The 54,508-nt window shown below is 72.1% G+C and carries 53 protein-coding genes and 8 tRNA genes (1 of these 61 running past the window's edge); 33 read left to right on the top strand and 28 right to left on the bottom strand.

Going from position 1 to position 54,508, the window contains the following annotated elements:
* Positions 1 to 179, bottom strand: the 5' portion of a protein-coding gene (locus IEY82_RS33380; protein WP_189128258.1) for an urease subunit gamma. Its footprint begins 130 nt before the window's first position; 179 of the gene's 309 nt are visible here — the first part of the coding sequence; its start codon is at positions 177 to 179; its stop codon lies off the left edge, out of view.
* 29 nt (positions 180 to 208) lie between these two features.
* On the bottom strand, positions 209 to 1,114 hold the full coding sequence (locus tag IEY82_RS33375) for an urea transporter (RefSeq protein WP_225264160.1): 906 nt from the start codon (positions 1,112 to 1,114) through the stop codon (positions 209 to 211).
* 297 nt (positions 1,115 to 1,411) lie between these two features.
* On the opposite strand from IEY82_RS33375, the gene IEY82_RS33370 reads away from it, so the two are divergent.
* Positions 1,412 to 2,617: an ammonium transporter gene (locus tag IEY82_RS33370; RefSeq protein ID WP_189128256.1), complete on the top strand. Its 1,206-nt coding sequence runs from the start codon at positions 1,412 to 1,414 to the stop codon at positions 2,615 to 2,617.
* 80 nt (positions 2,618 to 2,697) lie between these two features.
* Here IEY82_RS33370 and IEY82_RS33365 read toward each other — a convergent pair.
* The 5 genes from IEY82_RS33365 to IEY82_RS33345 all read right to left on the bottom strand — a co-directional run bounded on the left by IEY82_RS33365 (position 2,698) and on the right by IEY82_RS33345 (position 5,068).
* Positions 2,698 to 2,769, bottom strand: a tRNA-Val gene (locus IEY82_RS33365).
* Between the two features lie 34 nt (positions 2,770 to 2,803).
* Positions 2,804 to 2,875 (bottom strand) — tRNA-Gly (locus tag IEY82_RS33360).
* 55 nt (positions 2,876 to 2,930) lie between these two features.
* Positions 2,931 to 3,001, bottom strand: a tRNA-Cys gene (locus tag IEY82_RS33355).
* A gap of 17 nt (positions 3,002 to 3,018) precedes the next feature.
* Positions 3,019 to 3,090 (bottom strand) — tRNA-Gly (locus tag IEY82_RS33350).
* A 97-nt stretch (positions 3,091 to 3,187) separates the two neighbouring features.
* Complete coding sequence (locus tag IEY82_RS33345) at positions 3,188 to 5,068, bottom strand: N-acetylmuramoyl-L-alanine amidase (RefSeq protein ID WP_189128255.1); 1,881 nt, start codon at positions 5,066 to 5,068, stop codon at positions 3,188 to 3,190.
* A gap of 234 nt (positions 5,069 to 5,302) precedes the next feature.
* Here IEY82_RS33345 and IEY82_RS33340 point away from each other — a divergent pair, with 234 nt between their 5' ends.
* The 5 genes from IEY82_RS33340 (at position 5,303) to IEY82_RS33320 (ending at position 9,637) form a co-directional block, all read left to right on the top strand.
* A complete protein-coding gene (locus IEY82_RS33340) occupies positions 5,303 to 5,572 on the top strand; it encodes a hypothetical protein (protein WP_225264158.1) in 270 nt (89 codons plus the stop codon).
* Positions 5,573 to 5,592: 20 nt separating this feature from the next.
* Complete coding sequence (gene glmS / locus IEY82_RS33335; RefSeq protein ID WP_189128253.1) at positions 5,593 to 7,413, top strand: glutamine--fructose-6-phosphate transaminase (isomerizing); 1,821 nt, start codon at positions 5,593 to 5,595, stop codon at positions 7,411 to 7,413.
* Positions 7,414 to 7,485: 72 nt separating this feature from the next.
* Complete coding sequence (locus tag IEY82_RS33330; protein ID WP_225264156.1) at positions 7,486 to 8,253, top strand: SAM-dependent methyltransferase; 768 nt, start codon at positions 7,486 to 7,488, stop codon at positions 8,251 to 8,253.
* A 108-nt stretch (positions 8,254 to 8,361) separates the two neighbouring features.
* On the top strand, positions 8,362 to 9,321 hold the full coding sequence (locus tag IEY82_RS33325; RefSeq protein WP_189128251.1) for a tripartite tricarboxylate transporter substrate-binding protein: 960 nt from the start codon (positions 8,362 to 8,364) through the stop codon (positions 9,319 to 9,321).
* A 242-nt stretch (positions 9,322 to 9,563) separates the two neighbouring features.
* Positions 9,564 to 9,637, top strand: a tRNA-Leu gene (locus IEY82_RS33320).
* Positions 9,638 to 9,679: 42 nt separating this feature from the next.
* Here IEY82_RS33320 and glgC read toward each other — a convergent pair.
* Complete coding sequence (glgC, locus tag IEY82_RS33315) at positions 9,680 to 10,915, bottom strand: glucose-1-phosphate adenylyltransferase (RefSeq protein ID WP_189128250.1); 1,236 nt, start codon at positions 10,913 to 10,915, stop codon at positions 9,680 to 9,682.
* 188 nt (positions 10,916 to 11,103) lie between these two features.
* Here glgC and glgA point away from each other — a divergent pair, with 188 nt between their 5' ends.
* Positions 11,104 to 12,303 (top strand): glycogen synthase, encoded by a 1,200-nt coding sequence (gene glgA, locus IEY82_RS33310; protein ID WP_189128249.1) that lies wholly within the window; start codon positions 11,104 to 11,106, stop codon positions 12,301 to 12,303.
* On the opposite strand, the gene IEY82_RS33305 is transcribed toward glgA, so the two are convergent.
* Both IEY82_RS33305 and IEY82_RS33300 read right to left on the bottom strand, forming a co-directional pair.
* The gene (locus tag IEY82_RS33305) at positions 12,272 to 13,537 is read right to left on the bottom strand and encodes a hypothetical protein (RefSeq protein ID WP_189128248.1); all 1,266 of its coding nucleotides are present in this window, start codon (positions 13,535 to 13,537) and stop codon (positions 12,272 to 12,274) included. The two genes, glgA and IEY82_RS33305, sit on opposite strands and share 32 nt — an antisense overlap.
* A 64-nt stretch (positions 13,538 to 13,601) precedes the next feature.
* A complete protein-coding gene (locus IEY82_RS33300; protein ID WP_189128247.1) occupies positions 13,602 to 13,970 on the bottom strand; it encodes a PH domain-containing protein in 369 nt (122 codons plus the stop codon).
* A gap of 101 nt (positions 13,971 to 14,071) precedes the next feature.
* On the opposite strand from IEY82_RS33300, the gene IEY82_RS33295 reads away from it, so the two are divergent.
* Positions 14,072 to 15,550 carry an Nramp family divalent metal transporter gene (locus IEY82_RS33295; protein ID WP_189128246.1) on the top strand — a complete coding sequence of 493 codons (1,479 nt, stop codon included), beginning with the start codon at positions 14,072 to 14,074 and terminating at the stop codon, positions 15,548 to 15,550.
* A gap of 16 nt (positions 15,551 to 15,566) precedes the next feature.
* Here the strand turns inward: IEY82_RS33295 and IEY82_RS33290 are convergent, their stop codons facing one another.
* From IEY82_RS33290 to IEY82_RS33280, 3 genes are all read right to left on the bottom strand, one after another.
* Positions 15,567 to 16,037, bottom strand: coding sequence for an OsmC family protein (locus tag IEY82_RS33290; protein ID WP_189128245.1), 471 nt, complete (start codon positions 16,035 to 16,037; stop codon positions 15,567 to 15,569).
* 147 nt (positions 16,038 to 16,184) lie between these two features.
* Complete coding sequence (locus tag IEY82_RS33285) at positions 16,185 to 16,589, bottom strand: nitroreductase family deazaflavin-dependent oxidoreductase (protein WP_189128244.1); 405 nt, start codon at positions 16,587 to 16,589, stop codon at positions 16,185 to 16,187.
* 94 nt (positions 16,590 to 16,683) lie between these two features.
* A complete protein-coding gene (locus tag IEY82_RS33280; protein ID WP_189128243.1) occupies positions 16,684 to 17,139 on the bottom strand; it encodes a hypothetical protein in 456 nt (151 codons plus the stop codon).
* 224 nt (positions 17,140 to 17,363) lie between these two features.
* Between IEY82_RS33280 and IEY82_RS33275 the strand changes: the two genes are divergently transcribed.
* Complete coding sequence (locus tag IEY82_RS33275; RefSeq protein WP_189128242.1) at positions 17,364 to 17,651, top strand: DUF1540 domain-containing protein; 288 nt, start codon at positions 17,364 to 17,366, stop codon at positions 17,649 to 17,651.
* Positions 17,652 to 17,688: 37 nt separating this feature from the next.
* Here the strand turns inward: IEY82_RS33275 and IEY82_RS33270 are convergent, their stop codons facing one another.
* Together IEY82_RS33270 and IEY82_RS33265 are read right to left on the bottom strand one after the other, a co-directional pair.
* Entirely contained in the window at positions 17,689 to 18,237 is a 549-nt protein-coding gene (locus tag IEY82_RS33270; protein ID WP_189128241.1) for a GNAT family N-acetyltransferase, read from the bottom strand.
* Between the two features lie 43 nt (positions 18,238 to 18,280).
* Positions 18,281 to 19,048, bottom strand: coding sequence for a sirohydrochlorin chelatase (locus IEY82_RS33265; RefSeq protein ID WP_225264154.1), 768 nt, complete (start codon positions 19,046 to 19,048; stop codon positions 18,281 to 18,283).
* Positions 19,049 to 19,245: 197 nt separating this feature from the next.
* Between IEY82_RS33265 and IEY82_RS33260 the strand changes: the two genes are divergently transcribed.
* Positions 19,246 to 20,532 (top strand): MFS transporter, encoded by a 1,287-nt coding sequence (locus IEY82_RS33260; RefSeq protein WP_189128240.1) that lies wholly within the window; start codon positions 19,246 to 19,248, stop codon positions 20,530 to 20,532.
* A 3-nt stretch (positions 20,533 to 20,535) separates the two neighbouring features.
* Here IEY82_RS33260 and IEY82_RS39605 read toward each other — a convergent pair whose 3' ends face one another.
* The 3 genes from IEY82_RS39605 to IEY82_RS33250 form a co-directional block, all read right to left on the bottom strand.
* The gene (locus tag IEY82_RS39605; RefSeq protein ID WP_225264153.1) at positions 20,536 to 20,778 is read right to left on the bottom strand and encodes a hypothetical protein; all 243 of its coding nucleotides are present in this window, start codon (positions 20,776 to 20,778) and stop codon (positions 20,536 to 20,538) included.
* Positions 20,775 to 21,056, bottom strand: a complete 282-nt coding sequence (locus IEY82_RS39600) for a hypothetical protein (protein WP_225264151.1) — start codon at positions 21,054 to 21,056, stop codon at positions 20,775 to 20,777. The genes IEY82_RS39605 and IEY82_RS39600 overlap by 4 nt, the downstream gene beginning before the upstream one ends.
* Positions 21,057 to 21,131: 75 nt before the next feature.
* Complete coding sequence (locus IEY82_RS33250) at positions 21,132 to 22,439, bottom strand: MFS transporter (protein ID WP_189128239.1); 1,308 nt, start codon at positions 22,437 to 22,439, stop codon at positions 21,132 to 21,134.
* Positions 22,440 to 22,530: 91 nt separating this feature from the next.
* Here IEY82_RS33250 and IEY82_RS33245 point away from each other — a divergent pair, with 91 nt between their 5' ends.
* From IEY82_RS33245 to IEY82_RS33220, 6 genes are all read left to right on the top strand, one after another.
* Positions 22,531 to 23,211, top strand: coding sequence for a GntR family transcriptional regulator (locus IEY82_RS33245; protein WP_225264149.1), 681 nt, complete (start codon positions 22,531 to 22,533; stop codon positions 23,209 to 23,211).
* A gap of 9 nt (positions 23,212 to 23,220) precedes the next feature.
* Positions 23,221 to 23,583 (top strand): DUF2203 domain-containing protein, encoded by a 363-nt coding sequence (locus tag IEY82_RS33240; RefSeq protein ID WP_189128238.1) that lies wholly within the window; start codon positions 23,221 to 23,223, stop codon positions 23,581 to 23,583.
* 85 nt (positions 23,584 to 23,668) lie between these two features.
* The gene (locus IEY82_RS33235) at positions 23,669 to 24,670 is read left to right on the top strand and encodes a TolB-like translocation protein (protein ID WP_189128237.1); all 1,002 of its coding nucleotides are present in this window, start codon (positions 23,669 to 23,671) and stop codon (positions 24,668 to 24,670) included.
* A 5-nt stretch (positions 24,671 to 24,675) separates the two neighbouring features.
* Positions 24,676 to 25,644, top strand: a complete 969-nt coding sequence (locus IEY82_RS33230; protein WP_189128236.1) for a WD40 repeat domain-containing protein — start codon at positions 24,676 to 24,678, stop codon at positions 25,642 to 25,644.
* Positions 25,645 to 25,753: 109 nt separating this feature from the next.
* Positions 25,754 to 26,383 carry an alpha-ketoglutarate-dependent dioxygenase AlkB gene (locus IEY82_RS33225; RefSeq protein ID WP_189128235.1) on the top strand — a complete coding sequence of 210 codons (630 nt, stop codon included), beginning with the start codon at positions 25,754 to 25,756 and terminating at the stop codon, positions 26,381 to 26,383.
* A gap of 256 nt (positions 26,384 to 26,639) precedes the next feature.
* A complete protein-coding gene (locus tag IEY82_RS33220; RefSeq protein ID WP_189128234.1) occupies positions 26,640 to 27,467 on the top strand; it encodes a putative protein N(5)-glutamine methyltransferase in 828 nt (275 codons plus the stop codon).
* A 71-nt stretch (positions 27,468 to 27,538) separates the two neighbouring features.
* On the opposite strand, the gene IEY82_RS33215 is transcribed toward IEY82_RS33220, so the two are convergent.
* Together IEY82_RS33215 and dusB are read right to left on the bottom strand one after the other, a co-directional pair.
* Positions 27,539 to 28,600 carry a WD40/YVTN/BNR-like repeat-containing protein gene (locus tag IEY82_RS33215; RefSeq protein WP_189128233.1) on the bottom strand — a complete coding sequence of 354 codons (1,062 nt, stop codon included), beginning with the start codon at positions 28,598 to 28,600 and terminating at the stop codon, positions 27,539 to 27,541.
* Between the two features lie 150 nt (positions 28,601 to 28,750).
* Positions 28,751 to 29,860: a tRNA dihydrouridine synthase DusB gene (gene dusB / locus IEY82_RS33210; RefSeq protein WP_225264148.1), complete on the bottom strand. Its 1,110-nt coding sequence runs from the start codon at positions 29,858 to 29,860 to the stop codon at positions 28,751 to 28,753.
* Positions 29,861 to 29,944: 84 nt separating this feature from the next.
* Between dusB and IEY82_RS33205 the strand changes: the two genes are divergently transcribed.
* The 5 genes from IEY82_RS33205 to IEY82_RS33185 all read left to right on the top strand — a co-directional run bounded on the left by IEY82_RS33205 (position 29,945) and on the right by IEY82_RS33185 (position 31,394).
* Positions 29,945 to 30,580: an ACT domain-containing protein gene (locus tag IEY82_RS33205; RefSeq protein WP_189128231.1), complete on the top strand. Its 636-nt coding sequence runs from the start codon at positions 29,945 to 29,947 to the stop codon at positions 30,578 to 30,580.
* 38 nt (positions 30,581 to 30,618) lie between these two features.
* Positions 30,619 to 30,690: transfer RNA gene (locus IEY82_RS33200), tRNA-Gly, on the top strand.
* Positions 30,691 to 30,705: 15 nt separating this feature from the next.
* Positions 30,706 to 30,779: transfer RNA gene (locus IEY82_RS33195), tRNA-Cys, on the top strand.
* A gap of 1 nt (position 30,780) precedes the next feature.
* A tRNA-Val gene (locus IEY82_RS33190) sits at positions 30,781 to 30,855 on the top strand.
* 131 nt (positions 30,856 to 30,986) lie between these two features.
* A complete protein-coding gene (locus tag IEY82_RS33185; protein ID WP_189128230.1) occupies positions 30,987 to 31,394 on the top strand; it encodes a TIGR03667 family PPOX class F420-dependent oxidoreductase in 408 nt (135 codons plus the stop codon).
* 36 nt (positions 31,395 to 31,430) lie between these two features.
* Here the strand turns inward: IEY82_RS33185 and IEY82_RS33180 are convergent, their stop codons facing one another.
* The 3 genes from IEY82_RS33180 to IEY82_RS33170 form a co-directional block, all read right to left on the bottom strand.
* On the bottom strand, positions 31,431 to 32,318 hold the full coding sequence (locus IEY82_RS33180; protein WP_189128229.1) for a hypothetical protein: 888 nt from the start codon (positions 32,316 to 32,318) through the stop codon (positions 31,431 to 31,433).
* Positions 32,319 to 32,555: 237 nt separating this feature from the next.
* On the bottom strand, positions 32,556 to 35,054 hold the full coding sequence (locus IEY82_RS33175; RefSeq protein ID WP_189128228.1) for a DEAD/DEAH box helicase: 2,499 nt from the start codon (positions 35,052 to 35,054) through the stop codon (positions 32,556 to 32,558).
* 57 nt (positions 35,055 to 35,111) lie between these two features.
* Entirely contained in the window at positions 35,112 to 36,392 is a 1,281-nt protein-coding gene (locus IEY82_RS33170; protein WP_189128227.1) for an acyltransferase family protein, read from the bottom strand.
* Between the two features lie 183 nt (positions 36,393 to 36,575).
* Here IEY82_RS33170 and IEY82_RS33165 point away from each other — a divergent pair, with 183 nt between their 5' ends.
* Together IEY82_RS33165 and IEY82_RS33160 are read left to right on the top strand one after the other, a co-directional pair.
* Positions 36,576 to 37,823: a sensor histidine kinase gene (locus IEY82_RS33165; protein ID WP_189128226.1), complete on the top strand. Its 1,248-nt coding sequence runs from the start codon at positions 36,576 to 36,578 to the stop codon at positions 37,821 to 37,823.
* On the top strand, positions 37,814 to 38,461 hold the full coding sequence (locus IEY82_RS33160) for a response regulator transcription factor (RefSeq protein ID WP_189128225.1): 648 nt from the start codon (positions 37,814 to 37,816) through the stop codon (positions 38,459 to 38,461). Before IEY82_RS33165 ends, IEY82_RS33160 begins: the two co-directional genes overlap by 10 nt.
* A gap of 86 nt (positions 38,462 to 38,547) precedes the next feature.
* Here the strand turns inward: IEY82_RS33160 and mihF are convergent, their stop codons facing one another.
* The 3 genes from mihF to IEY82_RS33145 form a co-directional block, all read right to left on the bottom strand.
* Positions 38,548 to 38,853 carry an integration host factor, actinobacterial type gene (mihF, locus tag IEY82_RS33155; RefSeq protein WP_184962109.1) on the bottom strand — a complete coding sequence of 102 codons (306 nt, stop codon included), beginning with the start codon at positions 38,851 to 38,853 and terminating at the stop codon, positions 38,548 to 38,550.
* A gap of 104 nt (positions 38,854 to 38,957) precedes the next feature.
* A complete protein-coding gene (locus IEY82_RS33150; protein WP_189128224.1) occupies positions 38,958 to 39,362 on the bottom strand; it encodes a GlcG/HbpS family heme-binding protein in 405 nt (134 codons plus the stop codon).
* 179 nt (positions 39,363 to 39,541) lie between these two features.
* Positions 39,542 to 40,729: an ROK family protein gene (locus IEY82_RS33145; RefSeq protein WP_189128223.1), complete on the bottom strand. Its 1,188-nt coding sequence runs from the start codon at positions 40,727 to 40,729 to the stop codon at positions 39,542 to 39,544.
* A gap of 35 nt (positions 40,730 to 40,764) precedes the next feature.
* On the opposite strand from IEY82_RS33145, the gene IEY82_RS33140 reads away from it, so the two are divergent.
* Entirely contained in the window at positions 40,765 to 42,006 is a 1,242-nt protein-coding gene (locus IEY82_RS33140; RefSeq protein WP_189128222.1) for an MFS transporter, read from the top strand.
* 33 nt (positions 42,007 to 42,039) lie between these two features.
* Here the strand turns inward: IEY82_RS33140 and IEY82_RS33135 are convergent, their stop codons facing one another.
* Positions 42,040 to 42,999, bottom strand: a complete 960-nt coding sequence (locus IEY82_RS33135; RefSeq protein ID WP_189128221.1) for a YbgA family protein — start codon at positions 42,997 to 42,999, stop codon at positions 42,040 to 42,042.
* A gap of 108 nt (positions 43,000 to 43,107) precedes the next feature.
* Positions 43,108 to 44,595, bottom strand: coding sequence for an SDR family oxidoreductase (locus tag IEY82_RS33130; protein ID WP_189128220.1), 1,488 nt, complete (start codon positions 44,593 to 44,595; stop codon positions 43,108 to 43,110).
* 150 nt (positions 44,596 to 44,745) lie between these two features.
* Between IEY82_RS33130 and IEY82_RS33125 the strand changes: the two genes are divergently transcribed.
* The 9 genes from IEY82_RS33125 (at position 44,746) to rbsK (ending at position 54,481) form a co-directional block, all read left to right on the top strand.
* On the top strand, positions 44,746 to 45,780 hold the full coding sequence (locus IEY82_RS33125) for a LacI family DNA-binding transcriptional regulator (RefSeq protein ID WP_189128219.1): 1,035 nt from the start codon (positions 44,746 to 44,748) through the stop codon (positions 45,778 to 45,780).
* Entirely contained in the window at positions 45,777 to 46,688 is a 912-nt protein-coding gene (locus IEY82_RS33120) for a carbohydrate ABC transporter permease (protein ID WP_225264146.1), read from the top strand. Before IEY82_RS33125 ends, IEY82_RS33120 begins: the two co-directional genes overlap by 4 nt.
* Complete coding sequence (locus IEY82_RS33115) at positions 46,685 to 47,503, top strand: carbohydrate ABC transporter permease (RefSeq protein ID WP_189128218.1); 819 nt, start codon at positions 46,685 to 46,687, stop codon at positions 47,501 to 47,503. The genes IEY82_RS33120 and IEY82_RS33115 overlap by 4 nt, the downstream gene beginning before the upstream one ends.
* A gap of 9 nt (positions 47,504 to 47,512) precedes the next feature.
* Entirely contained in the window at positions 47,513 to 48,814 is a 1,302-nt protein-coding gene (locus IEY82_RS33110; protein ID WP_189128217.1) for an ABC transporter substrate-binding protein, read from the top strand.
* On the top strand, positions 48,811 to 49,914 hold the full coding sequence (locus tag IEY82_RS33105; protein WP_189128216.1) for an ADP-ribosylglycohydrolase family protein: 1,104 nt from the start codon (positions 48,811 to 48,813) through the stop codon (positions 49,912 to 49,914). Before IEY82_RS33110 ends, IEY82_RS33105 begins: the two co-directional genes overlap by 4 nt.
* A gap of 5 nt (positions 49,915 to 49,919) precedes the next feature.
* The gene (locus IEY82_RS33100; protein WP_189128215.1) at positions 49,920 to 50,882 is read left to right on the top strand and encodes an ADP-ribosylglycohydrolase family protein; all 963 of its coding nucleotides are present in this window, start codon (positions 49,920 to 49,922) and stop codon (positions 50,880 to 50,882) included.
* Positions 50,879 to 52,051, top strand: coding sequence for an ADP-ribosylglycohydrolase family protein (locus IEY82_RS33095; protein ID WP_189128214.1), 1,173 nt, complete (start codon positions 50,879 to 50,881; stop codon positions 52,049 to 52,051). Before IEY82_RS33100 ends, IEY82_RS33095 begins: the two co-directional genes overlap by 4 nt.
* A 172-nt stretch (positions 52,052 to 52,223) precedes the next feature.
* Complete coding sequence (locus IEY82_RS33090; RefSeq protein WP_189128213.1) at positions 52,224 to 53,597, top strand: ADP-ribosylglycohydrolase family protein; 1,374 nt, start codon at positions 52,224 to 52,226, stop codon at positions 53,595 to 53,597.
* Positions 53,594 to 54,481 (top strand): ribokinase, encoded by an 888-nt coding sequence (gene rbsK, locus IEY82_RS33085; protein ID WP_189128212.1) that lies wholly within the window; start codon positions 53,594 to 53,596, stop codon positions 54,479 to 54,481. Before IEY82_RS33090 ends, rbsK begins: the two co-directional genes overlap by 4 nt.
* Positions 54,482 to 54,508: the final 27 nt, after the last annotated feature.

Below are 54,508 nucleotides of genomic sequence, written 5' to 3'. Positions count from 1 at the left end.
CCCAGCTCCATGCACTCGGCCACGGTCTTGCCGTCACGGGCCGCCTCCACGATGGCGGAGCTGATCAGTGCCACCGACTCGCCGTAGTTGAGTTTCAGCCCGCGCTTCCTGCGTTTGTCCGCCAGCTCCGCGACGACGAAGATCAGCAGCTTGTCGATCTCTCGTGGTGTGAGGTTCATTCAGGTTCTCTCTTTCTCCTCCCGGCGCCTCAGTCGGCGACCCGGTGGATCTTGGCGAGCATCGGGACGGCGGCCAGGAAGACCCAGGTGATCAGTACGAACGGCCAGGTCAGGGTGTGGCCGCCGACCACGGCGAACAGGTTGCCGATCCCGGCGGTCAGCGCGGCCGCCGAGGCGGCGCCGATCGCCGCGTAGACCCCGCTGATCGGGGTCAGCACGACGAACGTCCCGGCCAGCGCGATCCCGGTCAGCACCGAGTTGTAGCCGTACAGACCGGCTCCGAGGTCGGCCGCCTGGGCGCCGAACGACCAGCCCACGAGCAGCCCGAGCAGGCTGGACAGGAAGGCCACCAGCGCGATCCGCCGGCCGGCGACCAGCAGCCCCAGCAGGAAGATGACGCCGACGTACCACTTGTTCTGGAAGAACACCTGGCCGACGCCGTTGAAAGTGCCCTGCCAGACGTCGGTCCAGGTGACCGCCGTGCCTGGGTGGGTCACGGACGGCGCGCTGGTGTTGACGTGCCCGGCCCAGACGCGGGCGAACGACGGCGCGCCGATCACCATCACCGTGGTGATCACGCAGAACGGGGCGGTGAACGTCGGCAGGTTGTACGGCGTGAGCACCGTGACCATGGCCGAGGTGAGCACGCTTCCGGCGATCGCGCCCCCGATGACCAGGAAGACGGTCATCCAGCTGACACCGAGGTAGAGGACGAGGCTGACACCGATCAGCGTTCCGCAGAAACCTTCGAGACCGAGGCCGACCCGATCCCAGGTGACGCCCAGCAGGTAGGCGGTGGCGGTGGCGGCCACCGTTCCCAGCAGCCCGAAGACGCCGAACTGCCAGCCGCCGACGAACAGCGCGACGATGAACAGCAGCCCCGTCCAGTAGCTCGGCTGGAAGTCGACCTGCGCGACGCCGCGTGGAACGGTCAACAGCAGGTCGGTCAGCCGATTGCCCCCTGTCGAGCCGGTCCCGCCAGGTTTGTCCCCCGGTAGCGACGCCGAGCTCATGTGCGCAGATCTCCGTTCCGCCAGGAAAAACACGAATCGAGGGGGTCGCACCGTTAACTTCCCTGGCCCGGTCCACTGAAAAGAGACGAGAGTTAATGATGGGCAAAGTAATGAAACGTCGCGTTTGCCTCCTCGGTGCCAAGGTCAAGACAGCGGGCAGGGCCTCGTCATGTGCCTGTGAGCGCAATTCGAAAATGCAGCTCGAACGAGGGGGAAGAAATGCCGACCGGTCTGAACACCGGAGATTCTGCCTGGATGCTGGTGAGCACCGCGATGGTGCTTCTGATGACCCCTGGACTGGCCTTTTTTTATGGCGGCATGGTCCGCTCCAGAAACCTTTTGACGATGCTTTATATGAGCTTCATCTGCATCAGCCTGGTGACCGTCGTGTGGTTCGCCTACGGTTTCGGGCTCGCCTTCGGCACGGACGCCGGCGGGGTGGGCCTCATCGGCTGGAGCAACTTCCCCGGCATGGCTCCCACGGAGGTGTTCGGACGGATCCCCATCTACGTCTACGCGGCCTTCCAGGCCACCTTCGCCATCATCACGGTCGCGCTCATCAGCGGCTCGATCGCGGGACGCGCCCGGTTCGGGCCGTGGATCGCCTTCGTCGTCGTCTGGATCACCCTGGTCTACACGCCGATCGCGCACTGGGTGTTCGCCCAGTCCGGGTGGCTCAGCAAGTGGGGGGTCATGGACTTCGCCGGCGGCCTGGTCGTCGAGCTGAACTCGGGCATCGCCGGGCTGGCCATGGCGCTCGTGCTGGGCCGGGGCGTCGCCTTCCGCCGCCAGGAAGGGCCCAGGCCGGGCAACATCGCCTATGTCATGCTTGGCTTGGGTTTGCTGTGGTTCGGCTGGTTCGGGTTCAACGCCGGTTCGGCGCTGACCGACGGCGCCACGGCCGCCAGGGCCTTCGTCAGCACCATGATCGCCGGCTGCTCCGCGATGCTGACCTGGCGGCTGCTGGAATGGATCCGCTTCCGGCACCTGACCAAGGTGGGCTCCGCCAGCGGCGCGCTCGCCGGACTCGTGGCCATCACCCCCTCGTGCGCCTTCGTCAACCCCGTCGGCGCGTTCTTCATCGGGATCATCGCCGCCATCGTCTGCACGTACGCGGTGGAGATGAAGTTCGTCGTCGGCTACGACGACACCCTGGACGTCACCGGCATCCACGGGGTGGGCGGCATCGTCGGCCTCCTGTCACTCGGCTTCTTCGCCACCGGCGAGTTGCGCGGAGTGCCCGGCCTCTTCCACGGCGGCTCGGTCGCGGTGCTCGGCAAACAGGCGGTCGCCATCGTGGTGGTCGGCGTCTACTCGTTCGTCCTCACGTACGCCATCGGGTACGTCATCGACAGGCTCTTCCGCATGCGGATGACGGACGAGGAGCAGGAGCAGGGGGCGGACCGCAACTTCGCGGAGAGCTGATCCCGGGCCCCGGACCTCTACGCCCTTGAACCACGAAAGAAAGGAGCCCGGTCACCACAAGGGTGCCGGGCTCTTCTCGGTGGACGATACAGGGATTGAACCTGTGACCTCTTCCGTGTCAGGGAAGCGCTCTCCCGCTGAGCTAATCGTCCGTGTTGAGTTGTCACATGTTGAGTTGTCACTCAGAGCGGAAGACGGGATTCGAACCCGCGACCCTCACCTTGGCAAGGTGATGCTCTACCACTGAGCCACTTCCGCGTGGCGCTGCTTGCTCTTTACCTTAGCGGATCCCGGAGGGTCCGCCGTCCGCCCGAGGTGGAGACGGGATTTGAACCCGTGTGGACGGCTTTGCAGGCCGCTGCCTCGCCTCTCGGCCACTCCACCAGGAGTGTTGAACTCCGAGCGGAAGACGGGATTCGAACCCGCGACCCTCACCTTGGCAAGGTGATGCTCTACCACTGAGCCACTTCCGCGTGTCTCCGGCGAGGTGCCGGTCCACGGGAAAACCATATCGTCTTCGCGGAGTGCCCGGCGCGTCCCGCCCGCGACATGGCCGGGTTCCGGCGTGATTCAGCGTGATCCGGCGTGGGACCGAGCAGCCGACCGGATCACGCGGACGTCCTTGGCCATGACGAACGCGATGCGGTGGCCGAGCTGGATCTGGTGGAAGCGCTGGTCGCCCTGGACGCTGACATGCCGGGCCGGGACGAAGGAGCCGGTCGCCTGGTAGGAGCCGGCCACGGTCAGACCGAGGGAGTAGAACTGGCCGGGGCGGATCACGTACGGGAGGGCGACCTCCTGCTGGTAGGCGGCGCGCGTGCCCCGGTAGGCGGATCGTTCGGGGTAGGCGCGGCCGTAGACCCTGACGCGCCCGTCGATCGGGGTGACCAGCGGGCCCCTGGCGGGCACGGCGGTGGGCCGGTCGGGCGGGTTGCGGAACCACGCCTTCTGGCCGAGGTACCAGATGGCCGTCCAGTCGTCCTGGGTCCCGGCGAGGGCGAACCGCTGGCCGGTCGAGGCTCGCGCGCTGTGGTCGTACACGCTGCGGGTGCTGGGCTGGCCGACCCGCTTGCCGATGTCGTCGATCAGCGGGGCGTCGGCGCGGGGTTCGGTGCGCAGCCACACCGTCGAGGCGCCGTGGGGCTCGCAGCCGGTCTTGGAGCAGCCGGTGAAGCGGGGCCGGTGGGTCTCGTAGTCGGGCCGGATGACGACCGAGGTGCCGCGGCGGGAGCCCTCGATCGGGTGACCCATGAGGTCGAAGTAGTGGGCCCAGTCCCAGTAGGGGCCGGGGTCCTCGTGCATGCCCGGCAGGGCCTCGGGCGTGGTGCCGGGCACGGTGTCGTGGCCGAGGATGTGCGCCCGGTCGATCGGGATGTCGTAGCGGGCCGCGAGGTAGCGCACCAGCCTGGCCGACGCCCGGTACATCGCCTCGGTGTACCAGGTGCCGCCCGTGGCCAGGTAGCCCTCGTGCTCGATGCCGATCGAGCGGGTGTTGACGTCCCAGTTGCCGGCGTGCCAGGCGATGTCCCCGGTCCGCACGTGCTGGGCGACGTGCCCGTCGCGGGAACGGACCGTGTAGTGCCAGCTCACGTACTCGGGGTCGTGCACGAGCTTCGGCAGGCCCGCGTAGGCGCCCTCGGTGTCGTGGATCACGATGTAGTCGACGCGCCGCGCGCGGTCGAGCCGGTCGTGGTTGCCGTAGCCACCGCCGCCGGTGCGCCGGTAGGCGGCGGGCATCCACTCGCAGGCCAGCGCGGCGGGGCACTCCGTCTCCTGGGCCGGGTCCGCTCGCGGCGCCTGGCGCGCGTCCGGGTCCGCTCGCGGCGCCGGGCGTGCGTCCGGGTCCGCCCGAGGCGCCGGGCGCGCATCGGGATCCGGCTCCAGCCGGATCCGGAAGCCGTCGTCCGTACGGCGGGCCGCGCCCTCCCGGATGACCGCGAACACCTCGTCGGCGAAGGCCCGGGAGCCCGAGTAGCGGGTGACGGCGTCGTGCCAGTCGGCCGGGTCGGCGCTGCGGTGCGGCTGGTAGGAGGCGAGGACGGCGGCGCCGCCCCGGATGTTGGCCGCCGGGTCGGAGCGCAGCCTGTCCGGGGGCAGCCCGGTCAGCCGCGCCGCCTCCCGCACCGTCGCCTGCCGGGAGACGGGCGCCGCTGGCGATGCGGGCGATGCGGGCGATGCGGGCGATGCGGGCGCCGGCGGTGCCGGGGGCGCCGCGTGTCCGCCGGCTCGCGCGGCGTCGGTGTCCACGAGATGCATCGGCCCGTAGCCGCCGCCCACGCTCGGCTCGCCGGCGTTGCCGTCCCAGCGGGACTCCAGGTAGGAGAGGCCGAGCAGCACGCTGACCGGCACGCCGTAGTCTCTGGCCGCCGCGGCGAACTCGGCCTGCCTGCCGGGCTGGCTCGGCCCGGCCAGAGCGCTCGCGGCCAGTCCGGCGACGACCCAGTGCAGCATGAAAATACCCCCACGTAGCGGCTTTGCTCGATCACCCGCCGTAACCATTCCCAGAAAGGGATGTGTCAGACGTGACGGATGATGCGGATGAGGCCGGCCACGGTGACGGCCGTGGGCCGGTGCTTGGCGAAAGGTTGGACACGTTCGGGAGCCCACTAGGCGGTAATCCTGCCCGATTTCGGGCAGGACCTTGGCATGTCTCGTCTCTCATGCGTAGTGTCCTCGTCTGTGTCCATGGCACGGCATCCCTATGAGGACCTCATCGCCCATCTGGCCCGCACCAGCGGGCTCGGCTCGGGCGAGGCGGCGCGCGTGGTGGCCGACGTGCTGGCGTACTTCTCCGAGCCGGTCGAGGAGTTCGTACGGCGGCGTCATTCCGAGCTGAAGGCTCACGGCTTCACCAACGACGAGATCTTCCCCAGGGTCGCCGCGGAGCTGCGGGGCCGCCCGGTGGCGGCGCCCCAGCTGTCTCTGCGGCAGCTGCGCCGGATCGTCTACGGATAAGCGGACAGAGGAGACCTCGGATGTGCGGAATCGTCGCCTACGTCGGATCGAAGGACGCGGCGCCCATCCTGCTGGAGGGCCTGCAGCGGCTGGAGTATCGCGGCTACGACTCGGCGGGTGTCGTGGTGTCGAACAAGGGCCTCAAGCTGCGCAAGGTCAAGGGCAGGGTGGCCGATCTGGCCAAGGTGATGCCGGCCAGGTTCAAGGGCGGCCTCGGCATCGGTCACACGCGCTGGGCGACCCACGGCGTCCCCAGTGACCTCAACGCGCATCCGCACCTGTCGACCGACGAGCGCATCGCGGTCGTGCACAACGGCATCATCGAGAACGCCGACGAGCTGCGCGCCAAGCTGGTCGCCGACGGGGTGGCGTTCGTCTCCGAGACCGACACCGAGGTGCTCGCCCACCTGATCGCCCGCACCGCCGAGGAGACCGAGACGCTGGAGGAGGCGGTCAGGAAGGCGCTCAAGAGCATCGTCGGCACGTACGGCATCGCGGTGATCGACGCCCAGCGGCCGGGGGAGGTCGTGGTGGCGCGCAACGGCAGCCCGATCGTGCTCGGCATCGGCGAGAAGGAGATGTTCGCCGCGTCCGACGTGGCCGCGCTGGTCCGCTACACGCGTCAGGTCGTGCACCTGGAGGACGGCGAGCTGGCCGTGCTCAAGGCCGACGGCTTCCACACCTTCGCCAGCGACGCCCGCGAGACGGCCAAGGAGCCGCTGACCGTCGACTGGGAGGCCGGCCACTACGACACCGGCGGTTACGAGCACTACCTGCTCAAGGAGATCTCCGAGCAGCCCGACACGGTCTCCCGCACCATGCGCGGCCGCCTCGACGAGCGCTTCCACATCGCGCACCTGGGCGGGCTCAACATGGACGCCCGCGAGACCCGGTCCTTCCGCCGGGTGAAGATCATCGGCTGTGGCTCGGCCTACTACTCGGGTCAGATCGGCGCCCAGCTGATCGAGGAGCTGGCCCGCATCCCGGCCGACGCCGAGCCCGCCAGCGAGTTCCGCTACCGCAACCCGGTCGTCGACCCCGACACCCTGTACGTCGCGATCAGCCAGTCGGGCGAGACCTACGACACGCTCGCCGCGGTGCAGGAGCTGAAGCGCAAGGGCGGCCGGGTCATCGGCATCGTCAACGCGGTCGGCAGCGCGATCGCCCGGGAGGTCGACGGCGGCGTCTACCTGCACGCCGGGCCCGAGGTGTCGGTCGCCTCCACCAAGGCGTTCACCTCCACGTCGCTGGCCTTCGCGCTGCTCGCGCTGCACTTCGGCCGGGTGCACGACCTGTCGCCGGCCGACGGTCGGCGCATCTGCGAGGGGTTGCGCAGGCTGCCCGGGCAGATAGAGGAGATCCTGGCCCAGGGCGACAAGATCGCCGAGCTGGCGCAGAAGTACGCGAAGTATCCGAGCATGATGTTCGTCGGCCGGGTGCGGGGCTACCCCGTGGCCCGTGAGGGCGCCCAGAAGCTCAAGGAGATCTCGTACGTGCACGCGGAGGCCTATCCGGCCAGCGAGCTCAAGCACGGGCCGCTCGCGCTGATCGGCCCCGAGATGCCGACGGTCGCGATCGTCCCCGACGACGAGCTGCTCGACAAGAACCTCACCACGCTCGGCGAGATCCGCGCCCGCGGCGGCCAGGTGCTCATGGTGGGTCATCGCGAGCCCGACGCGAAGCTGGCCGACGACGTGATCGTGGTGCCCCGCAACGAGATCGAGCTGGACCCGATCCTGCTGACGATCCCCCTGCAGCTGCTGGCCTATCACGCGGCGGTCGCCCTCGGCCGCGATGTGGACAAGCCGCGCAATCTGGCAAAGAGTGTCACAGTTGAATAAATTCATATGGCACGATGGCCACAATCCGACAAACTTCTCGTTATTCCTGGAATAGCGACTTAAGCTCCTCGTGTGGTCGAGTTCGATCCTCAGGCTCCCAACCTTGCGCGAATGTACGACTACATGCTCGGCGGCGATGACAACACCGCCGTCGACCGCGAGGTGACCGACCGGCTTGCGGCCCTGTTCCCGCAAGCCGTTCCCCTCGCGCGGATCAACCGGGAGTTCCTGCAGCGGGCGGTGCGCTACCTCGCCCAGGCCGAGGTCGGCCAGTTCCTCGACCTGGGCAGCGGCCTGCCCACCGGAGGGCACGTGCACGAGGTGGCCCCCGGCGCCAGGGTCGTCTACGTGGACCACGACCCGGTCGTGGCCACCCGGGCCAGAGATCTGCTGGAGGAGTCGGGCCGGGCCGTCCTGGTCCAGGCCGACCTGTTCGACGCGGGCGAGGTGCTGGAGCGCGCCTCCGCCTACCTCGACCTCGACCGGCCGGTCGGAGTGGTGCTGGCCTCGGTGCTGCACTTCGTCCCCGACTCGGCCGATCCTCAGCGGATGGTGGCCAGGCTGCGCGACGCGCTGGCGCCCGGCAGCCATCTGGTGATCACGCACGCCACCTCGGTCGGGCGGCTGAGCCCCGAGGACGCGGCCAAGGTGATCTCGCGTGGGCCCTCCGCCGCCGGGGCCGACCGCACCCCGGCCGGCATCAGGACGTTCTTCGGTGACTTCGCGCTGGTCGAGCCGGGCCTGGTGAACGCCCCCGACTGGCGTCCGGACCGGCCGAGGCTGGTCGGCGAGCCGTCCACGTCGTCCTACCTCCTGGCCGGCGTCGGCGCGAAGCGGTAAGTCCGGTTCTCGGGATCAGGGTTGCGGCGACCCCGGCGTGTGACCGTACGTGATGTGTTAATAACCTGTAGTAAGAGGAGGTCTTGCCGCATCTCGGGGAGGCACGTCATGCGCCGACGGCACTTCTTCGCGCTGGGACTCGGCGTCGCGGCGTGCGCGGCCGGGTGCGGCACCGAGCGCGGCGTGCCCGCGAGGCCGCGGCAGCCGTTCTCCGTCACGGCGGCCACCGACCGGCTGGAGGGCGTCGTCCAGGCGCTCGTGCGGGCCGGCGGCCGGGCCGGATTCACGGTGTCGGCCCGGCCGGGCGGGCCCGGAGCGGCCACCCCGATCACCGTCACCGGGCTGTCCGTCCTGGCAGCCGCCGAGCTGAACGGCCGGCCCGGCCTGCTCGACACCACGACCCCGCTGGCCAGGCTGGTCGGCGACGTCGAGGTGGTGGTCGTGCCCGCCAACTCACGGTTCAAGGACTTCGACGAGTTCGGCGCCCACCTGCTGGCCCGGCCCGAGCAGACGCTGCTCGCCGGCGGGCCTCAGGGAGAGCCCGACCACCTGCTGTTCGGGTTGATCGCGCGGGGGCTGGGCGCCGACACCCGGCGGGTCGACTACACCGGCTATCCCAGTGCCGTCGGGGCGGCCACCGCGCTGCTCGGCGGCCGGGCCGCGGCCGCCGCCGGCACGCTCCCCGACTGGCGCGGCAGCATCCGCATGGGGCTGGTCAGGCCGCTGGCCGTGTCCAGCGCCCGCCGGGTCGAGGGCATCGACGCGCCGAGCCTGCTGGAGTCGGGGGTGCGCGTCGACTTCGCCGACTGGTGCGCGGCGGTCGGGCCGACCGGCATGACCGAGGAGAGCCGCGCCTCGGCCCTCGAGCTGTGCGAGACGGTCGCCGATTCGGCGGCCTGGCAGACCACCTGCCGCGTCCGGGGATGGAGCTCCATCCCGCTGGCGGGTGACGACTTCAAGGTGTGGCTCGGCTCCGAGGTCGGCCGGACCAAGGCGGTGCTCCGCGATCTCGGCCTCCTCAACACGCCGGGCACGACGTGCTGGGGGAGCTGCGGGAACGGCCACTGACGGCGGGTGCCCGCGCGGGGTCCCGTGGCCCAGCCGTCCCGCCACGTTCGGCTGAGGCCCGGCCGCGGCGCTAAATGCGTGGCGTGGCCGATGATCACCCGGTTACCGTTGAGGACATGCAGCATGACGGCCCTGAGCGATCAAGGCCGCGGACCACGGTCTGACCGGCGGGAATGGCGCCCCCCGGCTGGATCCGGTCCTTCGTTCCGGGTCCGGCCCACGCCAGCCGGCCCGGGGCCCACGCCGCTCTGGCCCAACTGGCAGAGGCGCCACATTCAGGATGTGGAGGTTCGGGGTTCGAATCCCCGGGGCGGCACCCTCGGCGCACCTGGGCGACGCGCACGGCTCAGCCCGCCGGTCAGCGGTCCACGATCTCGTTCTTCCCGATGACCACGACGCCCTCCCGGGTCACGGCGAAGCGGGTGCGGTCGTAGTCGAGGTCGAAGCCGATGCGGGCGCCGTCGGGGATCACCACGTTCTTGTCGATGATGGCCTTGCGCACCACCGCGCCCCGGCCGATCTTGACGTTCTCCATCAGCACCGAGTCCTCGACCAGCGAGTGGGAGTGCAGCACTACCTTCGGCGACAGGATCGACCGCAACGCCGTGCCGCCCGAGACGATCACGCCGGGTGAGACGAGGGAGTCGATCGCCCGGCCCACCCGGTCGCCGTCGTTGTGCACGAACTTGGCGGGCGGCAGCGGGTCGTGACCGGTGTGGATCGGCCACTTGTCGTTGTAGAGGTTGAAGATCGGGTGCGCCGAGATGAGGTCCATGTGGGCCTCGTAGTAGGCGTCGAGCGTGCCCACGTCGCGCCAGTAGCCCCGGTCGCGCTCGGTCGAGCCGGGCACCACGTTGTGGGCGAAGTCGTACACGTCGGCTCCGCCCGACTTGACCAGCATGGGGATGATGTTGCCGCCCAGGTCGTGCTTGCTGGTGGGGTCGAGGGCGTCCTCACGCAACGCGTCGATCATGGACTGGGTCTTGAACACGTAGTTGCCCATCGAGGCGAACACCTCGTCGGGGGAGTCGGCGAGGCCGACCGCGTCCTTGGGCTTCTCCCGGAACGCCACGATGCGGCGCCCCTGCGGGTCGGTCTCGATCACGCCGAACTGGTCGGCCAGCGACAGCGGCTGCCTGATCGCGGCCACCGTCACGTCGGCGCCCGAGTCCTCGTGCTGTTCGAGCATCTGCCGGGGATCCATCCGGTAGATGTGGTCGGCGCCGAACACGATCACGTGATCGGGCATCTCGTCATAGATCAGGTTGAGGTTCTGGAACAGGGCGTCGGCCGAGCCGGAGAACCAGCGCGGGCCCAGGCGCTGCTGCGCGGGCACCGGCGTCACATAGTTGCCGAGCATCGCCGACAGCCGCCAGGTGCGTGAGACGTGCCGGTCGAGGCTGTGGTTCTTGTACTGGGTCAGCACGACGATCTGCAGGAAACCGCCGTTGGCGAGGTTGGACAGCACGAAGTCGATGAGCCGGTACATCCCCCCGAACGGCACGGCCGGTTTGGCCCGGTCCGCCGTGAGAGGCATGAGCCTCTTGCCCTCTCCACCAGCCAGCACGACCGCAAGCACCCTCCGGGACCTCATGTCCAGGACGCTACCCCCAAATCGCCGATCTATCGACGAAACCCCGCACTGGCTCTCTTCTTGGGCGTCCCGCTCCGGGCAGGCGGCCCTGGTGAGCGGCCACGCGTCCCGCTCCACCGTCCTGCGGGGTGGATATTTACCGGCTTGTCGGTGTGCTTGGGCACCCTGGTAGCTCGTAAGGTCGTCTCATGCGTGTTGATCTGCTCAGCCGGGAGTACCCACCCGAGGTGTACGGCGGGGCCGGCGTCCATCTCGAGTACCTCGCCCGGGAGTTGCGGCGGCTGGCCGACGTCCGGGTGCGGTGCTTCGGGGCCGACCGCGACGAGCCCGGTGTCGCCGCCTACCGGGTGCCCGCCGCGCTGGAGCCGGCCAACGCCGCGCTGCAGGTGCTCGGGGTGGACCTGGAGATGGCCGCCGCCTGCGAAGGCGCCGACCTGGTGCACTCGCACACCTGGTACGCCAATTTCGCCGGACATGTCGCGAAGATGCTGTACGGCATCCCGCACGTCGTCACCACGCACAGCCTCGAACCGCTGCGCCCGTGGAAGGCCGAGCAGCTGGGCGGCGGCTACACGCTCTCGTCCTGGGCCGAGCGCACCGCGCTCGCCGCGGCCGACGCGGTGATCGCCGTGTCGGAGGGCATGCGGCGCGACGTGCTCGCCGCCTACCCCGAGATCCCGCCCGGCCGGGTGAGCGTGATCCACAACGGCATCGACACCACCGAATACGCCCCCGACCGGGGCGACGACGTCCTGAACAAACACGGCGTCGACCCGCGCGTCCCGTACGTCGTGTTCGTCGGCCGGATCACCCGGCAGAAGGGGCTGATCCACCTCCTGCATGCGGCGCGGGAGTTCGCCCCCGGCGCGCAGCTCGTGCTCTGCGCCGGCGCGCCCGACACGCCGGAGATCGCGGCCGAGGTGACCGAGCTCGTCCGTGACCTCGGGCAGCGGCGCGAGGGCGTGGTGTGGATCTCCGAGATGCTGCCCAAGCCCGAGGTGATCCAGTTGCTCACGCACGCGACGGTGTTCGTGTGTCCGTCGGTCTACGAGCCGATGGGCATCGTCAACCTGGAGGCGATGGCCTGCGAGACGGCCGTGGTGGCCACGGCGACCGGCGGCATCCCCGAGGTGGTGGCCGACGGCGAGACGGGGCTGCTGGCGCCGATCGACCAGGGAGCCGACGGCAGCCCGCACGATCCGGCCCGGTTCGCCGCCGACCTCGCCGAACGGGTCAACAGCCTGCTGGGCGACCCGGCGCGGGCCCGCGCCATGGGCGAGGCGGGCCGGGCCAGGGCCGTCGAGCACTTCTCCTGGGAGCGCATCGCGCGGCGCACCCTCGACCTCTACACCTCGCTCACCGGCTCCGCCACAGGGTCGCCCGGGTGAGCTCGCCCCCCACGGCGCCCCCCACGGCGCCGGCCGCGTAGATCTCGGCGGTGCCGGGGCGCCAGGCGAGCGCGGCGACCTGGCCGGCCAGCCGCTGGCTGGTCCACCGGCCGCCGGAGTGACGCAGCAGCCGTGAGCCCGTCGAGTCGAGCACCCACAGGCCGCCCCGGCCGTCGGGCTCCGCCTGCGCGAACGTGCTGCCGAGCGAGCCCCAGTCGCACCGCCACCCGTGGCCGTCCCAGTGCAGGGCGACCGGCCGGTGGCGTTCGAGCGGCTCGTTCTGCTCGTCGAACCGGCCCGGCACCAGCCACGACACCCCGCCGACCGCCCACACGTCGCGCGGGCCGAGCACGGCCACGTCATTGAGGTGGATCCGGGGCGACTCGGCCGCGGGCGGCAGGCCCAGCTCGGGCACGCCGACGCGCTGCCAGGCGGAGCCGTTCCACCGGGCGGCCGGGCCCGCCTCCCGCAGCGGGCCGCTGACCGTCCACACGTCCGTGTCCTCACCGCCCACGGCGCCCGCCGGCGCGGGCAGCTCGTGCGCCCGCCAGGTGGAGCCGTCCCAGGACAGCGCCTCCGTGCCGTTGACCGCCCACGCGCCCCGGGCGGCGGTGCCGCCGGTGCCGATCGTGCCGGCGGGCCGGCCGGTGAGCGGCGACGAGACGAACGTGCCGTGCTGGAAGCCGCCCACCAGCCCGGCCTGGCCGTCCGCCAGCCCGAACACCCAGGCCTGCTCGGCCGAGGTCGCGCCCAGCGCGGTCACGCGCACGTCCGGCAGGGGGTAGGCCCGCCACCGGGCGCCGTCCCAGCGGCGCAGCCCGGCGAACGCCGTCTCGACGGTCCCGCCGCTCGCGCGCTGGGTGAAGTGGGTCGTCCAGACCGCGCCGTCACCGCCCACGGCGAGGTCGCCGAAGCCGCCGTGGTCCCGGTCGGTGAAGACCGCGCGCCAGGTCGTCCTGACCGGCCTGGCGCGCAGCCGGTCGGCGCGGGCCGGTGGCTGGGCGCAGCGGGCCGGCCGGGCGGCGAGCGGCGGCAGCGTCGGGCCCGGCACGGGCACGGGGGTCAGCGATCCGACGGTCCCCGTGGGCGAGATGCCCGGCGTGGACGGGGACGTGGATGCGGCCGGGGTCCGCGCGGGCGGCTGGACGCAGGCGGCCGCCAACGCGATCACGGCCGTGGCCGCTCCCAGCCTTCCGGCCGCGCGCGGCCCGCCGGCCTCCCCGAGAGATCTCATGCTCCCGCACGATAGGCCAGCGTGGCCCCGGCGTCTTCTGCCGCTCAGGTCGGCGGAAGATCCACTAGGTCTGCGAAATGTAGTGAAGGATCACGTTATGTACGTGGTGGGCCTTGTTGTCGCCTCGGAAATCCACCTCGTACGTGTGCGTCCCGACATGGACGGCGATGGAACCCGACGAGAAGAAGCCGCCGGCGAACGACTTGTTGCTCACCACGCTCACCGCGGAGATCTTGCCGTAGGGGATGCTGGTGAGCGCGATCCGCTTGCCCACGAACGACTTGTCCTGCACGATGACCCGTCGATCGGTCAGTCCGAGGAAGCCCGTGCCCGCCCCGATCGCGTCGTACACGGCGAGGATCCGCTCGCCCTGGAGCAACCCGCTCTCGATCTGCTTGAGCTGTTCTTTCCGGTCGTAGGGGATGTCAGCCATGCCAGGAGAACGAGCAGGACGGGGCGTGGCGTTCCATACGCGGCATTTGGGTCTTGTAGCCGACTGGATAGGGGATCACCCTGAACGGCAGGAGGCCTGAGATGTCGCATCCGCTCGGAGTCAGTCGCCCGGATCTCACCGTCACCGACCTGCCCTCACCCGAAGAGGTGTTCAAGGTCTCCAGGATCGGCCCCAAGGAGCTGTTCAAGTACGCCGTCGGCCCGAGCCTGATCGCGCTCGGCATCTCGATCGGCAGCGGCGAATGGCTGCTCGGCCCGCTCAGCGTCGGCCAGTACGGCTTCGTCGGGGTCGGCTGGGTCATCCTGGTGTCCGCCCTGCTCCAGACGTTCTACAACGTGGAATGCTCCCGCTACGTGCTCGCCACCGGCGAGACGCCGGTCGTCGGCTGGGGACGGGTGCCCCCGGGGTGGAAGCTCTGGATCCCGCTCTCGGTGCTCGTCGTGATCTTCGCGTTCATCGCGGGAGGCTGGGCCGCCTCCGCCGGTCAGGGCGTGTATGCCCTGTTCCACGGCGAGCCCCCGCCCGTGGGCGCCGAGGAGCCCCGGCTGTGGGCCATCGCGCTGCTCGTGCTGGTCTTCCTGATCACCGCCTCGGCGCGCCGGATCAGCCGGGCGCTGGAGCTGGCCAACTGGGTGATGGTCGGCGCCATCCTGATCGCCCTGCTCGGCATCTGCCTGTTCGTGGTGCCGCTCAGCCAATGGTGGGAGGGCATCCGCGGGTTCGTCACCCCGGCCGCGCCGCCGAGCGGGATCACCGCCACCCAGCTCGGCGGGCTGGCCGGCTTCACCGCGCTGGCCTCCGGCCTCAACTGGTACGTCATGGGCCACTACCGCGACAAGGGCTACGGCATGGGCTTCCGGGCCGGATACATCTCGGGCCTGCGCGGCGAGCGCACCGAGATCCTGGCCAGCGGAGTGACGTTCCCGGACGACGAGCGCAACCGGAGCATGTGGCGCCGGTGGTATCGGCTGCTCATGGTCGACATGTGGGGAGTGTTCTTCGTCGGCGCGATCCTCGGCATGCTGCTGCCCACGCTGCTCATGTCGCAGGCCGTGGCCATGTCGGGGGAGCGGCCGACGCGGGCCAACGTCCCCACCTTCGTGGCCGCCGCGCTCGGCGACGAGTACGGCCAGGTCATGTTCTACGTGGCGCTCGTCCTCGGCGTGCTGGTGCTCTTCTCCACCCAGCTCGGCATCTTCGAGGCCATGGTCAGGGTGACGACCGACGCCGCGCACGCCACCAGCCCCCGGTTACGCGCCCTGGTGGAGGGCGACCCGCGCCGCTTCTACTACCCGTTCATGATCGTCCTGCTGATCGTGATCTCGATCGTCATCCACTTCTCGCTGCCGGTCGGGCTCGTGGAGTGGTCGGCCAACATGTCGAACCTGGGCGCGCTGGTCTACCCCTTCCTGCTCATCTACCTCAACAGCAAGCTCCCGCGCCCGGCCCGGCCCCGCCCGTGGCACTACGTGATCCTGATCCTCAACTTCCTGTTCTTCGGCTTCTTCTTCGTCAACTTCATCGCGGACTTCGTCGGCGACCCGCTGGTGACGTTCTAGCGTTCGGTTCCGGCGCTCAGGCGTGCAGGATCCGCGGCTCGTGACGCACGGGGAAGTTGACCGAGTTGGCGACGAAGCACATCCGGTTGGCCTCGTGGTGCAGCTCGACGGCCTTGTCGTGCACCTCGGGCGCGGCGATCGTGACCGTCGGCCGCAGCGTCACCGACGTGAAGCGGCCGGCGCCGCCGGACTCCTCGGCCATCGTGCCCTCGGCCTCGTCCACGTAGGAGGTCACCACGATGCCGTTGGTCGCGCACAGGTGCAGATACCACAGCATGTGGCACTGCGAGACTGACGCGACCAGCAACTCCTCCGGGTTCCAGCGGGCCGGGTCGCCCCGGAACGCCGGGTCGGAGGAGCCGTGCACGGCCGGCTTGCCCTCGGCGGACACCTCGTGGTCACGGCTGAAGGTCCGGTAGCCGGAGGTGCCCTCGCCGAGGTTGCCGGTCCAGGTGACGGTGGTGTGATAGCGGTGTTCGCGGCTCATGCCACCATCCTGGGGCATCGCGACCCGTGGCGATCACCGGGGGTCCGCGCCGCGCGGGCTCGCTCGGCGGGGGCTCCGGTCAGCGGACGGTCTCCAGCGTCATGACCCGGTGGTCAGCGGACGGTCTCCAGCACCACGGTTCGGTGGTCAGCCGACGGTCTCCAGCACCACGACGGGGATCTCGCGATCGGTCTTCTGCTGGTAGGCGTCGTAGTGGGGCCAGGTGCCGTTCATCAGCCGCCATAGCTCCGGCCGCTCCTCCGGGCCGGCCGTACGGGCGCGGGCCGTGAACCTCTCGCCCTTCACCTGCACCTCGACCTCGGGGTCGGCCAGCAGGTTCTTGTACCACTCGGGGTGGTCGGGGTCGCCACCCTTGGAGGCCACGACGACGTGGTCGTCACCGTGCCGCTGGTAGATGAGCGGCGTGGTGTAGGACCGGCCGGAGTTGCGGCCCTTCGTGGTCAGGAGCAGGACGGTGGTGTTGTTCCAGTCGTGCCCCTCCTGGCCGTCGGTCTGCTGGTAACGCTGGACGTGTTCCTTGCCATAGAGCATGCCGGAGAGGCTACCCGCTGACGGCGTCAGGTCACGATCATCGCCGGGCTCCGCACGGCGGCCGGCCAGGTGTCCGCCGGATGGCGGGGCGGGGTCACAGGTAGGAGCGGGCGGCCGTGACCAGGTCGGGGGTGGCGTCACGGGTGCCGACGTAGAGGGCGGCGCCGGGGGTGCGCTCGCGGACGTCGCGGTCGCGGATGGCGAACACCGCCGGGGCCGCGCCCACCTCGCCGTAGCGGGCGGTGACGGCGGCGGAGACGGCTCGTCGCACGTCGGCGACCACGCCGGCCGGCGTGTGGCCGGGCCCCGAGGCGGCGAGGTAGCCGAGCATGGCCGCGAACCGCAGCTCGGCGTCGGCCGCGGGCCGCTGCCGGGGGATCACCGGCCGGTCGAGCCAGAACACCTTGCCGGCCAGGAACGCCTCGTAGCTCACGCCGTCATGGTCGAGCGTGCGGGCCGTCTCCGCGAGCAGCTCGCCGAACCCGGCGAGGTCGGCGCCGGGCGGCAGATCCGTGGTGACGAACAACGGCACGATCAGCGAGTCGAGCATGTGACAGATCCCTCCGTGAGGAGGCTCATCGTAGGGCGCGGCACCGACAATCCCACGGGACTCCGGACCGTGTCGTCAAGCGGGAGCCCCCGCCGGAGACGGTGAGGCTTTGGCACTCTCTTGGGCTTAACGGTCTGATCGGAGACGGTATGAGAGAGGCGCGAGCGCCCACGCCGGCCGGAGAGCCCGTCGATCCCGTGGCAACTCGCGGAAGGAGACCCGCGATGAAGATGCCCGTCGTGAACCAGTGTGAGGCGGAAGCCTGCGTCTACAACCGTGAGCGCGTCTGCCACGCCTCGGCCATCACCGTCGGCGACGCGCCGCAGCAGGCGCACTGTGACACGTTCTTCACGGCGTCCGCCAAGGGCGGCGATCCCTCCACCGTCGGACGGGTCGGGGCGTGCAAGGTGGCCGACTGCCGGCACAACAGCCAGTTCGAATGCCAGGCGCCCGGCATCGAGGTGGGCTACGTGAGCGACAGGGCCGACTGCAAGACCTACGCGCCGGTCTGAGCCCCGGAGCTCCCAGCGGGCCGGGCCGTCGGCGCCCCTAGCGGTCGATCCACCTGTCCTTCAGGGCGGCGTGGACGACGGAGTCGCGCCAGCCCTCAGGCGTGAGCACCTGGCGTGGGACGAGCCCCTCCTCGATCATGCCCGCCGTCAGCATGGCCAGCTGGGCGGGCAGGTTGGCGGGCGCACGGGCGCCCCAGATGCGGCGCAGCCCCAGCTGCTTGAACCCGAACGACAGCAGCAGCTTGATCAGGTCGGTGCCCATGCCCCGGCCCCACTGGTCGGGCCGCAGGCCGAGGCCGATCTCGGCGCTGTGCGGCTGGTCGGCCTCGATGTGCAGGCGGGCCACCCCGATCACGTCGCGGTGGTCGGCGTCGACCACCGCGAGCACGTACAGCAGGCGCGGCTCGGCGGCGGCGGCGCGCCCGGCCTCCTCGACCAGCGCCGTGACCTCAGCGGGTGTCAGCGGCTCGAACGGCATGTACCGCGTGGCCGCCGGATCGCCGTAGATGGCGTGCAGTGCCGCCACGTCGGCCTCCGAGACGTCACGCAGTCCCAGCCGCACACCATCGCACCGCACGAGACGCATGCGCAGAAGTAAACGCGACTTTTGTGATCTCTACAACCCCTTGTCAAGTCGCGAGTTGACTCCCGTAAGCTCGCGCGACAAGTTCGGCGATCGCGCTGTGCGCGCCCAGCGGCGCGGCGTGCCCCGCGTCGACCCCGGCGGCGGCCCGCTCGACCAGGTCCTCGGGGGCCTCGTGCCCGATCAGGCAGGGGGCGATGGCCAGGCGGGCGGCGCCGGCCGCCCGCAGCCGCTGGGCGGCCACCGGCACGCCGGGCTCGCTGTCCAGCGAGGCGGCGACCACGGGCAGGGTGAGTCTGGAGGCCAGCAGCACGGCGGTGGCCTGGACGGCCTGTACGGCCCGCGCCCCGCCGACGGTGCCGAGGATGACCGCGTCGACCGGGCTGCCGACGTTGAGCACGCGCACCCGGTCGGCCCGGGCCAGGCCGCGTTCGGCCAGCCGGATGTGCAGCGCCTCGGCGAGCAGGGGATGCGGGCCGAGCGCCTCGGTGACCACGGCGCCGGAGCCGCTCGCGGCGACGGCCTTGCCGATGTCCGCCAGCACGACGGGATCATCCCAGGTCAGCAGGGGCACCACGATGGCGTCGCGGTCGCCGGGCAGCGAGTCGGCCAGGTCGGCGACCGTGGTCAGGCGCACCTCGATATGCGGGTTGTCGACGCGCACGACGGCCGCGATCTCGGCGGCCACGCCGGAGGCGCTGCCCGGCGCCGCGAGGACGAGGAGGGGGGCGTCCGGCGGCAGGGACGTGGGCACGGGACGGCGGTGCCGGCCACCGCCCGGCCGGGGGGAACGTTCGCGTACAGGCAGGCTCACAGGCGCGCAGTTTATGCCTATTGAGGGTGTCTTGTTCCAGGATTCGGCAGAGATTCAATCACAACGCTCCCGGTGTGGCCGAGATCACATCGTGATGCCCCGAGTCGTTGACTTATCGGTGCGGAACGGCAAACTCAACATCAACTAGAAACGCGTTCTAGAGCGAGTGTCACGCTCCGTCCCCAGAAGGATGGGTAATGAAGCCGTTCTATGTCCGCGAGCTGAGCGTCTACCCGGTGGGCCGGCGACGCATCTGGTTGCTGGCGATCGCCGTGCTGGCGAGCCTGGTGGCCAACTTCGAGACCACGATCGCCACGATCCTGCCGCTCCTGATGGAGGACCTGAGCATGTCGCTCACGGTCTACGGGCAGATCGCGGCCGCCTCCGTGCTGGTCGGCGGGCTGTCGGCGGCGTTCGGCGGCATCCTGTCCGACCGCTGGGGCCGCGTCACGATCCTGGTGCCGACGCTCACGATCACCGCGGCCTGCAACTTCCTGCTCGCCACCGTGGACTCGGTCGGCGAGCTGTTCGCGATCCGGTGCCTGATGCTGTTCATCGAGGGCGCCGGCATCACGATCACCGCGTCGCTGGTCCGGGACTTCTCGCCCCGGCTGGGCCGGGCGCAGGCGTTCGGCTTCTGGACCTGGGGCCCGGTCGGGGCGGCCTTCCTGGCCTCCGCGCTGGCCTCCCTGACGCTGCCGCTGTTCGGCAACGCCTGGCAGTCGCAGGCGATCATCATGGGCATCGTCTCGCTGACCCTGTGCGGCGTCATCATCTGGCAGATCGCCGAGCCGTCCGCGGCGCTGCGGGCCCAGGTCATGCACGCCGAGTCGGCGGTGACCGCCGAGGAGAAGATCGACCCCGGCAAGGTCAGGGAGCTGTTCCGGCATCCCCACCTGTGGGCGCACGTGTTCGGCAACACCGCCTGGCAGGTGCTCTACTGGACTTTCGCGATCTTCGGGCAGACGATCCTGGCCGGCGCGTTCGGCATGGAGACCGCCGCGGCCAACGGCGTCGTGGCGCTGGGCATCGTGGTCAACGCGGTGGCCGTCATCGTGGTGGGCCGCGTGTCCGACCGGCTGCGGCTGCGCAAGCCGTTCACCGCCGTGGGCACCGCGCTCACCATCGCGGTGCTCGCCTACTACATCAGCCTGATCGGGCAGGACGTCTCCGCCGGTCACATCACCGTGGTCTACGCGGCGCTCTTCCTCTGCCTGGGCATCGCCTACGTCCCGTGGATGGCCAACTTCTCCGAGGACGCCGAGGACGTGGAGTCGCGTCTGCAGGGCGCCGCGCTGGGCATCTGGGGCATGGTCGTCCGGATCATGATCGTGGTGCTGCTGGTGGTCTCGCCGATGGTCGTCGAGTCCGGTGGCTGGGGCGCCTGGCTGTACGTGGCGCTGGGCGGTCAGGCGCTCTTCCTGCTCTCGATGCTCGTCTACAAGGGCGACTGGCGCCGGAGCACGCCGAAGGTCTCGGCCTGACCGTCAGCGGGCCGGCACCACCACCGACCGCGGGTTGCCCGGCGCGTACACGGTGATGCCCTGCGGCAGCGACTTGAGTTTCTCGATCTCGGCGCAGGCGGGGCACTTGTCGTAACCCTCCTGCCGGGCCCGGTTCGCGTCCGCCTCCGCCTTGGCCTGGGCGACCCTCGCCTGGGCCTCGGAGACGGCCGCGCCCGCGGCCGGCGACCGGTCCACCGCCCGCTGCACCTCCGCCGGGAGCGTCACCTTGACCAGGGTGAACCGCAGCCCGGTGAGGAAGTCGCCGCCCAGAAGCGCTGCTGGGCGGGATAGAGGTGGGTCGAGGACCACAGGCCGGTCCAGGTCAGGCCGGAGCCCGGGTCGATGACCTGGCGCACCTTGTTGTCGTCGAGCGGGCCGCCGTCGCGGATCACGGCGACCTCGCCGCCTCCCGTGCGCTCCAGACCGGCGATGCCTCCGACGAGGCCTCCGACGAGCGGAGAGATCGTGACGAGCGCGGCGAGGACGAGCAGGGAGATTCTCACAGGGGACCTCCCGCGCGGACGGCGGTGGCAGCCGCCGCCCGCGGTTTTCGCGGCAGGATTTCGGAGGCTCGGCCCCTACGCCCGCTGCGGCACCTGGCCGTCGTCGGAGGTGAGGTCGAGGTCGCGGGTCTCCGGCGCGATGGCCAGGCCCACGGCGGTGACGGCCAGCGCGGCCACCACGTAGATCGACACCGCCAGAGTGGTGCCGTACACGTCGAACAGCTTGATCGCGATGATCGGGGCGATCCCGCCGCCGACGATCCCGGCCACCTGGTAGCCCATCGAGGCGCCGCTGTAGCGCAGCCGGGTGCTGAACAGCTCGGCGATGAAGGCCGCCTGCGGGCCGTACATCGCGGCGTGTGTGACCAGCGCGACCACCGCGGCGAGCGCGATCATCGGGAACGACCTTGTGTCGAGCAGCGGGAAGAAGGCGAACACCCAGACCGCGGCCCCGACCACGCCGGCCAGGTAGACCGGCCGCCGGCCGACGCGGTCGGACAGCGCGCCGAACAGCGGGATCAGCACCAGTTGCAGCGCCGACCCGATCAGCACCGCGTTCAGCCCCACCGAACGCTCCATCCCCAGCGACCCGGTCAGGTAGACGAGGATGTACGCGGTGAAGGTGTAGAACGCCACGTCCACGCCGATGCGCGCGGTGAAGGCCGAAAGCAGCGCGCGAGGGTGCGTGCGCAGCACCTCGATCAGCGGCATCCTGGCCTTCGCCCCCGTGCGCGCCACCTCCGCGAACAGCGGCGACTCCGACACCTTCACCCGCACCCAGAGGCCGACCAGCACGAGCACGCCCGACAGCAGGAACGGCACCCGCCAGCCCCACGCCAGGAACGCCGCGTCGGACAGCGTGAACGACATGACCGTCAGCAGCGCGGTGGCCAGCACGTAGCCGGCCGGCACGCCCACCTGCGGCCAGCTGGCGTTGAAGCCGCGGCGCCGGTCGTCGCCGTGCTCCAGCGACATGATCACCGCCCCGCCCCACTCACCGCCGAGCCCGAGACCCTGCACGAACCGGAGCGTGGCCAGCAGGATCGGGGCCGCGACGCCGATGGCGTCGTAGCCGGGCAGCACGCCGATGAGGAACGTCGCGACGCCCATCACCAGCAGCGTCACGACCAGCACGGTCTTGCGCCCGGCCCGGTCGCCGAAGTGCCCGAAGACGATGCCGCCGAGCGGCCGGGCGACGAACGCGACGGCGTTGGTGGTCAGCGCCAGCAGGGTCGCGTTGAGGGGGTCGAAGGTGGGGAAGAACAGCTTGCCGAAGACCAGGGTGGCGGCCGTCGTGTAGAGGAAGAAGTCGTACCACTCCAGCGACGTGCCGATCAGGCTGGCGAGGATCACCCGCCGGGTTTGTGGGGTGGAGCCTGACATCTCATCGCTCCTCAGGGTCAGGGGGTTCCTTTCAACGTAAGGATCGTTGAACAATTCGACAAGAGGTTTGTTGGATGATTATCTGTCGTCTGTGGACGACGCCGTCGCTGATCTCGCTCAGGACCGCGGCCGGCTGGGGCGCAGCAGCACCGCCGAGCGCGTGGCCGACATCCTGCGCGACCGCATCAGCGAGGGCTTCTTCGAGCCGGGCCAGCGACTGTCGGAGGAGGCGATCTCCGAGGCGCTCGGCGTGTCGCGCAACACGCTGCGTGAGGCGTTCCGGCTGCTCGGCCACGAACGACTGCTCGACCACCGGCTCAACCGCGGGGTGTTCGTCCGGGTCCTGTCGGCCGAGGACGTGGCCGACCTCTACCGGGTGCGCCGCGTGCTCGAAGGCGCCGCCGTCCGCCGCCCCCCGTCGAAGCAGGCGCTGGAGCTGATCGCCGAGGCCGTGGCCGACGCCGAGCGGGCCGCCGCGGCCGACGACTGGCAGGCCGTCGGCACCGCCAACATCCGGTTCCACCAGGCGCTCGTGACGGCCAACCAGAGCCCGCGGCTCGACGAGGCGATGCGCCAGCTGCTGGCCGAGCTCCGGCTCGTCTTCCACGTCATGGCCAACCCGCGCGACTTCCACGAGCCGTTCGTCCAGCGCAACCGGCGGCTGTTCGACCTGCTCCAGGACGGCCGGCTGGACGAGGCCGCGACCTTCCTCGACGGCTACCTCGACGAGGCCGAGCAGCTCCTCATCCGCGCCTACGAGCCCAACCGCTAACGTTCGCGCATGGACAGGTTGTTCACCCTCGACGAGGCCCGCTCGCTGATGCCGTCGATCCTCGACGAGGCCCGCGAGCTGGTCGCCGCGCGCGCCGACCTCGCCGAGATCGCGCTCGACCGGAGGACCACCGGCTCCTCGGCGCTGGGCGGCATCGCCGAGCTGAAGGCGCTGGAGGCCCGCATCGAGGAGATCCTGAGCGGCTGGACCGACCAGGGCATCGAGGTGAAGGGCCTGGCCCCGGTCCTGATCGACTTCCCGTCGCTGCTCGACGGAGAGTCCGTGCGGCTGTGCTGGATCGAGGGTGAGCCCGGTCTGGCCTGGTATCACCGCACCGAGCTCGGCTTCGCCGGCCGCCGCCCACTCACCTGAGGAGAACGGCCGTGGTCGTGGCTGAGCTGTGACCAACCGGTCCCGCCCGGGGGTTGTCTAACCGGGCAACGAAGGGATCACAGCTATGAGGCACACCACAGTGTCCGCCGCGCTCCTGGTCGCGGCGGTCATCGGCGGGGCGGCGGCCACACCCGCCACCGCGGCGGCCCAGGAGGGGCCAGCCGTGGCCCGCGCGGCCTGGATCAAGTCCTGCCACGACAGGAAGAAGGACGTCGACGCCCCCTGCGGGCACTGGCGGCTGATCACGCGGGACGGCGGCGGCCTCGCCCTCCCCGACGCCGCGGCCACGAGGCGCCACGCGACGGGAGCCGTGGTGCACGAGCCGGGCAGGCTGGCCATCAGCGGTGACGGCCGCGTCGTCGCGTACGAGCGGGCCCGCGACCACCGCCTCGTCGTCCGGCGGGTCGCCGGCGGGCCGGTCAAGGAGCTGCCCGCGTCGCTCGTGCCGAAGGGGATCGGCACCGACGACCTGCTCCTGTACGTGTCGCCGTCGGGCGACAAGGTGCTGGTCGAGTACCTGGACGACGCCGAGAGGCAGCCCACGAGGGTCGTCACCGTCGCCACCGGCCGGACCGTCGAGCTGCCCGCCCGCGACAGCGTCCAGGGCTTCAGCGCCGACGGCGACGAGGTCCTCGCGACGCGCGGCGCGCGGGACAACACGACCGCGCTGGTCGCCCACCGGCTCGGCGGCGCCTCCATCAGGCGCACGCCGCCGCAGGTCGTGGCCAACGCCGCCGCCACCGCCCTGGCGGCCGACGGCAGGACCGTCGCCGTGTTCGTCTCGGGCGACGCCGACCGTGGGAAGCCGCCCCGGCTGCGGCTGTACGACCTGGAGACCGGCGAGCTGTCGGCCGGGGTCGACCTGGCGCTCAAGCCCGACGCCACCCCGTACGTCGCCCGGTGGACCGTCGACGGCCGGCTCGTGGCGACCGTCGTGTCACAGGAGGACGGCGAGCCCGAGAGGGTGCGGGTGCTCACCGTCGACACCGAGACCGGCGACGTCACGCGGACGGACCACTACTCGATCAGCAAGACCGGCTACGAGTCCACGAAGGCGGGGGAGTGACGACCATGAGGATCAGGATCGCGGTGGCCGTCGCGGCAGGGCTGGCCCTGCTGACCTCGCCCGCCCCGGCGCAGGCCGACCCGCACCACGGGCACGACAGCGTGCGGTACGTCTCCGTCAAGGGGTGCGAGACGAAGGACGCCGGCCCCCGGCCGTGCGGCGCCTGGCGGCTGGTGATGCACGACGGTTCGCGGCGCGCCCTGCCCGACGCCCGGACCGTCGCCCTGAAGGCCAATGGCAAGTCGTCGGTCACCGGGGTCGCGCCCATCGCGGTCAGCGGCGACGGTCAGCGGCTGGCCTACATCACCACGTCGGGGCGGCTCGCCGTACGGACTCTCGGCGGCGGCGTGAAGCTGCTGGCCAAGGACGCGCTGCCGCGCGTGGCCCAGTACGAGCTGGCGTTCAAGCTGTCCGACGACGGCGGCCGGCTCGCCGTCCTCGACAACAACATGCGCAAAGGCACCCGCGTCTTCGACACGGCCACCGGCGCCCTGCTCGGCACCCTTCCGGGCGCCGAGCGGATGATGGGCTTCAGCGGCGACGGCGGCGAGGTGCTGACCAGTGTGGACGCCGACGAGTCGGTCACCGACCTGGCCGTCTACAGCGACGCCGGCGAGCCGCTGCGGCGTGTCACGCCGCCCCAGGTCGTCGTGTCGACCGGCCCGCAGGCCCTCTCCGCCGACGGCCGGACCGTGGCGAACGTGGTCAGGTCCCGCGAGCCCGAGCTGGTCCTGTACGACATGGAGACCGACGAGGTGGTCGGCCGCACCAGGGTCAGGCTGCCCGCCGGGTCGGTCGAGATGATCGACTGGACCGGTGAGTCGCAGGTGACGCTGCACCTCCTGCGGGAGCGCGAGGGCAAGGCGGACCGGATGACGATCGTCCAGATCGACACCGGCACCGGCACGGTCACGACCAGGGACGCCTACTCGGTGCCGAAGGACAGCTACGTCTTCGCCGCCTGCGGCGGCTGATCTTCGCCCGGCCCGTACGGACCGCGTGCCGTGCGGGCCGGGCGAGCGGCCCGCCGCCGATCCGGCACCAGTCGAATGGGTGTTTGAATCGTGGCATAGTATCGGCCATATGAAGGCTGTTTTCCAAGCTTCTCTGCTCGGCCTCGACGAGGACATCGGCCTCGGCCCGCTGGGGGCGACGGTGCGCAGGACGATCCTCGGCCGCGGGGCCTGGATCGACGTCAGACCCGGCTGGGTGACCGGCGCCGACACGCTGTTCGAGCGGCTGGCGGAGTCGGTGCCGTGGCACGCCGAGCGGCGGCGGATGTACGACCGGGTCGTCGACGTGCCCCGGCTGCTGAAGTTCTACGACGAGGACGAGCCGCTGCCCGACGCCGTGCTCGACGACGCCAGGCGGGCGCTCGACGCCCACTACGGCGACGAGCTGGGCGAGCCGTTCCGCACGGCCGGCCTGTGCTTCTACCGCGACGGCCGCGACAGCGTCGCCTGGCACGGCGACACCCTCGGCCGGGGCGCCGCCGAGGACACCATGGTCGCGATCATCTCGGTCGGCGCGCCGCGTCCGCTGCTGCTCCGGCCGCGCGGCGGCGGCCACTCGATCCGCCACGACCTGGGCCACGGCGACCTCATCGTGATGGGCGGCAGTTGCCAGCGCACCTGGGAGCACGCGGTGCCCAAGACGTCCCGCCCCACCGGGCCGCGGATCAGCGTCCAGTTCCGCCCGCGCGGCGTGCGCTGACCCGCGATCCCACCGCCCGGACGGGCGCGGGGCTACCATCGGACGGCAGGTCCGCCCGTGAAGGGCGGCGGCGGGCCGTCCGGATCATGGGCGGTTGCCGGATGCGCTAAAGTTGCCGTTCTCAGTAGCGAATGTCCTAGGAGGTGAGACCCATCAACGCCATATCAGGCCGGGTGCTCTCATCTCGCGGCCGCACGGTTCGCCCGTCGTAGGCGACCGGAGGAGAGCGCCCCTCGGCATTCCGAAAGGCTCTCCCGTGTCGGTTCCTCCCCCTTTTCTTCCTCCCGCCGCCATCGTCAGCACACTCCGGGCGGCCGGCTGCGTGTTCGCCGAGGACGAGGCCGCGATGCTCGTCTCCGCCGCCCGCACCCCCGACGAACTCGCCGCCATGGTCGAACGACGAGTGGCCGGCCTTCCCCTCGAACACGTCGTCGGCTGGGCGGAGTTCTCCGGCCTCCGGGTGTCCGTCGACCCCGGTGTCTTCGTGCCACGCCGCCGCACCGAGTTCCTCGTCGCCCAGACCCTCACCCTCGCCCGCCGGCTCACCACCCCGGCTCGGGACGGCTCCGCCGGCGCGGGGGCCGTGGTCGTCGATCTCTGCTGCGGGTCCGGGGCGGTGGGCGCCGCGGTGATCGCGGCGCTCGACGAGATCACGCTGCACGCGGTCGACATCGACCCCGCCGCGGTGCGGTGCGCCCGCCGCAACCTCGCCGCCGCCCAGGTGCACGAGGGCGACCTGTACGAGCCGCTGCCCGCCTCGTTGCGCGGGCGCGTCGACGTCCTGGTCGCGAGCGCCCCGTACGTACCGACGGAGGAGATCGGGCTGCTGCCCGCCGAGGCGCGCGTCCACGAGCCGAGGGTGGCGCTCGACGGCGGCGCCGACGGGCTGGACATCGTGCGGCGGGTGACCGAGGCGGCACCCGCGTGGCTGTCGCCGCGCGGTCACCTGCTGGTCGAGACCAGCGAGCGCCAGGCGACGGCGACGGCGCGGACGGTCGCCCGCCACGGCCTGGTCGCGCGCGTGGCCAGGTGTGAGGAGCTGAACGCCACCGTCGTCATCGGCGCCCGGCCCGGCCAGACCTGACGCCGCGGATCAGCGGAGCCTGATGGTGAGGCGGGCCAGGCGGCCCATCTAGCCCGACGCCCACCGCCGGATCAGCGGAGCCTGACGGTGAGGCGGGCGAGGCGGCCCTGCTCGCCCGACGCCCAGCAGGACAAATCCTTGGTGCACGACACCGTGTCGAACGAGCCGCCGTCGAAGGTCCGCCACGCCTGCCCGCCGGTCAGGGTCACGTCACTGCCTGACGGCCCGACGGCGATCGCGGCGAAGGGGAGATGGGGAAGCCAGGTGACCCCTGACCGGTAGGCCGGGGGCGGCGCGGCGGCGGCCCGCCAGGTGGTGCCCCCGTCGCGGGTGAAGGCTCCGGCCTGGGGCGACGGCTCGCCGGGCCGGTAGTCGCCGCCCACGGCGATGCCGCGATGAGGGTCGCGGAAGGCCAGGGCGAAGACGCCGCGCGCCGGCTCGGCCGCCGGGATCGGCGTGTCGGCCACGGTCCAGGTGCGGCCCCGGTCGCCGGAGTGGAACACCCGCGACCGGGCGGCCCCGCCGCTGGCCAGCCAGACGTCTCGCCCACCCGCCGTGACCAGGCACTGGCCGCTCGCCGCGAACCCCGCCTCACCGGGCAGCGCCTCGGGCATGCCGTCGGGCGGCAGCACCCGCCAGCTGCGCCCGCCGTCATCGGTGGCGAGGATCCGGAACCTGCCGTCCACCGGGTCGCTCATCGCCAGCCCGTGACGCCGGTCGAAGAACGCCATGCAGTCGTAGAAGGCGCGCGGCTCGTCGTTCCTGAAGGTCTCGGTCCAGGTGCGGCCCCCGTCGTCGGTCCGGTAGACCCGCGAGTCGGCCCCCTCGCCGATGGACAGCACCACGGCCCGGTCGGCGTCGAACGCCTCCACGTCGCGGAACTGCAGCGTGTCCGTGCCGGGCGGCGAGACGTCACGCCAGCTCCGCCCGCCGTCCACGGTGCGCAACACGGTGCCCTCCGACCCGGAGGCCCACACCACGTCGCGGCTCACCGGTGACAGTCCGCGCAGCCGCGCGCTCACCCCGGTCTCGGTGAGCTCCCAGCCGAGCGCGGGGACGTCGGCGTGGGCGGGAAGCGGAGCGGCGAGCAGGCAGGCGACGGTCAGGGCACCGAACGCTAATCCACGTTTCATGCCGGGCAACCTAACTCAGGCGATCAAGGCTGTCCATGGTGACTGTCAACACCCAGGCCCCCGGCGCGTCACCGTGCCGACGGCCCGCGCTGCCCGCGAGCCGCGCCGGGCAGGCGGTCCCGGACCGGGCCGTCCTGGATGATGCCGGGGTCAGCCGCCGGAGATATCCGACTCCGCGTCCTCGGGCACCACGGAGTCCCACGGGTCGTCCAGCCAGCCGTCCGGCAACTGCACCTTGCCCCGCTCGCCCGACTTGCCGCGCGGCGTGTCGGTGTTGGCCGGCCACGGCTGGTCGTGATCGAGCCTGGCCAGCCCCGCGCGCAGCCCGTCGAGCGACTCGGCCGTGGCCAGCTCGCGCCGCAGCTCGCCGCCCACCGCGAACCCCTTGAGATACCACCCCACGTGCTTGCGGAAGTCGGCCACCGCGTAACGCTCCTGGTCGAAGCAGTGCGTCAGCCCCTCGGCGTGCCGGGCCATCACCGCGGCCACCTCGCCCAGCGTGGGCCGGACCCGGTCGGCGATCCCGTTGAACGCGTTGCCGAGATCCCTGAACAGCCACGGCCGCCCCAGACACCCCCGCCCCACCACGACGCCGTCGCACCCCGTGCGGGCCACCATCCGCAGGGCGTCGTCGGCGCACCAGATGTCGCCGTTGCCGAGCACCGGGATCTCCGGCACGGCCTCCTTGAGCCGGGCGATCGCGTCCCAGTCGGCGACGCCGCCGTAGTGCTGCTTGGCCGTGCGGGCGTGCAGCGCGATCGCCGCGACCCCCTCCTCGACCGCGATGCGGCCCGCGTCGAGGTAGGTCAGGTGGTCGTCGTCGATGCCCATGCGCATCTTCATCGTCACGGGCAGCGGGCCCGCGCCGGCCACCGCCTCGCGCAGGATCCGCCGCAGCAACCGCCGTTTGTACGGCAGCGCCGAACCGCCGCCGCGCCTGGTCACCTTGGGCACCGGGCAGCCGAAGTTGAGGTCGATGTGGTCGGCCAGGTCCTCGTCGGCGATCATCCTGACCGCCCGGCCCACGGTGGCCGGGTCGACCCCGTAGAGCTGGATGCTCCTGGGCTGCTCGGACTCGGCGAACCTGATCATCCGGAACGTCTTGGGATTGCGCTCGACCAGCGCCCGCGTCGTGATCATCTCGCACACGAACAACCCGGCCCCCTGCTCGCGGCAGAGCACCCGGAACGGCGCGTTGGTGATGCCCGCCATCGGCGCCAGCACCACCGGCGGCCACACCTCTATCGGCCCAATCTTCACCCCGTCAGTTGTAGCGCAGGTCAGGCCATGACCGGTATTCGCCGATAGGCTGTGAGCAGGCATCTACGTGGGGAGGGGGCCCGGATGCTCCTGAGACTGCGCGTCGCGCTGCCCGACCGGCCCGGGTCGCTGGCGCAGGTCACCCGGGTGCTCGGCGCCGCCGGAGCCGACATCACCCAGGTCACCGTGCTCGACCGGGGCGCGGGCCGGGCGGTCGACGACATCACCGTCTTCTGTCCCGAGAGCACCTCCAAGGATTCGCTGGCCAAGAGCCTGCAGGGCGTCGCCGAGGTGACGGTCGAGGGCGTCTGGACCACCCGCGAGGCGCCGGGCACCTACCCGGAGCTGGAGATCCTCAAGTACATCACCACCGCCGGCGATCGGGGGCTGACCACGCTGGTCGACTCACTGCCGGTGTTGTTCAGCGCCGACTGGGCCGCCACGAGTGCCGAGCAGGGCGTCGTCTACGCGAGCTGGCGCGCGCCGCGGCAGGTGACGCTGCCGGCCGAGACGCCGCCGCGCCCCGTCGCCCGCACGCTCGCCGGAGATCTGCACGTCATCCACGCTCCGCTGCCGCCGCTCGCGCTCAGCCTGTTGCTGGCCCGCTCCGAGGGCCCGGCCTTCCACCGCACCGAGGTTCACCGGCTCGCGCGCATCCTTGAGATCTTCCTCAGCCTGCCCGCCACCGAGCGGAGCGTGGCGCGGCGACTGCGCAAGTGAGCATCTGGTCCGAAAACCCGCTAGAGTAGTCGGGCAACGCGGAAGTGGCTCAGTGGTAGAGCATCACCTTGCCAAGGTGAGGGTCGCGGGTTCGAATCCCGTCTTCCGCTCGGAGATTCTGTCTCGGTGGAGTGGCCGAGAGGCGAGGCAGCGGCCTGCAAAGCCGTCCACACGGGTTCAAATCCCGTCTCCACCTCCAAGGACGATTAGCTCAGCGGGAGAGCGCTTCCCTGACACGGAAGAGGTCACTGGTTCAATCCCAGTATCGTCCACCAGATGACGAAGCCCCAGGCCACCGGCCTGGGGCTTCGTCGCGCCCGGGCCCTTCGGGCAGGGACCCGCCCGCCGCGACCGGTCTCGGCGGGCGGGTCCGTGATCGTCGCGACGGGTGACCTACGATCAGAGGATGGCTGATGATCTGATTCCCGAGGCGTTTCGCGGGCGGATGGCCGAGGACGAGGTGGTCTGGCTGACGACCGTGGCGGCCGACGGCACGCCGCAGCCGAAGCCGGTCTGGTTCCTGTGGGAGGGCGACGGTTCCGTGCTGACCTTCAGCAGACCGGATGCCAGGCGACTCCGCCACGTCCAGGCCAGGCCCAGGGTCTCGCTCAACCTCAACAGCACGCCCAAGGGCGGTGAGGTGCTCGTGCTGATCGGTGATGCCGAGATCCTGGACGGCAGCCCGGTCGACCATCCCGCGTACGTCGCGAAATACCAGTCGGAGATGGAGCGGATCGTCGGCAGCGTCGAGGAGTTCGACGGCGAATACTCCGTGCCCATGCGCATCACCGTGACCTCGGTCAGGAGCCTCTGACCACGGCCGGCCTCCCGGAGCGAGCCCCGGTGCGGGTCAGAGTCCGCCGTTGAGGCGGAGGACGGTGATCGCGTGGACGGTCGCGTGGCCGCGCCAGTCGAGGACGCCGGCCGGCGAGATCTTGGCGTAGTCCACGGTCCAGCCACCGTCGTCCTGCTGCATCCCGGCCAGGCGGTCCAGCTCGGCGTCGATCACGTCCGGGGCGAACACCGCCCGTACGGGCCCGTCCGGGAACACGGAGAAGTCCAGCGGCCGCATCTTCTCGTCCGCCGTGCCGCCCGCGACGGGCATCATGCCGTCGGCGGGGATGAACCGGCCCAGCCGTTCGGCCAGGGCCGCCGTCTCGGGACGGGTGGCGTGCACGGCGTCCAGGAAACGCATCGCGAAGGCCAGGACCATGGCGTGCGGCGTCTCCTCGATCGCCTCGATCGCGCGGAGGCAGTAGCGGGTGGCCCGCTCCAGCCACGGGTGCGCGGCGACGGCCGGGTCGTGGGCGGCGACGCGCAGCGCGACCGCCGTGACGCAGGCGGTCATCTGCAGGGAGGAGGCCGTGGGGTCGGAGTCCGCCCACCAGGGGGCGTTGCCCGCGGTGGACGTGACCGGCAGCGCGAACGGCAGCCCTCCGTCGGGGAGGCTGATCGACTGCAGCCAGTCGCACAGGGCCGCGGCCTGCGGCGCGACGGCCGGGGCGACGTCCTCGAAGACCTCGAAGGCGTGCAACGCCGCTCCCGGCTGGCTCTCGGGCGAGCGCAGATCGGGCTCCAGGCCCCATCCGTAGCCGCCGTCGGGGTTGCGGTAGGCGCCGACGGCCGCCAGGGCGGCCGTCGGATCGGCTCCGCCCTGCAGCAGGTGGAAGCGGTGCCGGTCCAGTATGCGGGCGTGGGTCGCCATGAAGTCGGCGGCCGCGTCGAGATCGAGCTCCATACGCCGATCCTGCCCCGGCCTCGCGACCGGAGTCTTGTACGTTCCGGCCGTCACCTGCTCGTGGAGGATCCGCGTACGGCGGCCGGCACATACCGCATCCGCGCCTTGTGTTGAATGTCCCGATCTTGGGACATTGTCATGACACGATGACGAACTTTTCTGCCGGAGACTAAGAGGTACAGACGTGTGCCGGGGCGCCCTTGCCAGTCCGTCCCGGCACACGCCTACGCTCCCGCCTCAGAGCCGGTTGAGCCCCACGACGTGCAGCACCGCGCGGCCCTCCTCGTCGGAGGCGGCCAGGTCGACCTGCGCGTCGATGCCCCAGTCACCGTCGCCCGCGGGGTCCTTGACGGTCTGGCGGACCTTCCACAGCCCGCTCTCCTCCTCGATGCGCAGCAGCGCGGGCCCCCGCGCGTCGGCGCCGGTGAGGATCTCCTCGTGGTCGTCGTAGTAGGCGTCGAGCGCCGCGCCCCAGTCGACGTCGGGGGCCAGCTCCTCCAGCTCGTCCTCCTTCTCCAGGGCGCAGAGCTCGATCAGCCGGAACATCGCGTTGCGCACCAGCACCCGGAAGGCCCGCGGGTTGGCGGTGACCGGGCGGACCTTGGCCTCCAGCTGCTCCTGCCGCTCCAGTGCCTCCTCGGGGTTGGCCAGCTTCTCCCACTCGTCGATCAGGGAGGAGTCGACCTGCCGCACCAGCTCGCCGAGCCATTCGATCAGGTCGACCAGGTCCTCGGTCTTCAGATGCTCGGGCACCGTGCGCGACAGCGTGCGGTAGGCGTCGGCCAGGTAGCGCAGCACCGTGCCCTCGGACCTGGCCAGCTCGTAGAACTGGATGTAGTCGCCGAACGTCATCGCCCGCTCGTACATGTCACGCACCACGGACTTGGGGCTGACCGTGTAGTCGCCCACCCACGGATGCCCCCGCCGGTAGGTCTCGTAGGCGCCGAGGAGCAGGTCGTCGAGCGGCATCGGGTACATCACCTCGGCCAGCGCCTCCATCCGCTCTTCGTACTCGATGCCGTCGGCCTTCATCTGCGCCACGGCCTCGCCCCTGGCCTTCTTCAGCTGGGCCGACAGGATCTGGCGCGGATCGTCGAGGATGGACTCGACGATCGACACCATGTCGAGCGCGTAGCCGGGCGCCTCGCGGTCGAGCAGCTCGAACGCGGCCAGCGCGAACGTCGACAGCGCCTGGTTGAGCGCGAAGTCCTCCTGCAGCTCGATGGTGAGCCTGGCCCGCCTGCCCTGCTCGTCGGGCTCCTTGAGCTGCTCCACGATGCCGCCGGCGAGCAGTGACCGGTAGATGGCGATGGCCTGGCTGATGTGCCGCCGCTGCCACTTGCGGTCCTCGTGGTTGTCGGTCAGCAGGTGCTTCATCGCCTGGAAGCAGTCGCCCGGCCGGTTGATCACCGCGAGCAGCATCGCGTTGCTCACCTTGAACCGGGAGTTGAGCGGCTCCGGCTCGGCGGTCTGCAGCTTCTCGAACGTGTCCTCGCTCCAGCCGACGAACCCCTCCGGCGGCTTCTTGCGGGCGTAGCCCCGGCGCCGCTTGGGGTCGTCGCCGATCTTGGCGAGCGCCTTGGCGTTCTCGATGTCGTGCTCGGGCGCCTGGCAGGCAACGTAGCCGATCGTGTCGAAGCCGGCCCGCCCGGCGCGGCCCGCGATCTGGTGGAACTCGCGGGCCCGCAGGCGGCGCACCTTGTTGCCGTCGTACTTGGACAGCGCGGTGAACAGGACCGTGCGGATCGGCACGTTGACGCCGACGCCGAGCGTGTCGGTGCCGCAGATGACCTTGAGCAGCCCGGCCTGGGCCAGCCGCTCCACCAGCCGCCGGTATTTCGGCAGCATCCCGGCGTGGTGCACGCCGATGCCGTGGCGCACCAGCCGCGACAGGGCCCGGCCGAAGCGGGTGGTGAACCGGAAACCGCCGATCATCGCGGCGATCGCCTCTTTCTCGGCCTTCGTCGACATGTTGATCGACATCAGCGCCTGGGCCCGCTCCATCGCGGCGGCCTGCGTGAAGTGCACCACGTAGACCGGCGCCTGGCCGGTGCTGAGCATCTCCTCCAGCGACTCGTGCAGCGGGGTCATCCGGTAGGAGTAGATCAACGGGACGGGCCGTTCGGCGTGCTTGACCACCGCCGTCGGCCGCCCGGTGCGCCGGGTCAGGTCGCGTTCGAACATCGAGACGTCGCCGAGCGTCGCCGACATCAGCACGAACTGCGCCCGGGGCAGCTCCAGCAGCGGAACCTGCCAGGCCCAGCCCCGGTCGGGCTCGGCGTAGAAGTGGAACTCGTCCATCACCACCTGGCCGATGTCGGCGGCGGCGGCGTCGCGCAGCGCCACGTTGGCCAGGATCTCGGCGGTGCAGCAGATGATCGGCGCGCCCGGGTTGACGCTCGCGTCGCCGGTCATCATGCCGACGTTGTCGGTGCCGAACAGCGCGCACAGGTCGAAGAACTTCTCCGACACCAGCGCCTTGATCGGCGCGGTGTAGAAGGTGCGGAGGTCGCGGGTCAGCGCGGCGAAGTGGGCGCCGGCGGCGACCAGGCTCTTGCCTGATCCGGTGGGGGTCGCCAGGATCACGTTGCTCCCGGAGACGACCTCGATCAGGGCCTCCTCCTGGGCGGGATAGAGCGTGAGCCCCCGTTCGGAGTTCCAGGCGACGAAGGCGTCGAAGATGGCGTCGGGCTCGGCGTCGATCTCTTCGGGCAGGCGGTCTACGAGAAGGCTCACCCCTCTATCCTGCCGAAGTCCGCGCCATGGTCGGACCGGCCGGCCCGGCCGGGCCGCTCAGCTCTGGGCGCGCGGCCCCGTGATGAGCAGGCCGCCGAGGATGGCCAGGATCGCCAGGAACGGGGCGCCGCCGGGCGCGAACCCCGCCACGGTCAGCGTCAGCAGCCCGCCGCCGACCAGCGCGGCCGAGGTGAGCGCCCCACGCCAGGTCGCCTCCCCGTACGGCAGCGCGGGCGGCTCCTCGAAGCGCCGGAACCAGCTCAGCAGCGGCCACATGACCAGGCACAGCGCCCCGAGCCAGAGCGGCCATCCGGCGAACCAGCCGAGGCCGCCGGGAGCCGGGGTGTCCAGTCCGAGGCCCACCACGACCACGCCCGTGACGGCGAACAGGGCGGGCATGTGCCACAGGTAGGCGGTCATGACGCGCGGCCCGGCCCAGGCGAGCAGGCGGCCGACCGGCAACCGCGCGAGCCACGGCCGCAGCGTCACGGCCAGCCCGATCTGCCCGAACGCCACGGCCAGCATGGCCAGCGTCGGCGGGGCCATGTTCGACACCTCGGCGCCGGGCAGGCCGATCATGCTGCCCGGGTACGGCCCGGCCCACACCAGCAGCGCCGCGGCCCCGAACCCGCCGGCGGCCAGCGCCCACGGCCGGCTCAGCCGCCCGTCGGCGTACCGGAGACCGAGCTGGTGCACCGCGAGCCAGACGAACACGATGTTGAGGTAGCCCAGCGCGTCCAGGCCCGTCGAGAAGCGCAGCAGGTCGGTCAGCGCCGCGCCGGCGGTGAGGACCACGGGAACCCACGCGCCGTGCCTGCGGTGCAGCCCCAGCAGCCAGGGGGTGGCGACGACGGCGATCAGGTAGACGGCGAGGAACCACAGCAACTGGCCGGTCAGCCGCGCCCCCACGTCCAGCGGCTGCTCGGGCACGCCGAGCGCGGCCAGCACCTGGGGGAGCGGGATCCAGACCGCGGCCAGCGGCAGCAGCGGCCAGGCCAGCCGGCGCAGCCGGGCGAACAGCCACCGCGGCGCGTCATGCGCGGCGCGGCCGAGGCTGATCGCGTTGGCCGCGCCGCCCGCGAAGAACACCAGCGGCATCACCTGGCTGATCCACGTGACCGCCCACACGCCCGGCGTGGCCAGCGCGTTGCCCGTGCTGAGCCGGACGCCGTCGAAGGACAGGACCGGGATCGTCCAGTGCTGCAGCACCACGAGCGCGATGGCGAACACCCGCAGGAGGTCGAGGAACGGGTCCCTGGCGGCCGGTCGCGCAGGCGCCGGTCGGTCCGGTGCGACGGCGCCCGCTCGGGGGAGCGGACGGTCGAGCAGGACGGTCATTCGGGGCCTCGATTCCTCGTCAACGGGTCATCCAAGGCTCCCGCCGGACCCGGCCCCGCACATTGCCGCGAGCCACCCTGTCCGGGTCGAGATCACACCCCCACGCCGGGTAGGGCTGGCCCTACCACCGGACGCCCGCACACCGGATCGCCGCCGGATGGCGGGAGTCATAGCGTGTAGGCCATGCGCTCCCTGAAGAGGCGTGTCCTGCTGGACACGCGCTACACGCTCGTCGGCTTTCCCACGGCCGTCATCGCCTTCGTGCTCCTGGTGGCCGGGTTCGCCGCGGGGGTCGGCACGGTGGTCGTCTGGATCGGGGTGCCGATCCTGGTCGGCACCCTCATGGTCGCTCGCGGTTTCGCCGACGCGGAGCGAGCCTGGCTGGCCGACGTGCTGGAGCGCCCGCCCGTGCGCCCCCGCTACAAGCCCGCTCCCGCCGGGGCCGGCCGCTTCCGCAGGCTGGTCAACCCGCTGACCAGCGGGCAGTCATGGCTCGATCTGCTCCACGGCCTGCTGAACTTCCCGATCTCGATCGTCTCGTTCGTGGTCACCGTGGTCTTCTGGGCGCTGCCGCTGGCCGGCCTGACCTACCCGATCTACGGCATCGTCACCTCACGCATCCCGGGCAACACGGAGCTGCCCCAGCTCCTCGGCTTCGGCGCGGGCTACTGGACCAACGTGCTGTTCTACGTGAGCCTCGGGCTGGTGAGCGCGCTGCTCCTGCCGTTCCTGGTGCGCGGGTCCGCGCTGCTGCGGGCGGGTCTCGGCCGGGCGCTGCTGACCGGCGTCGCCGAGCTGCACGAACGCATCGACGACCTGGCCGAGGGCCGGGCCGCCGCCGTATCGGCCGAGGCCAACGCGCTGCGCAAGCTGGAGCGCGACATCCATGACGGCCCGCAGCAGCGCCTCGTCTCGCTCGCCATGGAGCTGTCCCGGGCGCAGCGCCAGATGAACAAGGACCCCCAGGCCGCCCAGGCCACGATCGACTCGGCCATCACGGCCACCCGGGAGACGCTCGACGAGCTGCGCGCCCTGTCGCGCGGCATCGCGCCGCCCATCCTGTCGGACCGCGGGCTCGCTCCCGCCCTCGCCGCGCTGGCCGGCCGCTGCACCGTCCCCGTCGACCTCGACGTGCAGGTCTCCGAGCGCTACCAGGCCAGTGTGGAGAACGCCGTCTACTACGTGGTCGCCGAGACGCTGACGAACGTCGCCAAGCACAGCCGCGCCACCGTCTGCACCGTCCAGCTGACCCGGGCCGCCGGCGTCCTCATGCTGACGATCGGCGATGATGGGGTCGGCGGCGCACACGTCGCCAAGGGACACGGTCTCGCCGGCCTCGCCGACCGGCTCCGCGCGGTCGACGGGGAGCTCACGGTCCGGTCGCCGGACGGCGGGCCGACAGTGATCGTGGCGGAGGTGCCGTGCGCGTAGTCGTGGCCGATGACGCGGTTCTGATCAGGGAGGGCCTGGTCAGGCTGCTCGAAGAGTTCGGCTGCGAGGTGGTGGCGGCCGTCGGCGACGGCGACGGCCTCGTCTCGGCCGTGGCCGAGCACCGGCCGGACGTGTCGGTGGTGGACGTGCGGATGCCGCCGTCGTTCACCGACGAGGGGCTCCGGGCGGCGGTCGAGGCCCGCAGCCGGGTGCCGGGCGCGCCCGTGCTCATCCTGTCGCAGTACGTCGAGGTCTCCTACGCCGACGACCTGCTGGCCGACGCCAGGGGCGCGGTGGGCTACCTGCTGAAGGACCGGGTGGTCGACGTCGACGAGTTCCTGGAGGGGCTGCGGCGGGTCGCCGCGGGCGGGACCGTGTTCGATCCGCAGGTGGTGTCGCAGTTGATGGTGCGCAGGCGCAGGGATGATCCGCTGGCCCAGCTGACCCCGCGCGAGCGGGAGGTGCTGGGGCTGATGGCCGAGGGCAGGTCCAACCCGGCCATCGGCAGGCAGCTGGTGATCAGCGACGGGGCGGTGGAGAAGCACATCCGGAGCATCTTCAGCAAGCTCGGCCTGTACGCCGACGACAGCGACCAGCACCGCAGGGTCCTCGCCGTGCTGACCTACCTGCGGTCCTGACGCCCTTCGGGAACGGTCCGGGCGGTCCGGCCCGGAACGCCGGCCGGTCCGCGCGGTCGGTTCCGCGCGGACCCGGCCGCCCGGTGTCAGCCGAGCGCGTCGACCAGCTTCTTGCGCTGCTGGGCGCCCAGGCCCCCGAGACGGCGCTTCTCGTCGACGCCCGCCTCCTCCATCAGCGCGGTGGCCTTGGCGGGGCCGACGCCCTTGACCGCGCGCAGGGCCTGCGAAACCTTGATCTTCTTGGCGATGTCGTCATCGCGCTCCAGCAGCTGGGCGAAGGACAGCTCGCCTGCCTTGACCTTGGCCAGCAGGGCGGTGCGGGCCGCGCGCGCCTCGGCGGCCTTCTCCAGAGCCGCCTTGCGCTGCTCGGGGGTGAGCGTGGGAAGTGCCATCTCGGATCTCTCCTCGGGGATTGACGTTCGGGGTTTCCTGTTACCCGTCGTGCAGGGGCTAATCATGGCGGATCCCTGCCATTCCCCGTGCGGAAAGTCACCGCTCAGCGGGTGTGCCAGACCGAGGCGGCCGCTTCGGCGCACGCCACGTCCTGCGCGATGGTGCCTCCGCTGACCCCTACGCCGCCCATCACCCGTTCGCCCTCACCGTAGTCCGCCCACAGCGGGACGCCGCCCCCGAAACAGACGAAACGATCACCGGCCAGGCCGTAGAGCTCGCCTCCCGGGCGGGCCAGCTCCGCCAGGTCGGCGGTGGGCCTGCCGTGGGCCACCGAGGTGTAGGCCTTGCCCGGGGCCAGCACCGGCCCCGCGAGCCGCGCCCCCTCCATACGCTGGAACGTCACCAGATGGCCGCCCGCGTCGACCACCGCCACGGAGATCAGCGCGCCTTCGCGTGCCGCCTGCTTCAACGCCGCCTCGCACACGCGTAGCGCCAGTTCAAGGTCCACGTGTTCTCTTCCCCTCAGGAACCTGCCGCCGCACCCATCGTCCGCCTCCATCCGTACCGCCGGGCGGGCGGCTCCGCAAGATCGTGTACGGTGCCGCGCGCCGGCGACCTGTGGGTGCTTTCCGCCCTCCCGCGTGGTATCCATCACATTCCGAATTCCGGGCGTGTCGCAGGGGTTTCTCAGGTGTGAAGCCGGCGCCAGGCCTCGACGCCCCGGACGGTGAGGAAGTCGTCGAAGACCGACTCCATGGCCCCGATCAGGGGACCGCGCCAGCCGAGGGCGGAGGCGGCCAGCCGGGGCGGCCGCTCCCGGCGGATCGTCATGAGACCGGTCTCGAACGGCTCCACGAGCGCGGGCAGGGCCCGCTCGTACAGGTCGGCGCCGAGCCCCGACAGCGTCACCACCTCCGGGTCGTGCGCGTTCGTCAGAGCGGCGACGCCCCGGCCGAGGGCCTGGGCGCAGGCGCGCACCGCCCGCGCCTCCGCGCTCGCGGCGGCGGCCGGGGCGGCTCGGGCGAGGATCTGTTCGGCCCGCGCGCGGCCCCTCCCGCCGCCGTAGGCGAGCCCGAGGTGACGCAGCAGGGCGTTGGCCCCCACGTCCATCCCCCAGCAGCCGTGCGCCCCGCACATGCACGGCGCGCTCCCGCCGGTGAGCGGCATGTGCCCGAACTCGGCGCCCATCCCGCCCGCGCCGCCCAGCGGCCGGCCGTCCACCACCAGCACCCCGCCGACGTCGAAGTCGACGTGCAGGTGCAGCCCCACGCGGGCGTCGCGCAGCAGGCCCCGGCGAGCCTCGGCCAGCCCCGCGAACGCCGTGTCGTTGCCCACCTTCGGCACCGTGGCGCCGAGTCCGAGCAGAGCGGGGACGTCGACCGAGCGCCAGCGCAGATGCGCCACGTCGACCAGCCCTCCGGCGCGCACCGGGCCCGCCACGGCCACGCCCACGCCGACCACCCGGTGGCCGAGCCGTGCCAGGTGGCCCCGCAGCGCCTCGCCCAGCGGGCCGAGCGCGTCCGCCGGGGTGCCGTCGTGGCCGGCGGAGCCGAGGGGCGTCGGATGGCCGCCCAGCTCGCAGGCGGCGACCTCCCAGCCGTCCTCGCGCAGGTCGACGGCCAGCGCGAGCGGGCCGTCCGGGTGCGGGCCCGGCACCTGGGTGGGGCGGCCCCGGCCGTGCTCGGGCGCGGGCGCCTCGTGCGCCAGCCGGTCGCCGGCCAGCTCGGCGGCCAGCACCGACGCGGTGCCCCTCGCCAGACCGAGGTCGCGGGTCAGCTGCGAGCGGGTGCGCGTGGCGCCGCAGTCGTGCACGGCGCGCAGCAGCCGGACCCGGTTGTGCGCGCGCAGTTCGACGCTGGTCGTCGCCCCGCTCATTGTGTACGCCTCATGATACTCATTATGCTCTAGCCATGAACATAAGTCTCGCGGACGCCCGGCGCGCCCGCATCGGGGTGTTCGGCTACTTCTTCCTGGCGGGGTTCGTGATGGGGTTGTGGGCCTCGGGCCTCCCCTCGCTCGAGGAGCGGCTGGACCTGGGCGCCGGCAGGATCGGCAGCGTGCTGCTGCTGATCTCGGCCGGCGCGCTGGTGTCGATGCTGGTGGCCGGGCCGCTGGTGGACAGATGGTCGAGCAGGGTCGTGTGCTGGGTCGGCGGCCCGCTGTCGGCCGTGGTGCTGCTCGGCCCCGCGCTCGCGCCGTCGTACCCGGCGCTGGCGGGCCTGGCGGTGGTCTTCGGCCTCGGGCTGGGCGTGACCGAAGTCGCCATGAACGCCCACTCCGTCGAGGTCGAACGCGCCTACGCGCGGCCGATCATCTCGGCCTTCCACGGCACGTGGAGCCTCGGCGGCGCGGCGGGCGGCGCGCTGACCGCCATCGTGCTGCGCGCCGACCTGGACGCGCAGACGCTGCTCATCGCGGCCGCGATCGTGGTGCCGTTCCTGTACGTGCCGCTGGCTCCGCTGTTGCTGCCCGCGCCGCCCGCGCATCCCGAGCCGGGGAAGGAAGCCGCCGGTGGGGGCACGGGAGGCGGGCTGCGCTGGGGGCTGATCGCGCTGCTCGGGGTGGCCGCGTTCGCCGGGCACCTGAGCGAGGGGGCGGCCATCGACTGGGCCGCCCTGCACGCCCGCTGGGTCCTCGACACCGACGCCGCCGCCGCGCCGCTCGCCTACACGATCTTCGCCGTGGCCATGACGACCATCCGGCTGCTCGGCGACCCCATCCGGGCCCGGCTCGGCTCCGTCAACACGATCCGGCTCGCCGGGATCATCGCCACCTGCGGATACGGCCTGGTGCTGGCCGCGCCGCTGACCGGCGCCTCGCTGCGCGTGGTCTGCGCCTGGACCGGCTGGGCGCTGGCCGGCGTCGGGCTGGCCACGGTGGTGCCGGTCATCTTCAGCGCCGTCGGCGCGGCCGGCGGGCGGGTCGGCCGGGCGCTGTCCCTGGTGACCGCGTTCGGCTACAGCGGGCTGCTGGTCGGGCCCGCGCTGCTCGGCTACATCGCGGAGGCGTCGTCGCTTCCCGTCGCCCTGATCGTGCCCGGCGTCCTCGCCGCCGTCGTCGCCCTCACGGGCGTCCCGGCCATCCGCGCCCTGCCGGTCGCCTCTTCGGCGGCAGGGGAGTCCGAACCGGCCGAGGCGTCCGCCCGCGAGTGACCCGCCGGGCGTCCAGGCGGCCGCACGAGATGGTCAGGCGGGGACGTGGTTGCGCAGGGCCAGGTCCGCCGGGTACGGCGCGAAGTAGCTCTGGTCGAGGACGTAACCGCTGTCCTCGCCGCGGGCGTGGTGGCGCAGGAGCGTCGCGGGCACGCTCAGCGGCACCAGGCCCGCCTGGTAGGAGGCGATGACCTCCACCAGGTCGGCCCGCTGGACGGGATCGACGCTGATCATGCCGAGGCAGTGGTGAAGGACGTTGACGTTGCGGCCGACACTGGCCTTCCTGGCCAGCGCCATGCGGAACACCCGGGCGTAGTCGGCGGCCAGCCGGTCACGCGACCCGACGCCCGCCTGGGCGACCACCCGCCCGGCGAGGCGGTAGGTCGCCGGATCGTGGGCGAGGATCTGCATCTTGTGCCGGGCGTGGAAGGCGACCAGGTCGCGCGGGCGCCAGTCGCCGGTCAGCAACTCGCGCAGCCGGGCGTGGGCGAAGATCCGTTCCACGAACGTCTCGCGGAGCAGCGCGTCGTGCAGCCGCCCCTCGTCCTCGACCGGCAGCAGCGGGTCGGCCGAGATGACGACCCCGGCGTAGACGCCCCGGCCGCGCCGGTCGGCCGGAGGGCCGGACTCCCGGTGCACGGGGATGCCGTGGACGCCGCAGCTCGGGCTCTTGGCCTTGAACACGTACCCGTCCACGTCGAGCGCGGCGGCCCGGGCGCGGGCCAGGGCGGTCATCCGGTCGGTGAGGTCCACGCGGGTCTTGCGGGTCATGAGGCGCGGCCCGTCGCCGGAGCTCTCCAGGCGGAGCGTCTCGCGCGGGGTGCCGAGCCCGGCTTCCATCTCCGGGCAGATCGGCACCCAGTCGACGTGCGGGTCGAGGGCGCCGGTCAGGAACCGGTCGCGGCTGTGGCCGCCGTTGAACCGTACCGGCTCGCCGAGCAGGCAGCCCGAGACGGCCACCCTGGGCCTGGCCATGGCGGGGAGCGCGTTCATCGCCGCCTCCTCCGGATAGATAAGTTCGTCAAAACTTATTCATATCCGGAGGGGAAGCGGTAGGGCAACCAAGGGCGGGGAGATCGTGGGGCGCGGCGTCCCGGCCGGTCACACCCGCGCGGCCGGCTCGCCGGGACGCGGCTCGGCCGCGGACGCGGCGGCGGCCAGGTTGCGGGACATCCGGCCGAAGATCAGCTCGTGGAAGGGCGAGATCGTCCACCAGTAGAGATGCCCCAGCAGCCCGCGCGGATGGAAGATCGCCCGCTGGTGGTAGACGGTGCGGCCGTCCTCGCGCGACACGCTCAGCTCCAGCCAGGCCAGACCGGGCAGCCGCATCTCGGCCCGCAGCCGCAGCAGGTGGCCGCGCTCGACCTCCTCCACCCGCCAGAAGTCGAGCGCGTCGCCCGCCCTGAGCCGCGCCGGATCGCGGCGGCCCCGGCGCAGCCCCACCCCGCCGAGGGCGCGGTCGATCGCTCCGCGCAGGTGCCAGGCGACGGGCAGGGAGTACCAGCCGTTCTCGCCGCCGATGCCCTCGATCATCCGCCAGAGCGTGGCCGGATCGGCGTCGACCACCTGGGTGCGCCGGTCGACGTACAGGCTGCCGCCCGTCCAGTGGGGATCGGTGGGCAGCGGGTCGCTGGGCGCGCCCGGGACGGAGGCCGAGGTCCAGCGCGTTTCCACGTCGGCCTCCTTGATCTTCTTCAGCGCCAGCGACACGGCCCGGGAAAAGCCGGTCAGGCCCTCCGGCGGGTCGGGGACGTAGCGGGCGATGTCGTGTTCGCGGCACACGGTCTCGTTGCGCAGGGACTCCACCAGCGGGCGGGCGATGCCGGCCGGCACCGGTGTGATCAGGCCGACCCAGTGGGCCGACAGCCATGGGCTGAGCAGGGGCACCGGAATGATCAGCCGTGGCGGCAGGCCGGCCACGGCGGCGTACCCGCGCATCATGTCGGCGTAGGTCAGCACGTCGGGGCCGCCGATGTCGAAGGCGCGGTCGACGCGGTCCGGCACGGACGCCCAGGCGACCAGGTAGCGCAGCACGTCGCGCACCGCGATGGGCTGCGTCCGGGTCCGCACCCAGCGCGGCGTCGTCATCACCGGCAGCCGCTCGGTCAGGTAGCGCAGCATCTCGAAGGAGGCCGACCCGGACCCGATGATCACCGCGGCCCGCAGCACCACGGCCGGGACTCCGGAGGCCAGCAGTGTGTCGGCCACCTCGGCGCGCGAGCGCATGTGCGGCGACAGGGCCTCGCCGGAGGCGAGCCCGCCCAGGTAGACGATCCTGCGCACGCCGGCCGCCCGCGCCGCCTCGGCGAACACGGCGGCCGCCTGCCGGTCGGCCGCGGCGAAGTCCCGGCGCGCGCCCATGGTGTGGATCAGGTAGTAGGCCACCTCGATCCCGTCCAGCGCCCGCCGGGTCGCCTCCGGGTCGAGCGCGTCGGCCTCGGCCGGCTCGACGCGCTCCGACCACGGCAGGTCGCGCAGCTTGCGGGTGGTGCGCACCATGCACCGCACCTGATGACCGGCGGCCAGCAGCTCGGGGGCCAGCCGCCCGCCGATGTAGCCGGTCGCTCCCGTGACAAGACATCGGGCCATCGTCGAACCACCTCCTCACCGACACCTACCCTGACCTGGCGTTATGCGATCGTGACTTGACCTCGCGGTCGGCTGCCGGTTTCATGTCCGAAACACGGTAAACGTTTACAGCAACGCGCTGGAAACGTTTACGTCCACAGGAGGACAGCTTTGGGCCAGGGACCCACGATCACCACGATCGCCCAGCGCGCGGGCGTCTCCATCGCGTCGGTCTCACGGGTGCTCAACGGACTGCCGACCCGGCAGGAGACCGAGCGCAAGGTGCTGGCCGCCGCCGAGGAGCTCGGCTACGTGCGCAACGCCGTGGCCAGATCGCTCAAGTCGCGCCGCACCCACCAGGTCGCGTTCGCCATGGCCGACGTCGGCAACCCGGCCTACCTGGCCATGCTGCGGGAGATCCAGCCGGTGCTCAAGGCGGCCGGCTACCGGCTCGTGCTGCACTCCACCGACGCCGTCGTGGCCGACGAGATCGAGGTGCTGCACAGCCTCGGCGAGAGATACGTGGACGGGCTCATCATGGTGCCGCTGCGGGTCACGGAGGCGCACCTGGCGATGCTCGCCTCCGCCCGAGCCCCTGTGGTGATCATCGGTTCGGTGCCCGAGGGCACGCCCGTCGACAACGTGCGCGCCGACTCGCGCACCGGTGTCCGGCTCGCCCTCGACCATCTGCACGCGCTCGGCCGCCGCCGCATCGGACTGGTCAACGGCCCGCTCGACACCGTGCCGGGCGCGGCCCGCGGCGCCGCCTACCGGGAGGCGCTCGGCGCGCTCGGCCTGCCGTACGACGAGGAGCTGGTGGAGATCGGAGACTTCTACCGCGCGGAGGGGGGCCGCGCGGTGGCGACGCTGCTCGACCGGGTGCCCGACCTCGACGCGCTGATGTGCGCCAACGACCTGATCGCGCTGGGCGCGCTCGACGTGCTGCGCGCCGCCGGCCGGCGGGTGCCGCGGGACGTGGCGGTGGTCGGCATGGACGACACCGACCTCGCCGCCGCGTCCTGGCCGTCGCTCAGCAGCGTCTCCCTGGGCTCCGCCGAACGTGGCCGAGCCGCGGCCGAGCTGCTCCTCGACCGGTTGCGGCACGGCGAGCGCGAGCCCCGCCTGGTCACGGTGCCGCCCCACCTCGTGGTGCGCGCCTCCACCGGCCGGGCGGGCGCGGAGGAGCCGCGGGGGGACGCCCCGTGACGGCGACCGTGACGCGGCCCGCGCCGCCCAGGCGGCAGGCCGGGCACGGCGGTGGCTCGCGGCGCGACCGCGAGATGTGGGTGCTCATGCTGCCCGCCCTCGTGCCGGTCCTGCTGTTCAGCGTCGGCCCCCTCCTGTACGGCATCGGCCTGGCGTTCACCGACGCGGAGGCCGGCCGCAACCACGTCACGAGCTTCGTCGGCCTGGCCAACTTCGGCGACCTGCTGGCCGACGACGAGTTCTGGTCGTCGATCAGGATCGGCCTGGTCTGGGCCGTGTCCGTGACCGTGCTGCAGTTTCTCGCCTCGCTGGGCCTGGCGCTGCTGCTCAACCAGAGGCTGTGGTTCCGGGGCCTGGCCCGGGTGCTGGCCGTGGTGCCGTGGGCGATGCCGCCCGTGGTCATCGGCCTGATGTGGCGCCTGGTCTACCACCCCGACGCGGGCATCCTGAACAGCACGCTCGGCACCGACGTCAACTGGCTCGCCGACTTCACCTGGGCCCTGCCCGCCGTCATCGTCATGGGCGTCTGGAGCGGCATGCCGCAGACCACGGTCGTGCTGCTGGCCGGCCTGCAGGGCGTGCCCAGGGAGCTGTACGAGGCGGTCGAGGTCGACGGCGCGGGCACCTGGCGCAGGTTCTGGAACATCACCCTGCCCCAGCTGCGCCCCATCATCGTCACCATCACCTCGCTCGACTTCGTGTGGAACGTCAACCAGTTCAGCCTCGTCTACGTGCTCACCCAGGGCGGGCCCGGCGGCCGGACCCGGCTGCCCATGCTCTTCGCCTACGAGGAGGCGTTCCGCTACGGCTTCTTCGGCTACGCGGCGACCCTCGGGCTGACCATCGTGATCGTCGTGCTCGCCCTGCTCGGGTTCTATCTGTGGCGGCAGCTGCGGGAGGTTTCGTGAGAAGGGTCCCGCAGTACGCCGCGCTGCTGGCGTACCTCGTCTTCCTGGCGTTTCCGCTGGTCTGGCTGCTGTCCACGGCGTTGAAGACGCCGCAGGAGATGGCCGCCCTCGACCCCGCCTGGATCCCGCGCGACCCCACGCTGGCCAACTTCGGCGACGCGTTCGGCGAGCAGGACCTCGTGGGCGCGGGCGCCCGCAGCCTGGTCGTGGCCCTGGCGAGCTCGCTGCTGACGGTCGCCGTGGCGTTGCCGGCGGCCTACGCGCTGGCCCGCTACCGAGGGCTGCTCAAGCAGGTCACGCTCGGCTGGGTGCTGGTCAGCCAGGTCTTCCCGTTCATCCTGATCATCATCCCGCTGTTCATGGTGCTGCGGCGGCTCGACCTGGTGAACACGCTGACCGGGCTCGTGGTGGTGCACGTGACGTTCACGCTGCCGTTCGCGCTGTGGATGCTGCAGGGCTACGTGCGGTCGGTGCCGCGCGAGCTGGAGGAGGCCGCGGCCGTCGACGGCGCGGGCCGGATCCGCTCGATCGTCAGCGTCGTCGCGCCGCTCCTCGCGCCCGGAGTGGTGGCCACACTGCTGTTCTCGTTCATCTCGTCCTGGAACGAGTTCCTCTTCGCACTCGTGGTCCTCAAGGACCCCGAGGTGATGACACTTCCGCTCACGCTGGTGAGGTTCACCGGCCCCGAGGGGGTGTCCAGGCTCGGCCCGCTCGCCGCGGCGTCGCTCATGGCGACGATCCCGAGCCTGATCTTCTTCGCGATCATCCAGCGACGGCTGAGGTCCGGTCTGATGGCCGGCGCTGTCAAGGGCTAGGAGGCTCTCATGCGTTTGAAGTCCGCGTTGGCGGCTGCCGCGATCGTGGCGCTGACCGCCGCGTGCGGTGGGGGAGGTGCGGAGCAGGAGCCCTCCTCGGGCGAGCCGGTCAAGCTCGACTTCCTCAGCCTCGCCTGGCAGAAGGAGTCGGTGGAGGCCAACAAGCAACTCGTCGAGGAGTGGAACAAGGCCAACCCCGGCGTCCAGGTCACCTACGTCCAGGGCAGCTGGGACACCGTCAACGACCAGCTCGTCACGTCGTTCGAGGGCGGCGACGCGCCGGACGTCATCCACGACGACTCGCCCGCCCTGTCGGGGTTCGCCGCCAAGGGCTACCTGCTGGACCTGAAGGACAAGGTGCCCGCCGAGCTGAGGAGCGACATCCCGCAGCCCGCCTGGGACACCGTCACCTTCGGCGACGGCAAGGGCGGCGAGGGGGTGTTCGGCGTGCCGTTCCTGCAGGAGTCGCACGTCATCATCGCCAACAAGAAGCTGCTCGACGCGGCCAAGGTGCGCATCCCCACCTCCGGCGAGCCGTGGACGTGGGACGAGTTCGCCGACATCAGCAAGAAGCTCACCAAGGGCGACACGTACGGCGTGGCCTGGCCGATGAAGTCGCCGGTCAACAAGACGCTCAACCTGGCGCTCAACTTCGGCGGCACGTTCTTCCAGACCACCGGCGGCAAGACCACGGTCAAGGTCGGCGCGGAGGAGAAGGAGGTCCTCCAGCGCATCCACGACCAGCTCTACAAGGACAAGTCGGCCGACACGGCGGCGCTCGGCATGGGCACCGCCGACCCGCTGCCCGGCTTCTTCGCCGACAAGTACGCGATGCTGCCGGTCGGCGTCTTCCTGCGCCAGCAGGTCGCCGAGCAGGCGCCCGACGGCTTCGAGTGGGTGACGCTCCCGCCGCTCAAGGGCGTCAGCGCCGAGCAGGGCGCGGTCTCGCAGACCCTGTCGGTCGCCGCTGACAGCAAGCACCCGGACGAGGCCGTCACGTTCATCTCGTTCTTCCTGAACGGCCCCAACCAGGCCAAGCTCGCCAGGGGTGACTGGCTGCTGCCCACCTCGGTCAAGGCCGCCTCCGACCCGGTCCTCACCACCGAGGAGAACGGCTGGGACGTGGCCACCGCCTCGGGCAAGAACCTCGTGGTGGCGCCGTTCCTCAAGGTGAACGGGTTCGACGAGTGGAAGAGCAAGGTGGCGACGCCGGTGCTGCAGGAGTTCTACGCCAACAAGATCACCATCGACGAGGCGGCCAAGAGGCTCGTCGACGACGGCAACAAGGTGCTGGAGCGGTACCAGCGGTGACCTTTCGCGACAGAGCCCGGGGGTGTCTGCTCGGCCTGGCGGCCGGAGACGCCCTCGGGGCGCCGGCGGAGAACCTCTCTCCGGCCGAGATCCGCCGGCGGTGGGGACGGCTCACCGAGATCGAGGGCGGGGGCACCGACGACACCGAGTACGCCGTCTTCGCCGCCTCCCTGCTGGTGCGGCACGGGCACGCGCTGACCTCGGCCGACGTGGCCGCCGCCTACCGGGCGGAGATCGTGCCGCTGGTGACGGGGCCGATGCGCGGGGCCGGCTTCTCCGAGCTCGGCACGGTCGAGGCGCTGCGCCGGGGGCTGGAGCCGCCGCTGACCGGGCGGGCGCACCTGCACGGCTGGTCGGACGGCCTGGCCATGCGCGCCGCTCCGTACGGCGTGTTCTGCCCCGGCGACCCGGCCGAGGCGGCGCGGCTGGTCGAGCAGGACGGTCTGGTGAGCCAGTCGGGCGAGGGCGTGCTCGGCGGTCGCGCGGTCGCGGGGGCCGTGGCCGCCGCCATGTCCGGGGCCTCACCACGGGAGACGGTACGCGCCGCGCTGTCGGTGCTGCCGGCCGACTCCTGGACCGCCCGGAACATCACCCGGGTGTGCGAAGTGCTCGACCGGCCGCCCACCGCCGGCTCCGGTGACGCGCCGGCCCGCGCGCCGGGGGCGCAGGACGCGCTGGTCGAGGCGTTGCACGCGGCCGTCGTGGTCAGGCACTACCCCTGGACGGACCTGGCTCCCGAGGCGGTGGCGCTCGCGCTGGCCGCCTACCTGGTGGGTGAGGGCGACGTGGAAGCGTCGGTGACGTTCGGCGTCGGGCTGGGGCGGGACGCCGACACCATCGGCGCCATCGCGGGCGCCGTCGCCGGAGCGGGCCAGGGCGAGCGCGGCGTGCCCGAGCGGTGGGCCCGTCGGATCGGCCCCGCGACCGGAAAGTGCCTGCCCGTGGTGGCGGGCAGGCACGTGCTCGACGTCGCCGACGAACTGGCCGCCCACCTGCCGACCGACCCGGTGGATCCGGTGGATCCGGTGGATCCGGTGGACTTGGGCGGACTCGGGGCCTGGGCGGACGGAACGGCCGATGGGCCGGGGGGAGGGCGGTAGAGCGCATGTCGGGGGACAGGATCAGGGGCGCCTTTCTCGGGCTGGCCGTGGGCGACGCGGCCGGCTGGCCCGCCGCCAGGCACCGGGCGGCCCTGCACGCGCCGTGGAGCAGGCGGCTGCACCGCGAGCTCGACGCGTTCGCCGAGGAGCACCGGGTCACCACGCTGCCGGTGCCGTTCGCGCTCAACCAGCCGGTCGCACCGCTGGCCGTCGGCCCGTCCGACGACGCCGAATGGCTCGCCTGGACGCTGCTCACCGTCGACGAGCCGCGCGCCGCGGCGTTCCGCGCGCTCGGCCCGGACATCCGGGCCCGCATCTCGGTCGCGACCGCGATCGGCAACCTGGCCCGGGGCGTCGAGCCACCCGCCAGCGGCCACGACAACCCGCACCACTTCGACGACGCCGCGGCCGTCAGGGCGGTCGCCTTCGGCGCGCTCGGCCGCGACCCCGCCGAGGACGCCCAGGTCACCAACGCCGGTGACGGGCTGCTCGGGGCGCGAGCCATGGCGCTGGCCGTGGCCGAGGCGGTCGCGTCGGGATCGGCGGCCGAGGCCGTCCGGGCGGCGCTGACCGTACTGCCCGGCGACACCGCCATCGGCCACAACGCGCGGCTCGCGCTGGAGGTGGCCCGCGCGGCGGGCGATCCGTTCGCCGCCGTGCCCGCGCTCGACGCGGCCCTGCTCGACCACGTCTACAGCTACGGGGTGGGCGCGGCGCAGACGGTGCCCGTCGCGCTGGCGCTGGCCGAGGTGTCGGGCGGCGCGCTCGACCGGGCGGTGCCGGCCGCCGCGTGCCTGGCCGCGCTGGCCGACTCGGCCCCCGCTCTCACCGGAGCGCTGGCCGGCGCGTGTGGCGGGCTCGCCGCGATCCCGGAGGGGTGGATCGCGTCGGCCCGTACGCTGGCCGGCTGCTGCGTGCCGGCGCTGGCGGGGAAGGATCTGATGGAACTCACGGAGGAATTCGCATGACGCCGCTTGAAGACCAGCCTGCCGACCTGCTCGCGAGCAAGGCCACAGGTTGCGTGGCGGGGGCGGCGGTCGGTGACGCGCTGGGCGGCGCGACCGAGGGCTGGACTCCCGAACAGATCGTGAAGAGGTACGGCGGCCAGGTGCAGGGCATCGTGCCCCCGTACAACGAGGACTGGCGCAACGCCCGGCCCATCGCGCCCTATCACAAGGGCGACGGCCACATCACCGACGACACCCTGATGACGCACGCGCTGATCCGCGTCTACGAGAAGGTCCAGGGACACCTCGGGGCCTACGCGATGGCCGACCATCTGGTGCCGGAGCTGATGGGGGAGCGGCGGTGGATCCCCGAGCTGGAGACCGAGGCGCTGCCGCTGCACCGGATCTTCCTGGCCGAGAAGTGGATCGTGGCCCGGCTGCACTACGGCCACGTGGACCCCCGCGAGGCCGGCGTCGGGAATATCGTGAACTGCGGCGCGGCGATGTACATGGCGCCCGTCGGCGTCGTGAACGCCGCCGACCCCGACGCCGCCTACGCCGAGGCGGTCGACCTGGCCGGCGCCCACCAGTCGAGCTACGGAAGAGAGGCGGCCGGGGTGATGGCCGCCGCCGTCGCCGAGGCCATGCGGCCGGGCGCGAGCGTCGACTCGGTGGTCGCGACCTGCCTGCGGCTGGCCAAGGACGGCACCCGGGCCGCCATCGACGCCGTCTGCGAGACCGCGCGCGGCCTCGGCCACTGGGACGGCTCGTTCGCGGCGCTCCGGGCGGCCGTCCGGCCCTACGACACGGTCGCCGACACCTACCGCGACCAGGGCCTCGGTGCTCGCCGGCCGAGCCGCGTGCACAGCATCGAGGAGCTGCCGCTGGCGCTCGCCTTCCTCGTCGTGGCCAAGGGCGACTTCCGGGAGACGGTGCTCGGCGGCGTCAACTACGGCCGTGACGCCGACTCGATCGCCTCCATGGGCGGCGCCATCGCGGGCGCGCTCGGCGGGCTCGCCGCCGTTCCCGCCGAGTGGCTCGAAGGGGTCGCCGAGGCCAGCCGCATCGACCTGCTGGCGCCCGGCCGCGCCATCGCCCAGGTGGCCCGCCGCGTCCACGCCGACGACCGCGCCCGCCGCCACGTCCACGAGTCCGCCTTCGCCACCCTCCTCACGGACGGCCCCCGATGAGGCTCGCTTCGGGCGCGATGCCCGCTCCGCGTTCGGCGGTGGTCGTGTCGCGGTCCGTGGTGCCCGGCTCGGGTTCGGCGGTGGTTGTGTCGCGGTCCGTGGTGCCCGGTCCGGGTACGGCGGTGGTCGTGTCGCGATCCGTGGTGCTTTGTCCCGGTACGACGGGGCGCGCGTGATCCGGCTCACCTGGGTGCAGCCCGAGGACCTGGTCGGGCACGAGCTGCGGCAGGCCGCCGAGGACGGCAGGGACGTGCGCGACGTCGCCGCCCGATGGCACGCGGCCGGCGGGCACGACGCCCCGCCGCGCGCCGGCGCCTCCGAGCCCGGCGCGGCGAGGCTGCGGCCGCTGGCCGAGCGGCTGCTCGACGAGCTGGCCGCGATCCCGTCGCCGCTCGACGAGCCGACCGACCTGGCGGCCATCATCGCCGCCACCCCGGCCTGGCCCGCGGCCCGCGACCGGGTGCCGGGCGGGCGGCGGCCCGACCTGGACCGGGTTCCGGGCGGGCGGCGGGTCGACCCCGCGCGGGTGCTGGGGGCCTGGCAGGGCAGGGTCGCCGGGTGCGTTCTGGGCAAGCCGGTGGAGAAGATCCCGCGCGAGGGGATCAGGGCGATCGCCGAGGCGACCGGCAACTGGCCCATCCGGGGCTGGTTCACCGCCAGGGGCCTGCCGCCGGAGATCGCCGAACGGTGGCCGTGGAACCGGCGCAGCGCCGTCAACTCGCTGGCCGAGAACATCGACGGCGTCCCCGAGGACGACGACCTCAACTACCCGCTGCTCGCCCTGACGGTCCTGGAGCGCCACGGCCGCGCCTTCACCACCGACGACGTGGCCAGGCTGTGGCTCGACGAGCTGCCCGCGGGCCGTACGTTCACCGCGGAGCGCGTCGCGTACCGCAATCTGCTGGCCGGTGTGGAGCCCCCGGAGACGGCCACGCTCCGCAACCCGTTCCGCGAGTGGATCGGCGCGATGATCAGGACCGACGTGTACGGCTGGGTCAACCCGGGCGACCCCGCCACCGCGGCCGAGTACGCGTGGCGCGACGCCCGGCTCACGCACACGGCGAACGGCGTGTACGGCGCGATGTTCGCCGCCGCCATGTGCGCGCAGTCGCTCGTCGCGACCTCGGCCGAGGAGGTGGTGAACGCCGGGCTGTCGGTCGTCCCGCCGGGCTCGCGGCTGCACCGGGCCGTACGGCAGGCGGTCGAGGACGCCGCGCGGGAGAGCGACTTCGAGACAGTGGTCGACCGGCTGCACGAGCGGCACGGCGGCCTGCACTGGGTGCACACGGTCAACAACGCCGCGCTCGTCGCCGCCGCCCTGGTCCACGGCGAGGGTGACGTGACCGCGACCATCGCCGGGGCGGTCGCCGGCGGGTGGGACACCGACTCGGCCGGCGCGACGGCGGGCTCGCTCGCCGGGGCGCTGAACGGCGGGGTGCCCCGGCGGTGGCGCACCCGTGACAGCCTGGCGACCAGCCTGACCGGTTTCGACGGCATCGGCCTGGCGGAGCTGGCCCGCCGCACGCAGGAGATGATGGGCGCATGATCTCGGTCTTCGGCAGTGCCAACATGGACCTGGTCGCGTACGCGTCGCGGGCTCCCCGGCGGGGTGAGACGGTCACCGGCCGGATGTTCCGCACCGTGCCCGGCGGCAAGGGCGCCAACCAGGCGATCGCCGCGGCCCGGGCGGGCGCGGAGGTGGCGTTCCTCGGCGCGGTGGGCGACGACGGCTTCGCCACCGAGCTGCGCGAGACGCTGGCCGTGGCCGGGGTGAACGTCGAGCGGCTACGGCGGGTGCCGGGGCCGAGCGGCATCGCGCACATCGTGGTCGACGACGAGGGCGGCAACTCGATCGTCGTGGTGCCCGGCGCGAACGGCGCCGTCACCGGCCCCGGCAAGGAGGACGAGGCAGTGATCGCGGCCTCGCGGGCGCTGCTGCTCCAGCTCGAACTCCCCATGCCGGCGGTGGTCGCCGCGGCGCGGGCGGCCAGGGACGCGGGCGTGCCCGCCATCCTCACACCCGCCCCGTCGCGGCCGCTGCCGGCCGAGCTGCTGGACGCGGTCGCGCTGATCGTGCCCAACGAGCACGAGGCCGCCGATCTCACCGGCGCGTCCTCTCCCGACGCGGCCCTGGACGCGCTGCTCGACCGGGTTCCCGAAGCGGTGATCACGCTCGGCGCCGAGGGCGCCCTGTACGGCTCGCGCTCGGGCGACCGGCTGCGGGTGCCCGCCGTGCGGGTGAAGGCGGTCGACACCACGGCGGCCGGTGACACGTTCGCCGGCGCGCTCGCGGTGGCCCGCGTGGAGGGCCGTCCGATGGCCGAGGCGCTGCGGTTCGCCTCGGCGGCGGCGGCGCTGTCCGTCCAGCGGGAGGGGGCCAGCACCTCGATGCCGTCGCGCGCCGACATCGAGGCGGCGTTCGCCCGCTGACGTGAGTCAGAGGCCGGCGGCGGTCCT

The organism is Nonomuraea cavernae (assembly GCF_014646355.1).
Classification (GTDB): Bacteria; Actinomycetota; Actinomycetes; order Streptosporangiales; family Streptosporangiaceae; genus Nonomuraea; species Nonomuraea cavernae.
This window is presented reverse-complemented; position numbering and strand designations above follow the sequence as displayed.

Coding starts and splice junctions, on each gene's coding strand:
- IEY82_RS33370 (WP_189128256.1), top strand. CDS start 1,412: ATGCCGACCGGTCTGAACACCGGAGATTCTGCCTGGATGCTGGTGAGC.
- IEY82_RS33345 (WP_189128255.1), bottom strand. CDS start 5,068: ATGCTGCACTGGGTCGTCGCCGGACTGGCCGCGAGCGCTCTGGCCGGG.
- IEY82_RS33340 (WP_225264158.1), top strand. CDS start 5,303: ATGGCACGGCATCCCTATGAGGACCTCATCGCCCATCTGGCCCGCACC.
- glmS (WP_189128253.1), top strand. CDS start 5,593: ATGTGCGGAATCGTCGCCTACGTCGGATCGAAGGACGCGGCGCCCATC.
- IEY82_RS33325 (WP_189128251.1), top strand. CDS start 8,362: ATGCGCCGACGGCACTTCTTCGCGCTGGGACTCGGCGTCGCGGCGTGC.
- glgC (WP_189128250.1), bottom strand. CDS start 10,915: ATGAGGTCCCGGAGGGTGCTTGCGGTCGTGCTGGCTGGTGGAGAGGGC.
- glgA (WP_189128249.1), top strand. CDS start 11,104: ATGCGTGTTGATCTGCTCAGCCGGGAGTACCCACCCGAGGTGTACGGC.
- IEY82_RS33305 (WP_189128248.1), bottom strand. CDS start 13,537: ATGAGATCTCTCGGGGAGGCCGGCGGGCCGCGCGCGGCCGGAAGGCTG.
- IEY82_RS33300 (WP_189128247.1), bottom strand. CDS start 13,970: ATGGCTGACATCCCCTACGACCGGAAAGAACAGCTCAAGCAGATCGAG.
- IEY82_RS33295 (WP_189128246.1), top strand. CDS start 14,072: ATGTCGCATCCGCTCGGAGTCAGTCGCCCGGATCTCACCGTCACCGAC.
- IEY82_RS33290 (WP_189128245.1), bottom strand. CDS start 16,037: ATGAGCCGCGAACACCGCTATCACACCACCGTCACCTGGACCGGCAAC.
- IEY82_RS33285 (WP_189128244.1), bottom strand. CDS start 16,589: ATGCTCTATGGCAAGGAACACGTCCAGCGTTACCAGCAGACCGACGGC.
- IEY82_RS33280 (WP_189128243.1), bottom strand. CDS start 17,139: ATGCTCGACTCGCTGATCGTGCCGTTGTTCGTCACCACGGATCTGCCG.
- IEY82_RS33275 (WP_189128242.1), top strand. CDS start 17,364: ATGAAGATGCCCGTCGTGAACCAGTGTGAGGCGGAAGCCTGCGTCTAC.
- IEY82_RS33270 (WP_189128241.1), bottom strand. CDS start 18,237: ATGCGTCTCGTGCGGTGCGATGGTGTGCGGCTGGGACTGCGTGACGTC.
- IEY82_RS33260 (WP_189128240.1), top strand. CDS start 19,246: ATGAAGCCGTTCTATGTCCGCGAGCTGAGCGTCTACCCGGTGGGCCGG.
- IEY82_RS33250 (WP_189128239.1), bottom strand. CDS start 22,439: ATGTCAGGCTCCACCCCACAAACCCGGCGGGTGATCCTCGCCAGCCTG.
- IEY82_RS33240 (WP_189128238.1), top strand. CDS start 23,221: ATGGACAGGTTGTTCACCCTCGACGAGGCCCGCTCGCTGATGCCGTCG.
- IEY82_RS33235 (WP_189128237.1), top strand. CDS start 23,669: ATGAGGCACACCACAGTGTCCGCCGCGCTCCTGGTCGCGGCGGTCATC.
- IEY82_RS33230 (WP_189128236.1), top strand. CDS start 24,676: ATGAGGATCAGGATCGCGGTGGCCGTCGCGGCAGGGCTGGCCCTGCTG.
- IEY82_RS33225 (WP_189128235.1), top strand. CDS start 25,754: ATGAAGGCTGTTTTCCAAGCTTCTCTGCTCGGCCTCGACGAGGACATC.
- IEY82_RS33215 (WP_189128233.1), bottom strand. CDS start 28,600: ATGAAACGTGGATTAGCGTTCGGTGCCCTGACCGTCGCCTGCCTGCTC.
- IEY82_RS33205 (WP_189128231.1), top strand. CDS start 29,945: ATGCTCCTGAGACTGCGCGTCGCGCTGCCCGACCGGCCCGGGTCGCTG.
- IEY82_RS33185 (WP_189128230.1), top strand. CDS start 30,987: ATGGCTGATGATCTGATTCCCGAGGCGTTTCGCGGGCGGATGGCCGAG.
- IEY82_RS33180 (WP_189128229.1), bottom strand. CDS start 32,318: ATGGAGCTCGATCTCGACGCGGCCGCCGACTTCATGGCGACCCACGCC.
- IEY82_RS33170 (WP_189128227.1), bottom strand. CDS start 36,392: ATGACCGTCCTGCTCGACCGTCCGCTCCCCCGAGCGGGCGCCGTCGCA.
- IEY82_RS33165 (WP_189128226.1), top strand. CDS start 36,576: ATGCGCTCCCTGAAGAGGCGTGTCCTGCTGGACACGCGCTACACGCTC.
- mihF (WP_184962109.1), bottom strand. CDS start 38,853: ATGGCACTTCCCACGCTCACCCCCGAGCAGCGCAAGGCGGCTCTGGAG.
- IEY82_RS33145 (WP_189128223.1), bottom strand. CDS start 40,729: ATGAGCGGGGCGACGACCAGCGTCGAACTGCGCGCGCACAACCGGGTC.
- IEY82_RS33140 (WP_189128222.1), top strand. CDS start 40,765: ATGAACATAAGTCTCGCGGACGCCCGGCGCGCCCGCATCGGGGTGTTC.
- IEY82_RS33135 (WP_189128221.1), bottom strand. CDS start 42,999: ATGAACGCGCTCCCCGCCATGGCCAGGCCCAGGGTGGCCGTCTCGGGC.
- IEY82_RS33130 (WP_189128220.1), bottom strand. CDS start 44,595: ATGGCCCGATGTCTTGTCACGGGAGCGACCGGCTACATCGGCGGGCGG.
- IEY82_RS33110 (WP_189128217.1), top strand. CDS start 47,513: ATGCGTTTGAAGTCCGCGTTGGCGGCTGCCGCGATCGTGGCGCTGACC.
- IEY82_RS33100 (WP_189128215.1), top strand. CDS start 49,920: ATGTCGGGGGACAGGATCAGGGGCGCCTTTCTCGGGCTGGCCGTGGGC.
- IEY82_RS33095 (WP_189128214.1), top strand. CDS start 50,879: ATGACGCCGCTTGAAGACCAGCCTGCCGACCTGCTCGCGAGCAAGGCC.
- rbsK (WP_189128212.1), top strand. CDS start 53,594: ATGATCTCGGTCTTCGGCAGTGCCAACATGGACCTGGTCGCGTACGCG.